Origin of the sequence: Knoellia sinensis KCTC 19936, assembly GCF_000768705.1 — a bacterium.
GTDB lineage: Bacteria > Actinomycetota > Actinomycetes > Actinomycetales > Dermatophilaceae > Knoellia > Knoellia sinensis.
Window position 1 is genome coordinate 1 of sequence record NZ_AVPJ01000001.1, and the last position, 57,671, is coordinate 57,671.

General features: G+C 67.2%; 53 protein-coding genes and 1 other RNA gene (1 of these 54 running past the window's edge). 14 read left to right on the forward strand and 40 right to left on the reverse strand.

Annotated elements, in window-relative coordinates:
• Nucleotides 1-331: 331 nt before the first annotated feature.
• Complete coding sequence (tyrS, locus tag N802_RS00005; protein ID WP_035910508.1) at nucleotides 332-1,591, reverse strand: tyrosine--tRNA ligase; 1,260 nt, start codon at nucleotides 1,589-1,591, stop codon at nucleotides 332-334.
• Nucleotides 1,592-1,656: 65 nt separating this feature from the next.
• Between tyrS and N802_RS00010 the strand changes: the two genes are divergently transcribed.
• Nucleotides 1,657-2,589, forward strand: a complete 933-nt coding sequence (locus N802_RS00010; RefSeq protein WP_169743366.1) for a phosphotransferase — start codon at nucleotides 1,657-1,659, stop codon at nucleotides 2,587-2,589.
• A gap of 17 nt (nucleotides 2,590-2,606) precedes the next feature.
• Nucleotides 2,607-3,623 (forward strand): adenosine deaminase, encoded by a 1,017-nt coding sequence (locus N802_RS00015; RefSeq protein ID WP_035910510.1) that lies wholly within the window; start codon nucleotides 2,607-2,609, stop codon nucleotides 3,621-3,623.
• Here the strand turns inward: N802_RS00015 and N802_RS00020 are convergent.
• The 28 genes from N802_RS00020 to N802_RS00155 form a co-directional block, all read right to left on the reverse strand.
• On the reverse strand, nucleotides 3,601-4,263 hold the full coding sequence (locus tag N802_RS00020) for a DNA-3-methyladenine glycosylase (RefSeq protein ID WP_052109246.1): 663 nt from the start codon (nucleotides 4,261-4,263) through the stop codon (nucleotides 3,601-3,603). The two genes, N802_RS00015 and N802_RS00020, sit on opposite strands and share 23 nt — an antisense overlap.
• On the reverse strand, nucleotides 4,233-5,684 hold the full coding sequence (gene argH, locus N802_RS00025; protein WP_035910512.1) for an argininosuccinate lyase: 1,452 nt from the start codon (nucleotides 5,682-5,684) through the stop codon (nucleotides 4,233-4,235). The genes N802_RS00020 and argH overlap by 31 nt, the downstream gene beginning before the upstream one ends.
• The gene (locus N802_RS00030; RefSeq protein ID WP_035910516.1) at nucleotides 5,681-6,184 is read right to left on the reverse strand and encodes an arginine repressor; all 504 of its coding nucleotides are present in this window, start codon (nucleotides 6,182-6,184) and stop codon (nucleotides 5,681-5,683) included. The genes argH and N802_RS00030 overlap by 4 nt, the downstream gene beginning before the upstream one ends.
• Entirely contained in the window at nucleotides 6,181-7,137 is a 957-nt protein-coding gene (argF, locus tag N802_RS00035; RefSeq protein WP_035910519.1) for an ornithine carbamoyltransferase, read from the reverse strand. The genes N802_RS00030 and argF overlap by 4 nt, the downstream gene beginning before the upstream one ends.
• On the reverse strand, nucleotides 7,134-8,348 hold the full coding sequence (locus N802_RS00040; RefSeq protein ID WP_035910522.1) for an acetylornithine transaminase: 1,215 nt from the start codon (nucleotides 8,346-8,348) through the stop codon (nucleotides 7,134-7,136). The genes argF and N802_RS00040 overlap by 4 nt, the downstream gene beginning before the upstream one ends.
• A 77-nt stretch (nucleotides 8,349-8,425) precedes the next feature.
• Nucleotides 8,426-9,343, reverse strand: a complete 918-nt coding sequence (gene argB / locus N802_RS00045; protein ID WP_052109247.1) for an acetylglutamate kinase — start codon at nucleotides 9,341-9,343, stop codon at nucleotides 8,426-8,428.
• Nucleotides 9,318-10,469 (reverse strand): bifunctional glutamate N-acetyltransferase/amino-acid acetyltransferase ArgJ, encoded by a 1,152-nt coding sequence (gene argJ / locus N802_RS00050; protein WP_035910528.1) that lies wholly within the window; start codon nucleotides 10,467-10,469, stop codon nucleotides 9,318-9,320. The genes argB and argJ overlap by 26 nt, the downstream gene beginning before the upstream one ends.
• Nucleotides 10,466-10,882 carry an ACT domain-containing protein gene (locus N802_RS00055; protein ID WP_035910531.1) on the reverse strand — a complete coding sequence of 139 codons (417 nt, stop codon included), beginning with the start codon at nucleotides 10,880-10,882 and terminating at the stop codon, nucleotides 10,466-10,468. Before N802_RS00055 ends, argJ begins: the two co-directional genes overlap by 4 nt.
• Nucleotides 10,879-11,922, reverse strand: coding sequence for an N-acetyl-gamma-glutamyl-phosphate reductase (argC, locus tag N802_RS00060; RefSeq protein WP_035911631.1), 1,044 nt, complete (start codon nucleotides 11,920-11,922; stop codon nucleotides 10,879-10,881). The genes N802_RS00055 and argC overlap by 4 nt, the downstream gene beginning before the upstream one ends.
• 42 nt (nucleotides 11,923-11,964) lie before the next feature.
• Nucleotides 11,965-12,708, reverse strand: coding sequence for an SDR family oxidoreductase (locus N802_RS00065; RefSeq protein ID WP_035910534.1), 744 nt, complete (start codon nucleotides 12,706-12,708; stop codon nucleotides 11,965-11,967).
• A complete protein-coding gene (gene pheT / locus N802_RS00070) occupies nucleotides 12,705-15,254 on the reverse strand; it encodes a phenylalanine--tRNA ligase subunit beta (RefSeq protein ID WP_035910537.1) in 2,550 nt (849 codons plus the stop codon). The genes N802_RS00065 and pheT overlap by 4 nt, the downstream gene beginning before the upstream one ends.
• A gap of 64 nt (nucleotides 15,255-15,318) precedes the next feature.
• Entirely contained in the window at nucleotides 15,319-16,413 is a 1,095-nt protein-coding gene (pheS, locus tag N802_RS00075; protein ID WP_035910538.1) for a phenylalanine--tRNA ligase subunit alpha, read from the reverse strand.
• 187 nt (nucleotides 16,414-16,600) lie between these two features.
• Nucleotides 16,601-17,830, reverse strand: a complete 1,230-nt coding sequence (locus N802_RS00080; protein WP_084071721.1) for an MFS transporter — start codon at nucleotides 17,828-17,830, stop codon at nucleotides 16,601-16,603.
• A gap of 105 nt (nucleotides 17,831-17,935) precedes the next feature.
• Entirely contained in the window at nucleotides 17,936-19,021 is a 1,086-nt protein-coding gene (locus N802_RS00085; RefSeq protein ID WP_035910542.1) for a PAS domain-containing sensor histidine kinase, read from the reverse strand.
• 18 nt (nucleotides 19,022-19,039) lie between these two features.
• Nucleotides 19,040-19,834: a TrmH family RNA methyltransferase gene (locus tag N802_RS00090; RefSeq protein WP_035910545.1), complete on the reverse strand. Its 795-nt coding sequence runs from the start codon at nucleotides 19,832-19,834 to the stop codon at nucleotides 19,040-19,042.
• Nucleotides 19,835-19,874: 40 nt separating this feature from the next.
• Nucleotides 19,875-20,255, reverse strand: coding sequence for a 50S ribosomal protein L20 (gene rplT / locus N802_RS00095; protein ID WP_035910549.1), 381 nt, complete (start codon nucleotides 20,253-20,255; stop codon nucleotides 19,875-19,877).
• Nucleotides 20,256-20,297: 42 nt separating this feature from the next.
• Entirely contained in the window at nucleotides 20,298-20,492 is a 195-nt protein-coding gene (rpmI, locus tag N802_RS00100; protein WP_035910552.1) for a 50S ribosomal protein L35, read from the reverse strand.
• A gap of 72 nt (nucleotides 20,493-20,564) precedes the next feature.
• Nucleotides 20,565-21,245: a translation initiation factor IF-3 gene (infC, locus tag N802_RS00105; protein ID WP_169743367.1), complete on the reverse strand. Its 681-nt coding sequence runs from the start codon at nucleotides 21,243-21,245 to the stop codon at nucleotides 20,565-20,567.
• A 413-nt stretch (nucleotides 21,246-21,658) separates the two neighbouring features.
• Nucleotides 21,659-22,345: an SseB family protein gene (locus tag N802_RS00110; RefSeq protein ID WP_035910555.1), complete on the reverse strand. Its 687-nt coding sequence runs from the start codon at nucleotides 22,343-22,345 to the stop codon at nucleotides 21,659-21,661.
• A complete protein-coding gene (priA, locus tag N802_RS00115) occupies nucleotides 22,342-23,076 on the reverse strand; it encodes a bifunctional 1-(5-phosphoribosyl)-5-((5-phosphoribosylamino)methylideneamino)imidazole-4-carboxamide isomerase/phosphoribosylanthranilate isomerase PriA (RefSeq protein ID WP_035910556.1) in 735 nt (244 codons plus the stop codon). Before priA ends, N802_RS00110 begins: the two co-directional genes overlap by 4 nt.
• Before the next feature lie 44 nt (nucleotides 23,077-23,120).
• Complete coding sequence (hisH, locus tag N802_RS00120) at nucleotides 23,121-23,765, reverse strand: imidazole glycerol phosphate synthase subunit HisH (RefSeq protein WP_035910560.1); 645 nt, start codon at nucleotides 23,763-23,765, stop codon at nucleotides 23,121-23,123.
• The gene (locus tag N802_RS00125; protein WP_035910563.1) at nucleotides 23,762-24,388 is read right to left on the reverse strand and encodes a hypothetical protein; all 627 of its coding nucleotides are present in this window, start codon (nucleotides 24,386-24,388) and stop codon (nucleotides 23,762-23,764) included. Before N802_RS00125 ends, hisH begins: the two co-directional genes overlap by 4 nt.
• 3 nt (nucleotides 24,389-24,391) lie before the next feature.
• Nucleotides 24,392-24,997, reverse strand: coding sequence for an imidazoleglycerol-phosphate dehydratase HisB (hisB, locus tag N802_RS00130; protein WP_035910566.1), 606 nt, complete (start codon nucleotides 24,995-24,997; stop codon nucleotides 24,392-24,394).
• Nucleotides 24,994-26,115, reverse strand: coding sequence for a histidinol-phosphate transaminase (locus tag N802_RS00135; RefSeq protein WP_035910567.1), 1,122 nt, complete (start codon nucleotides 26,113-26,115; stop codon nucleotides 24,994-24,996). Before N802_RS00135 ends, hisB begins: the two co-directional genes overlap by 4 nt.
• Nucleotides 26,112-27,428 (reverse strand): histidinol dehydrogenase, encoded by a 1,317-nt coding sequence (gene hisD, locus N802_RS00140; protein WP_035910569.1) that lies wholly within the window; start codon nucleotides 27,426-27,428, stop codon nucleotides 26,112-26,114. Before hisD ends, N802_RS00135 begins: the two co-directional genes overlap by 4 nt.
• 9 nt (nucleotides 27,429-27,437) lie before the next feature.
• Complete coding sequence (locus tag N802_RS00145; protein WP_035910571.1) at nucleotides 27,438-30,446, reverse strand: bifunctional [glutamine synthetase] adenylyltransferase/[glutamine synthetase]-adenylyl-L-tyrosine phosphorylase; 3,009 nt, start codon at nucleotides 30,444-30,446, stop codon at nucleotides 27,438-27,440.
• Between the two features lie 10 nt (nucleotides 30,447-30,456).
• Entirely contained in the window at nucleotides 30,457-31,794 is a 1,338-nt protein-coding gene (locus N802_RS00150) for a glutamine synthetase family protein (RefSeq protein ID WP_035910573.1), read from the reverse strand.
• Nucleotides 31,795-31,882: 88 nt separating this feature from the next.
• A complete protein-coding gene (locus N802_RS00155) occupies nucleotides 31,883-34,195 on the reverse strand; it encodes an immune inhibitor A domain-containing protein (protein ID WP_245613773.1) in 2,313 nt (770 codons plus the stop codon).
• 181 nt (nucleotides 34,196-34,376) lie between these two features.
• Here N802_RS00155 and panB point away from each other — a divergent pair, with 181 nt between their 5' ends.
• On the forward strand, nucleotides 34,377-35,246 hold the full coding sequence (panB, locus tag N802_RS00160) for a 3-methyl-2-oxobutanoate hydroxymethyltransferase (RefSeq protein ID WP_035910575.1): 870 nt from the start codon (nucleotides 34,377-34,379) through the stop codon (nucleotides 35,244-35,246).
• Nucleotides 35,247-35,372: 126 nt separating this feature from the next.
• On the opposite strand, the gene N802_RS00165 is transcribed toward panB, so the two are convergent.
• Nucleotides 35,373-35,582, reverse strand: coding sequence for a hypothetical protein (locus N802_RS00165; protein WP_035910578.1), 210 nt, complete (start codon nucleotides 35,580-35,582; stop codon nucleotides 35,373-35,375).
• A gap of 50 nt (nucleotides 35,583-35,632) precedes the next feature.
• Here N802_RS00165 and map point away from each other — a divergent pair, with 50 nt between their 5' ends.
• Both map and ppgK read left to right on the forward strand, forming a co-directional pair.
• Nucleotides 35,633-36,496: a type I methionyl aminopeptidase gene (gene map, locus N802_RS00170; protein WP_035910580.1), complete on the forward strand. Its 864-nt coding sequence runs from the start codon at nucleotides 35,633-35,635 to the stop codon at nucleotides 36,494-36,496.
• A 31-nt stretch (nucleotides 36,497-36,527) separates the two neighbouring features.
• Nucleotides 36,528-37,307 (forward strand): polyphosphate--glucose phosphotransferase, encoded by a 780-nt coding sequence (gene ppgK, locus N802_RS00175; protein WP_035910582.1) that lies wholly within the window; start codon nucleotides 36,528-36,530, stop codon nucleotides 37,305-37,307.
• Between the two features lie 38 nt (nucleotides 37,308-37,345).
• Here the strand turns inward: ppgK and N802_RS00180 are convergent, their stop codons facing one another.
• The 3 genes from N802_RS00180 to rnpB form a co-directional block, all read right to left on the reverse strand.
• A complete protein-coding gene (locus tag N802_RS00180) occupies nucleotides 37,346-37,531 on the reverse strand; it encodes a hypothetical protein (RefSeq protein ID WP_035910585.1) in 186 nt (61 codons plus the stop codon).
• Nucleotides 37,532-37,589: 58 nt separating this feature from the next.
• Entirely contained in the window at nucleotides 37,590-38,243 is a 654-nt protein-coding gene (locus N802_RS00185; protein WP_035910588.1) for an MBL fold metallo-hydrolase, read from the reverse strand.
• A 35-nt stretch (nucleotides 38,244-38,278) separates the two neighbouring features.
• Nucleotides 38,279-38,658, reverse strand: an RNA gene (gene rnpB / locus N802_RS19250) — RNase P RNA component class A.
• A 154-nt stretch (nucleotides 38,659-38,812) separates the two neighbouring features.
• Between rnpB and N802_RS00190 the strand changes: the two genes are divergently transcribed.
• Nucleotides 38,813-40,240 (forward strand): tyrosine-protein kinase domain-containing protein, encoded by a 1,428-nt coding sequence (locus N802_RS00190; protein WP_035910590.1) that lies wholly within the window; start codon nucleotides 38,813-38,815, stop codon nucleotides 40,238-40,240.
• Here N802_RS00190 and N802_RS00195 read toward each other — a convergent pair.
• Entirely contained in the window at nucleotides 40,204-40,830 is a 627-nt protein-coding gene (locus N802_RS00195; protein WP_084071726.1) for an arsenate reductase/protein-tyrosine-phosphatase family protein, read from the reverse strand. The two genes, N802_RS00190 and N802_RS00195, sit on opposite strands and share 37 nt — an antisense overlap.
• A 149-nt stretch (nucleotides 40,831-40,979) precedes the next feature.
• The gene (locus N802_RS00200; protein ID WP_035910592.1) at nucleotides 40,980-42,314 is read right to left on the reverse strand and encodes a tyrosine-protein kinase domain-containing protein; all 1,335 of its coding nucleotides are present in this window, start codon (nucleotides 42,312-42,314) and stop codon (nucleotides 40,980-40,982) included.
• Between the two features lie 243 nt (nucleotides 42,315-42,557).
• Between N802_RS00200 and N802_RS00205 the strand changes: the two genes are divergently transcribed.
• From N802_RS00205 to N802_RS20110, 5 genes are all read left to right on the forward strand, one after another.
• Nucleotides 42,558-43,271: a heparin lyase I family protein gene (locus tag N802_RS00205; protein ID WP_035910595.1), complete on the forward strand. Its 714-nt coding sequence runs from the start codon at nucleotides 42,558-42,560 to the stop codon at nucleotides 43,269-43,271.
• Nucleotides 43,268-43,864: a serine O-acetyltransferase gene (locus N802_RS20695; RefSeq protein ID WP_245613774.1), complete on the forward strand. Its 597-nt coding sequence runs from the start codon at nucleotides 43,268-43,270 to the stop codon at nucleotides 43,862-43,864. Before N802_RS00205 ends, N802_RS20695 begins: the two co-directional genes overlap by 4 nt.
• A 40-nt stretch (nucleotides 43,865-43,904) precedes the next feature.
• On the forward strand, nucleotides 43,905-45,752 hold the full coding sequence (gene asnB / locus N802_RS00215) for an asparagine synthase (glutamine-hydrolyzing) (RefSeq protein ID WP_035910598.1): 1,848 nt from the start codon (nucleotides 43,905-43,907) through the stop codon (nucleotides 45,750-45,752).
• Entirely contained in the window at nucleotides 45,749-46,510 is a 762-nt protein-coding gene (locus tag N802_RS00220) for a WecB/TagA/CpsF family glycosyltransferase (protein ID WP_211254318.1), read from the forward strand. Before asnB ends, N802_RS00220 begins: the two co-directional genes overlap by 4 nt.
• 718 nt (nucleotides 46,511-47,228) lie before the next feature.
• A complete protein-coding gene (locus tag N802_RS20110; protein ID WP_156971215.1) occupies nucleotides 47,229-47,996 on the forward strand; it encodes a hypothetical protein in 768 nt (255 codons plus the stop codon).
• On the opposite strand, the gene N802_RS00230 is transcribed toward N802_RS20110, so the two are convergent.
• Together N802_RS00230 and wecC are read right to left on the reverse strand one after the other, a co-directional pair.
• Nucleotides 47,963-49,057, reverse strand: coding sequence for a glycosyltransferase family 4 protein (locus N802_RS00230; RefSeq protein ID WP_035910605.1), 1,095 nt, complete (start codon nucleotides 49,055-49,057; stop codon nucleotides 47,963-47,965). The genes N802_RS20110 and N802_RS00230 overlap by 34 nt on opposite strands.
• A complete protein-coding gene (wecC, locus tag N802_RS00235) occupies nucleotides 49,054-50,331 on the reverse strand; it encodes a UDP-N-acetyl-D-mannosamine dehydrogenase (RefSeq protein ID WP_342666732.1) in 1,278 nt (425 codons plus the stop codon). The genes N802_RS00230 and wecC overlap by 4 nt, the downstream gene beginning before the upstream one ends.
• A gap of 128 nt (nucleotides 50,332-50,459) precedes the next feature.
• Here wecC and wecB point away from each other — a divergent pair, with 128 nt between their 5' ends.
• Complete coding sequence (gene wecB / locus N802_RS00240) at nucleotides 50,460-51,596, forward strand: non-hydrolyzing UDP-N-acetylglucosamine 2-epimerase (RefSeq protein WP_281175107.1); 1,137 nt, start codon at nucleotides 50,460-50,462, stop codon at nucleotides 51,594-51,596.
• Here the strand turns inward: wecB and N802_RS00245 are convergent.
• Entirely contained in the window at nucleotides 51,563-52,717 is a 1,155-nt protein-coding gene (locus tag N802_RS00245) for a glycosyltransferase family 4 protein (RefSeq protein WP_035910611.1), read from the reverse strand. The genes wecB and N802_RS00245 overlap by 34 nt on opposite strands.
• Before the next feature lie 188 nt (nucleotides 52,718-52,905).
• On the opposite strand from N802_RS00245, the gene N802_RS00250 reads away from it, so the two are divergent.
• On the forward strand, nucleotides 52,906-54,174 hold the full coding sequence (locus N802_RS00250; protein WP_156971216.1) for a hypothetical protein: 1,269 nt from the start codon (nucleotides 52,906-52,908) through the stop codon (nucleotides 54,172-54,174).
• 116 nt (nucleotides 54,175-54,290) lie between these two features.
• Here the strand turns inward: N802_RS00250 and N802_RS00255 are convergent, their stop codons facing one another.
• Nucleotides 54,291-55,739 (reverse strand): RNB domain-containing ribonuclease, encoded by a 1,449-nt coding sequence (locus N802_RS00255; protein ID WP_035910617.1) that lies wholly within the window; start codon nucleotides 55,737-55,739, stop codon nucleotides 54,291-54,293.
• A 43-nt stretch (nucleotides 55,740-55,782) separates the two neighbouring features.
• Here N802_RS00255 and N802_RS00260 point away from each other — a divergent pair, with 43 nt between their 5' ends.
• Nucleotides 55,783-56,535: a YaaA family protein gene (locus N802_RS00260; RefSeq protein WP_035910619.1), complete on the forward strand. Its 753-nt coding sequence runs from the start codon at nucleotides 55,783-55,785 to the stop codon at nucleotides 56,533-56,535.
• Here N802_RS00260 and N802_RS00265 read toward each other — a convergent pair.
• Nucleotides 56,526-57,671: the 3' portion of an O-succinylhomoserine sulfhydrylase gene (locus N802_RS00265; RefSeq protein WP_035910622.1), read on the reverse strand. It continues 54 nt past the right edge of the window; only the last 1,146 of its 1,200 coding nucleotides appear in the window; the start codon falls outside the window, past its right edge; it ends in the stop codon at nucleotides 56,526-56,528. The two genes, N802_RS00260 and N802_RS00265, sit on opposite strands and share 10 nt — an antisense overlap.

The following is a 57,671-nucleotide window of genomic DNA, read 5'->3' on the forward strand; positions in this document are numbered from 1 at the left end:
CTTACCCGCGGCCATACTTGGGAGTCAAATCCGTGCTGCTCCTTGGAGCCAACCGGATCTGATCACTCTTGGATCTTCGCGGGGCACCCACTCTAGCAACCTTGCGGCGCCCTTCCAAGCCGGCGTTTCCGCTGTCTTGTGCTGTGGGGTTCAACCCTGGGACCGGCCTACTTCGTGTGGGGCTTTTGGCCTCACCCGGTGGTGTCCGTTCCTCCCTGTCGGGCTGACATCGAGAACATTAGAGGACGTTCTCGCCAGACACCAAATCGGGTGCCCGCCCGCCACTGACACGACCCCGCGGCATACCGAAATTGGTTGTGCCACAACGGATCTAGGCCCTGCGGCCGGCCGCCATCGACTTGCGGCCGCGCCTCAGCAGCGCAACGGACCCGTGAAGGAAGTGCTCGTCGGCCAGCGTGAACTCCGGATCGGTGACCTTCTCACCATTGATGGAGGCCCCGCCGTCACCGATGGCACGGCGGGCTGCGTTGCGCGAGTCCACGAGGCCGACCGCGACGAGGGCATCGGTCATCGTCATTCCGGGCGACACCTCTCCCCCCGGCAGCTCTGCGGTCGCGTCCCGCAGCGTGCCCGCGTCGAGCGCGGTGAGATCACCCTTGCCGAACAGGGCCTCCGAAGCGGCCTGTACCGACGCAGTCGCCTCAGCCCCGTGCACGAGGGTCGTGACATCGGCCGCGAGCGTCCGTTGCGATGCGCGCCGGAAGGGCTCCTCGGCGACCTGGCGCTCCAGTTCGGTGATCTCGTCCCGTGTGCGGTCGGTGAAGATGCGCAACAACTTGATCACCGAGGCGTCCTCGACGTTGAGCCAGTACTGGTAGAAGGCGTACGGGCTCGTCATGTCTGCCGAGAGCCAGACAGCGTTGCCCTCGCTCTTGCCGAACTTGTTGCCGGCCGAGTCGGTGACCAGCGGCGTGGTGAGTAGGTGGACGGACTCCCCCTCCACCTTGTGGATCAGGTCAGAGCCCGCGGTGAGGTTGCCCCATTGGTCCTGCCCACCGGTCTGCAAGGTGCAGCCGTGCGCACGGTAGAGCTCGAGGAAGTCGAGCCCCTGGAGAATCTGGTAGCTGAACTCCGTGTAGGAGATGCCTTCGTCGGAATTGAGCCGAGCGGCCACAGCGTCCTTCTTGACCATCTGGTTCACGCGGAAGTGCTTGCCGATGTCGCGCAGGAAGTCGAGCGCCGTCATGGGCGCGGTCCAGTCGAGGTTGTTGACCATGATCGCGGCGTTGTCGCCCTCGAAGTCGAGGAACGGCTGCACTTGGTCCTGGATGCGCCCCACCCATTCGGCGGTCTGTTCCTTGGACTTCAGGACGCGTTCTGCGCTCGGGCGTGGGTCGCCGATGAGGCCGGTGGACCCGCCGACGAGGCAGATCACCTTGTGCCCGGCACGCTGCAGGTGACGGAGCACGATCAGCTGGACCAGGTTGCCGAAGTGCAGCGAGGGAGCCGTCGGGTCGAATCCGCAGTAGGCCGTGATCGGCGCGCTCGTCAGGGACTCGCGCAGGGCGTCTTCGTCGGTCGTCTGGGCCACTAGGCCGCGCCACTGCAGTTCGGCAAGGATGTCGTTCACAGGCGAAAGCCTGCCACGGAGAACTCGTTGGACGGTCCAGCACCTCGCCGTGTGGGATGGGACCCGTGAGCGACCGCATCCACGACGACGAAGCCGACACATCCGTGACCATCGTTCGCGCCCTCCTCGACGAGCAATGCCCGCAGTGGGCCGATCTCGAGCTGCACCAGCTCCTCACCTCGGGCACCGACAACGCGATGTGGCGAATCAGTCCGCCCTCCGGCCCCGACCACATCGTTCGCCTGCCGCGGACCGAGGGCGCGGCGGCAAGCCTGGTGAAGGAGCTCACCGTGCTGCCCGCACTCGCCGACAGGTTGCCCGTGCGAGTGCCGACGATCGCGTATGCCGGTCAGCCCAGTCCCGTCTTCTCGCACCCTTGGGCGGTCGTCGAATGGTTAGACGGTGGAGATGCCTGGCAGGCACGGTCCTCACTTCTCGACCCGGACACCGACGCGCTCGCCGCAGACCTCGCAGAGACCGTCCGAGCCATTGGGGCGATCACGGACATCGACGTGCCGAACCGGGTTCCCGGAACCCGCGGCGGCCCCCTGCTGCCTCTCCTGGTTGATCTCGAGCAGTGGCTCACAGACGAGCAGTGGGATGCCGCGAGGTTGCTGGACGTCGAGGCCGTGCGCAACTCGGCCGCCGAGTCGGCCGAGGCCGCCACGGCAGAGATCGTCGCCGATCGCTTCGTGCACGGTGACCTCATCCCGGGAAACATCCTCGTCTCGGACCGCCGGCTGCAGGCGATCATCGATTGGGGAGGCGCGGGCATCGGCGACGCCGCGCTCGACCTCGTCCCCGCTTGGTCCATCCTCGACCGCAGAGGGCGGGGCGTTTTCCGTGCCGCCACTGGAGCGACGGAGACCGCGTGGCTTCGAGCCCGAGCCTTCGCCCTGCAGCAGGCCGTCGGCGGGGTCCTCTACTACGTTCCCCGTGGGCATCAGCTCGGGGAGGTCATGCGACGCACCCTGGCCCGCATCCTCAGTGACCGGTGACTGGCAGACTGCGGCACATGGGTGAGCACACGGCATACAGGGATTTCATCGCGGGCCTGCCGAAGGCGGAGCTGCACGTGCACCACGTCGGGTCGGCACGCCCCGAGACCGTTGCTCGACTCGCGGAGCGTCACCCGGACTCCGGTGTGCCACAGGGCATTGAGGCTCTCCGTGACTTCTATACCTTCTCCGACTTCGCCCACTTCATCGACGTCTACCTCGCCGTCGTGGCTCTCCTTCGCACACCTGAGGACATCCACCTCCTCACGTACGAGGTGGCCGAAGGCCTTGCGGGGCAACAGGTTCGCTATGCCGAACTCACGATGACGCCCTTCACGAGCGTCCGCATGGGGATCCCGATCGAGGCCTACACGGAGGCCATCGAGGACGCGCGACGTGCCGCGGAGCGCGACCTCGGGATCGTCCTGCGTTGGATCTACGACATCCCGGGCGAGGCCGGTCTCGACTCGGCGGACGCCACCCTTGGCTATGCGGTCGACCACGGCCCGGAGTCGCTCATCGGATTCGGTCTCGGCGGCCCCGAGGTCCCCCGCCCACAGTTCAAGGCGCACTTCGACCGCGCCCGGGCGTCCGGGCTGCGGTCACTCCCCCACGCCGGCGAGTCGACCGACGCCCAGTCCGTCTGGGACGCCCTCGACGTGCTGGGTGCCGAGAGGATCGGGCACGGCATCCGCTCCATCGACGACCCGCGCCTCATCGAGCGTCTGGTCGCCGAGCGCATCCCACTCGAAGTGTGCCCCACCTCGAACATCGCGACCCGCTGCGTCGAGCGCCTCGAGGACCACCCGATCCGGGCGCTCCGCGACGCCGGCGTCGTCGTCACCGTCAACAGCGATGACCCGCCCATGTTCGGGACCACGCTGAACCGCGAGTACGAGATCGCCGCGGACCTCCTCGAGCTCGACGAGCAGGGCCTTCGCGACCTCGCCACGACCGCCCTGGACGTGAGTTATGCACCAGAGGACGTCAAGGCACGAGTGCGTGCAGAGATCAGCGGCTACGCCGCCGGATGACGCCCGGTCGGTAGGCACTGACCGTCGGCTCGCCGTCGGTCCAGAACCGCCAGGGGTATGCCGTCCCGTCGCCTCCCGGACCGCTCACCCCGACCCGTGGTCCGGAGCGGATCGTGTGGTCCGGTCTCGGCTCCCCTGTCGCGACCGTGAGGTCGATGCTGGGGACAGGTCCCAGCGGAGGATGGCAGAAGTCGCGACCCGTGTGGGAGCCGTCGAGTGCGAGGGTCGTCGCGAGTCGAGCCGGTCCACGACACCAATCGCGCTCCCGAATACCGGGCCGGCGTGCCGCGGCCACATCGTGACCGTCGACGACCTCGCCGGCCCGCACAAGGACCGCTTCGGCCGTGCCCAGCTCCCCGGTCACCAGGCAGAGCATCCAGTGCATGCCATAGGTGAAGTAGACATAGGTGACCCCGGGGGGCCCGAACATCGGTGCGGTCCGCGGGGTCTCCCCACGGAAGGCGTGGGAGCCGGGATCAACGCCGTGGCCGGCATACGCCTCGGTCTCGGTGACCCGGATCGTGACGCCGCCATGCGTGAGGTGCGCACCCAGGAGGTCGCGCGACACGTCGAGAACGGGACGCGCGAAGAACTCCCGCGGCAGAGTGGTCACCGGACCGTCGGCTGGGAGCCCGCCCATGCTCGCGCGTCGTTGCTCGCTGCCACGACACGCTCCAGCTGCTCGGCCACTCGGGTCGGCGCCGTGCCGCCCTTCGCGTCCCGGGAAGCCAGCGATCCCTCGACCGTCAACACCTCACGCACATCCGGTGTGAGGTGCTCAGAGATGCCGGCCAGGTCGTCGTCGCTGAGGTCCCAGAGCTCAATGCCCCGGGACTCACAGACGCGCACGCACTCACCCGCGACCTCGTGTGCAATTCGGAAGGGCACCCCTTGGCGCACCAGCCACTCGGCGATGTCAGTCGCGAGCGAAAAGCCCTGCGGTGCAAGTGACTCAAGGCGTTCAGTGTTGAAGGCCATCGTGTCGACCATGCCGCTGAAGGCCGGGAGCAGAACCTCGAGCGTGTCGATGGAGTCGAACACCGGCTCCTTGTCCTCCTGGAGGTCGCGGTTGTAGGCGAGCGGCAAGCCCTTGAGGGTGGTCAGGAGGCCACCGAGGTTGCCGACGAGTCGACCAGCCTTGCCGCGGGCGAGCTCGGCAACGTCGGGGTTCTTCTTCTGCGGCATGATGCTCGACCCGGTGGAGAAGGAGTCGTCGAGCGTGATGAAGCCGAACTCCTTGGTCGCCCAGAGGATGACCTCCTCGGCGATCCGTGACAGGTCCACGGAGATCATCGCCGTGACGAACGCGAACTCGGCGACGACATCTCGGGAGGCCGTGCCGTCGATCGAGTTCTCCACCGCGCCGTCGAACCCGAGGTCCGCGGCCACCGCCTCAGGATCGAGGCCGAGCGAGCTCCCAGCGAGGGCCCCCGAGCCGTAGGGGCTCAGTGCTGCCCTTCGGTCCCAATCGCGCAGACGCTCGACGTCCCGGAGGAGTGGCCATCCGTGTGCCAGGAGGTGGTGCGCCAACAGGACCGGTTGGGCGTGCTGGAGGTGGGTGCGACCGGGCATGGCGACCGACGGGTGCCGCTGCGCCTGGGCCACGAGCGCGTCGACGACGTCGAGGACGAGGCCCGCGACCGTCCGGGCGTGCTCACGGAGATACATCCGGCCGAGCGTGGCGATCTGGTCGTTGCGTGAACGCCCGGCACGCAGGCGTCCGCCCACGTCCGGTCCGGCACGCTCAATGAGTCCACGCTCGAGCGCAGTGTGGACGTCCTCGTCGCCCGGGGCGGGTAGGAAGTCTCCGGACTCGACGTCGGCGGCCAACTGGTCCAGAGAGGCCAGCATCGTCGACAGGTCCTCATCGCTGAGCAGCCCGGCCGTGCGGAGGACTCGCGCGTGCGCACGGGAGCCCGCGATGTCGTGCAGGGCCAGCCGCCAGTCGAAATGCGTCGACCGGGACAGCTCGGCCAAGGCGTCGGCCGGGCCACCGGTGAAGCGCCCTCCCCACAGGCTCAGCTTGCTCTCAGGCGTCCCGTTGACGTCCGTCTCGCTCACGCGTTCTCCTTGCGGGTGTAGTCCATCAGGCGTGTGGCGACCGTGCGACTCGCGGTCGCCCCGGTGGTGATGACCATGATCGTGTCATCGCCGGCGATCGTCCCCACGACCCCCGGAACTGTCGTGTGGTCGATGGCCGACGCGAGGTAGTTGGCCGCCCCCGGAGGGGTCCGGAGGACGACCAGATTCGCCGAGACCTCCGCCGAGACGAGCAGCTCGTGGCAGCGCTGCGCCAAGCGGTTGGTCGTCTCCTGCCCGTCCAGGGCCGCGCGCACGGTGCGGTCACCGCCTTCACCGGGAACGGCATACACGAGGTTCTTGCCGACGCGGACCTTCTCGGCACCAATGTCCACGAGGTCCCGCGACAGCGTCGCCTGGGTGACCTCGATGCCGTCACCACCGAGGATCTCGAGCAGCTCGGTCTGCGACTTCACCGACTGGGTCTGCAGGATCTCGACGATCCGCTGCTGACGCCCAGTCCGGCTGGAGGAGACCGTCATCGTTGCTCACCGCCCGACTTCTCGATGAGCCAGGACAGGACCGCCTTCTGCGCGTGCAGGCGGTTCTCGGACTCGTCCCAGACCACGGACTGAGGCCCATCGATCACCTCTGCGTCCACTTCGAAACCGCGATAGGCCGGCAGGCAGTGCAGGAAGATCGCGTCCTGCTTGGCCCGAGCCATGAGCTCCGCGCTCACGGCGTAGCGCGCGAACGGGCTCTCGGACCCTTGGCGGGAATCCTTCTCCTTCTCGAAGCCCATGGACACCCACGTGTCGGTCGCGACCACATCAGCACCGGCGACGGCCTCGTGGGGATCCTCGAGAATCGTGACCGATCCCCCCGTCCCGGACGCGATCTCGACGGCTCGCGCGAGGACGGCCGGGTTGGGCTGATAGGAAGCCGGCGTACCGATCCGCACGTGGAGACCGGACATGGCCATCCCGAGCAGGTAGCTGTGGCTCATGTTGTTGGCACCGTCGCCGACGTAGGCGAAGGTCAGCCCCGCCAAGGTCCCCTTGTGCTCCCTGATCGTCAGGAGGTCCGCCAGGATCTGGCACGGGTGGAATTCGTCGGTGAGGGCGTTGATGACCGGGACGCTCGAATGTGCCGCCATCTCCTCGATGCGTTCCTGCCCATAGGTGCGCCAGACAATGGCCTTGGCCTCCCGCGTCAGCACCCTGGCGACGTCCGCGATCGTCTCGCGCACCCCCACTTGGGCGAGCTTGCCGTCGATGACGAGTGGGAAGCCGCCCAAGTGTGCGATCGCGCCCGCGAAGGACACCTGCGTCCGCAAGGTCTGCTTGTCGAACAGCACCGCGACGACCTCCGGGCCCTCGAGGGACCGGTCGCTGAATGGGCTCGCCTTGATCTGCGCAGCGCGCTCCAGAATCTCGGCCTGCTCCTGCGGCGAGACGTCGTCGTCGCGCAGGAGGTGCCTGACAGTTGCGGTCATGGGGTGGACTCCTTGGCAGACGCGATGAGTGAGGGCAACGCCGCGACGAAGAGGTCAAGTTCGTCGCGCGTGATCGTGAGTGGAGGGATGAGACGAATCGCGTTGGACGCCACCGGGTTGACGAGGAAGCCAGCCTCGCGGGCTCCTGTGGCGATCGCCGGTGAGAGGTCCGACCGGAGGACGATCGCCCTGAGGAGTCCGCGACCACGCACTCCCTCGACCTCGGGGTGGTCGAGGGCGGTCACCGCCCTGGCGAGGTGGTCTCCCACCTCAGTCACGTGAGCCAACAGGCCGTGGCCCGCGATCGTGTCCAGAACGCTCAGTCCGGCTGCGGCCACCAGCGGGTTCCCGCCGAACGTCGAGCCGTGCTGGCCCGCCGTGAGCAGTCCGCTCACCTCCGGGCCGAACGTCACGAGGGCACCGATCGGCAGCCCGCCTCCCAGGCCTTTGGCAAGGGTGACTGCGTCGGGAACGATGCCGCTCTCCTGGTAGCCGAACCAGTCCCCCGTGCGCCCAATCCCGGTCTGGACCTCGTCGATGACGAGCAGCGCACCTGCCGCCGTGGTGATCTCGCGTGCGGCACGCAGGTATGCCGGGTCCGCGACGATCGCTCCTGCCTCACCCTGGACGGGTTCGAGGACCACGGCAGCGGTCGCCTCCGTGACCGCAGCACGGAGGGCTTCGACGTCGTTGTAGGGAACGTGCGAGACATCGGGGATGAGGGGCGCGAACGGCTCGCGGTAGGCGGCCTTGTGGGTCAGCGCCAGCGCACCAGTGGTGCGTCCGTGGAAGGCTCCCTCGGCGGCGATGATCCCGGTCCGACCCGTCCGCCTCGACAGCTTGATGGCCGCCTCGATGGCCTCAGCCCCGGAGTTTCCGAAGAAGACGCCCGACCCGGTGGGGGCATCCGCAATCTTCAGGATGCGTTCGGCGAGCTCGATCTGGGCGCGCGACGTGTAGAAGTTCGAGATGTGCGCCATCTCGGAGACCTGCTTGGACACGGCCGCGACGAGCGCCGGGTGGTTGTGTCCCAGGGCGTTCACGGCCACCCCGCCGACAAGGTCGAGATATCGCTTCCCGTCCGTGTCCCAGACCCAGGCGCCGTCACCGCGGTCGAGCACGAGTTGCGGCGTGCCGAACACGGTGATCAGTGAGTGCGTGTAGCGATCAAGCAGCCCCTGCTGCGAATCGGTGCTTGCGGTTGGCGTCATGCGGGGTCCCTGCGAAGTCTCGGAGGAGGGAAGCGGAGCGGGTCCCACGCTCTGCGTGGGCGAACTTGGTGGGGTGCTCATGCGTCCTCCTCGATGAGCGTGCCGATGCCCTCGGAGGTGAAAACCTCAATGAGCAGGGAGTGCGGTTCACGACCGTCGATGACGTGGGCCTGTGGGACACCGTTCTCGACCGCGCGAATACACGCCTCGAGTTTGGGGATCATGCCCGAGTCGACGGTCTGGAGAAGCTCCTTCGCGCGGCTCAGGGGCAAGGTCGAGAGGAGCGAGGAACGGTCCGGCCACGCGGCATACACGCCTTCGACGTCCGTGAGGACGACAAGCTTGCGCGCGCCGAGTGCCGCCGCGAGTGCCGCCGCTGCAGTGTCTGCATTGACGTTGAGCACCTGGCCTTCGTGGTCGAGGTCTGGTGCGACGGTCGACACGACGGGGATACGGCCGGCGTCCAGCAGGTCCAGGACGGCTTGCGTGTTCACAGAGACGACGTCGCCCACCAGACCGAGATCCTCCTCGACACCGTCAATGACGACCCCACGGCGGCGGGCTCCGAAGAGCGCGCCGTCCTCCCCCGACAGGCCGACGGCGAGCGGGCCGTGCTGGTTGAGCATGCCCACGAGCTCACGTCCGACCTGCCCCGTGAGCACCATCCGGACGACGTCCATGACCTCGGGAGTGGTGACACGGAGCCCGGCCTTGAACTCGCTCTCGAGGCCGAGCCGGTCGAGCATCGCCCTGATCTGCGGGCCGCCGCCGTGAACCACGACGGGACGTAGCCCGGCATATCGGAGGAAGGCCACATCCTGCGCAAACGCGAGTTTCAGATCGTCGTCGACCATGGCGTTGCCGCCGTACTTCACGACGACGAGGGCACCACGGAAGCGCTCGAGCCACGGGAGCGCCTCGACGAGGGTGCTCGCCTTCGCCTTCGTCTGTGCGTCGATCACGGTGTCCTCACGTGCTGTAGGCGGAGTTCTCATGGACGTAGTCGTGGGTGAGGTCGTTGGTCCACACGGTGGCGGTGGCGTCACCGGCATGAAGGTCGATGACGACGTGGACCTCACGGGGCTCGAGGTCGACGAGCGCCCTGTCCTCCCCGATGGTCGCGCCACGACAGACCTGAACGCCGTTGATCGCCACGTCGAGGGACGACGGCTCGAAGGTGGCCTCCGTCGTGCCGACTGCCGCCAGCACCCGGCCCCAGTTGGGATCCCTGCCGAAGATGGCCGCCTTGAAGAGGTTGCTCCTCGTCACGGAGCGTGCGACCGCAACCGCGTCCGCTTCGGTTGCGGCCGACCGCACCTCGACCGCGATGTCGTGGCTGGCGCCCTCGGCGTCGGCGACGAGCTGGCGTGCCAGGGAGGCGCAGACCTCGTGGACCGCGGCAGTCAGCTCATCGGGGCTCACCGCAATGCCCGAGGCGCCCGAGGCCATGACGACGACCGTGTCGTTGGTCGACATGCAGCCGTCCGAGTCCACGCGGTCGAACGTCGACGCGGTGGACACACGCAGTGCCGCGTCGAGCGCCTCAGGGCTGACGACGGCGTCGGTCGTGATGACGCAGAGCATCGTCGCGAGCCCCGGAGCCAGCATCCCGGCGCCCTTGGCCATGCCGCCCACGACCCAGCCGTCGCGCGCTGCAACGGCCTCCTTGGGGACCGAGTCCGTCGTCATGATCGCCCGTGCGGCGTCGGAACCTCCCGCACGCCCCAGCCCGGCCGCCGTGAGATCGATGCCACGTTCGATCCGGTCCATCGGGAGGAACTCACCGATCAGCCCGGTCGAACAGACGATGACGTCCGTGGCGCTGCACCGCAGCGCGTCGGCCACGAGCTCTGCGGTCCGGTGGGTGTCCTGGAAGCCCTGAACCCCGGTGCAGGCGTTGGCACCACCGGAGTTGAGGAACACTGCATCGGCCCGGCGATCCCGGACGACCTGTCGTGACCACGTCACGGGCGCAGCCTCGACACGATTGCTCGTGAAGACCGCGGCAGCGTGCCGGTCGGGTCCGTCATTCACGACGAGTGCCACGTCGCTGGATCCGGACGCCTTGAGGCCGGCAGTGGCTCCCGATGCGCGGAATCCCCGTGCTGCGGTGACGCTCACTCTCCACTCCGTCCCGAGAGGGTGGTGGAGGTGACGATGAGTCCGGCCTTGCGCCAGACTTCCATCGCGGTCGTGATCTCCGCCGCGGGTACGAGCACCCAGTCCGTGTCGAACGTCGACATCGCCAGCACACTGATGCCTGCCGGCACCAGTGGGGTGAGGATCTCGGCCATGACGCCGACCGCCTCGAAGGCGAGTGGACCGGCGACCTCGACGCCGAGGAAGGGGCCTTCGGTGGTGACCCCGACGGGGACCACGTCCTCGAGGCAGACGATCGACGTCTCGTCGGCAGAGCGAGTCAACGACGCGAACGGGCCACGGGACCACTCCCAGGACGGCTCCTCGCCGGAATCCAGCCGTGCGATCACAAGGGGCTCGGGGTGTGTCATGAGGTGCAACGGCACGGCGCTCATGGCGCCACCCCCGATCCGAGAAGGCCGGTGGACTCGGGCAGTCCGACGGCGAGGTTGAGGCACTGGACGGCGGCGCCTGCCGTGCCCTTGGCCAGGTTGTCGATGGCGGCAATCGCAATGACGCGACCGGCACGCTCGTCGAGCGTCACCTGGACCTCCACGTGGTTGCTGCCGGTCACATGGGCGGTGGACGGCCACGCCCCGGGCTCGAGCAGGTGGACGAAGAGTTCATCGGCGTATGCCGCCCGCCAGGCTTCGCGGACCATGTCGGCGGTGGTGCCCGCGGCAACCCGTGCGGTGCAGGTGGCGAGGATCCCCCGCGGCATGGGTGCCAAGGTAGGTGTGAACGACACGGTGGCGGTCGAACCGGCCGCTGCAGAGAGGTTCTGCTCGATCTCGGGGGTGTGTCGATGCCCTCCCCCGACCCCATACGGCGACATGGAGCCCATGACCTCGGCACCCAGCAGGTGGGGCTTGAGGGACTTCCCCGCGCCGGAGGTCCCCGACGCGGCCACGACCACGACGTCCTCCGCTTCGACGACACCGGACGCCAGGCCGGGGGCCATGGCGAGGGTCACGGCCGTCGGGTAGCAGCCGGGTACGGCGATCCGGGACGTGCCGCCGAGGGCCTCACGGCCACGGCCCCCGCCGGACAGCGGGAGCTCGGGAAGTCCGTAGGCCCACGAGCCGGCATACGGGGTGTCGTAGAAGGTCGTCCAGGCCGCCTCGCTCCGCAGCCGGAAGTCAGCCCCACAGTCGATGACGACCACCTCGTCGCCGAGCGCCTCCGCGACCGCCGCCGAGTGACCGTGCGGCAGGGCGAGGACGACGACGTCATGGCCACCAAGCACGTCGGGAGTGGTCTCCTCGAGCACGCGGCCACCGAGTGAGAAGAGGTGCGGGTGAACCGAACTCAGTCGAGAACCGGCGTTGCCACCGGCCGTGACTGCGCCGATCTCGACCTCGGGGTGTCGCTGGAGCCACCGGAGGACCTCTCCTCCCGCGTACCCACTCGCACCGGCAACAGCGACTTTCAGCATGTGCATAGTCTTGCATGGGACAGCAACTCTATGCAAAGACGATCACGCGAGCGGGTCGTCCGCACCCCAGGGGACGAGACCGATCGTGCGGTCATGCTCGCCCACGCCACCGGCGCCCTGTTGGCGCGCCATGAGTGACTCTGCAGAATCGGACCCTGCCCTCACCATGCGTCCGCTCCACGCGTCGAGGTCACCTGAGGCCAGTGCGAGGACGAGAGCCGTGACGTCCCCGGGATCGGTCCACTCCGTTCTTCCGCGGTGGGCAAGCATCGACTGGGTCATGTCCGTCCGCACGACGCCAGGCGCCAGGTCGAACGCGAAGACGCCCCTTCCCTTCCCTGCCAGGTGGGTCGAACCGGTGATGCGTGCGAGGGCCGTCTTGCTCACGTTGTAGGCCGAGGCGACGGCTCCTGGCCGAACCCCCGCCCCGCTGTTGAGGTTGATGACGCGACCGTTGCCGGCCGAGAGCATGTGCGGCAGCACCGTGCGCGTCAGGAGGTAGGGCCCGAGGACGTTCACCTCCACCGTGGCCCACCATTCGTCCGGATCGGACTCCTGCAGTGGGACCTCGGAGTCGATGACACCTGCGTTGTTGACCAGCAGGTCGATCCGCCCGTGGCGCGCCACGACATCTGCCACCCATCCCTCAACGGCCGCACGATCCGTGACCGGGGCCGTGGAGCGCGACCCGCGCTCCACGGCATATCCCGCGCCCTGCAGGGCATCGGCGACGAAGGCGCCGATGCCGCGCGACGCCCCGGTGACAATCGCGACCGGCTGAGTCATCGCTGCACAGCCCCGGTCCGTGAGGCGGCTGCCTTGACCGCCGAATCCCGGAGAGCAGACACCTCGTCGGTGGTGAGGGTCCGGTCCTCCGCACGGAAGGTCAGCCGATAGGCGAGGGACTTCTTGCCCGGCTCGAGTTGGTCGCCCCGATAGACATCGAAAAGGTTCACGGACTCCAGGGTCTCGCCAGCACCCTCCCGCAGTGCTTCCTCGACGGCGGCGGCCGTCACGCCCTCGTCCACGACGAGGGCGACATCGCTCTGCGCCATGGGGAAGGCGGTGAGCGTGCTCGCCTGCACCGTGACCTCAGCAGCGCGAGTGAGCACATCGAGGTCGAGCTCGGCTCCGACGGTCCGAGGGGGCAGGCCCAGCGCGGCGACGACCTTAGGGTGCAACTCGCCCACATGCCCCACGACCGACCCGTCGGCCAGCTCGACGCGGGCACATCGACCGGGGTGGTACGGCGCGACGGTGTCCGCCACGACGTGAAGAGTGACGGCCAACGACTCGCCGACGACGCGCGCGAGGTCGATGGCATCGGTGACGTCCGCCGGCCGACCCTCACCCCACCACCCGTGGCGGTCGCGATCGCCGGCGAGGAGCCAACCCACGTGCCTCGGCTGCGGCGGCACTGCTGCTCGAATCGCCGCGAGCGTCTCCTCCGTGGGAAGCACACCCACGTCCTCTGTGGGGGCATTCCTCTGCGGTCCGTCAAGGTCGACGACGAGTCCGAACTCGAAGAGCGCGACATCGCGGGCGCCTCGAGCGACATTGCGGCGCAGGCCATCGACCATGGTCGCGAGGAGGCGTGTGCGCATGAGCGGCTGCTCGTCCGAGAGCGGGTTGGCCAGACGGACCGAACGCGCGACTTCGGCGTCCACGTCGAGCCCCAGGGCTGCATACCGGTCGGCACCCACGAACGGGGCACTCCAGATCTCGGAGAGCCCCTGTGTTGCAAGGACGTTGGCGACCGTACGCCGGACCCGCTGCGCATGGGTCAGCCCCGCGCCACCGGGCGGGGTCGGCAGGATCGACGGGATGCCGTCGTAGCCGTTGATGCGCGCGACTTCCTCGACGAGGTCCTCGGCGGTCGTGAGGTCCGGACGCCAGGTCGGTGGGGTCACGGACAGGAGGTCACCGTTGCGAGTGACGTCACACCCGACGGATTCGAGAACGTCGACGACCTGGCCGTCGGAGTACTCAACACCGACGATCCGGGTGGGGAAGCCCACCGACATGGTGATGGCTGCCGGCGGGGTGGGAGAACCCACGTCCGTGACTTCGGGGTCGACGGTGCCTCCGCCATGTTCGACCAGCAGGTCGACGGCGAGTTGCGCGGCCGCTGCCGCGAGGGCCGGGTCGACCCCGCGCTCGAAGCGTCGCGAGGCCTCCGACGGAAGCTTGTGGCGGCGGGCCGTGCGCGCGATGGTCACGGCCTCGAAGTGGGCCGCCTCGATGAGGACATCACGCGTCCCGGCACCGACCTCGGTCTCCGCGCCACCCATGACGCCTGCGATCGCGACGGGGCGTTCGCCCCCACGGTCGGTGATGAGGAGGTCTCCGGTATCGAGCGCCCGGTCCTGGTCGTCCAAGGTCTTGAGCCGCTCCCCGTCCCGGGCCCGCCGCACGACGATGGGCGCCTCCAGCGTGTCGAGGTCGAACGCGTGCAGGGGTTGGCCCAGGCCGAGCATGACGTAGTTGGTCACGTCGACGGGTAGTGAGATGGGGCGCATCCCTGCTTCAGTGAGACGCGTCGCCATCCAGCGCGGAGTCGGCGCGCTGACATCGATGCCGCGCACGACGCGGGCCACGTAGCGGTCGCACCCGACGCGATCGCGGATGGGTGAGTCGTCGCGCAGTTCGACCGCGATTCCCTCGTCGGTGGGTTCCGGAGCCTTGGCCGCGAGCGCGATCGCCGGGTCGATGAAGGTGGCGCGGGTCGCGTGCGAGTACTCACGCGCGATGCCACGGATGGCGAAGCAGTAGCCCCGATCCGGGGTGACATTGACCTCGACGGTCTCGCGGTCGAGACCGAGGAGCGGGATGGCGTCCATCCCGGGCCTGAGGCTGGAGATCAGGGCGTCGTCGTCGGCGAACTTGCGCGTGAGTACGAGGATGCCGTCGTGGTCGTCGCCGATGCCGAGCTCGCGCTCGGAGCAGATCATCCCCGCCGACACGTGGCCGTAGGTCTTGCGCGCACTGACCTCGAGCGGGCCGTGCGGCGTGCTGATCACGCCCCCCGGCAGGATGACGACGACGAGATCGCCGGGCTCGAAGTTGTGGGCGCCGCACACGATGCCCTGGGGCTCCCCGGTGCCGTTGCTCTCGCCCACGTCGACGGTGCACCAGTTGATGGTCTTGCCGTTCTTCTGCGGCTCCGGCTCCTTCGTGAGGACCCTGCCCACGACGAGCGGACCCGTCACACCTCCGGTGTGCAGCCCCTCTTCCTCCAGGCCCACGCGGACGAGGTCAGCGGCGATCTGCTCGCCCGTCGCATCGGTGGGGACGGCGACGTATTCGCGCAGCCAATCGACTGGAATCAGCATCAGATCTCCATTCCGGCAGAGTGGGTCAGGTGCGCCAGCGGCGCGTGAACTGGGAGCGCGCGCATCAGATCTCCAATCCGAACTGCGCGTCGAAGCGCACGTCGCCTTCGATCATGTCCCGCATGTCGCTCACGCCGGTCCGGAACATCAGCGCGCGATCGATGCCCATGCCAAAGGCGAAGCCGGTGAAGCGGTCAGGGTCGACACCGCAGGCCGTGAGGACGTTGCGGTTCACCATCCCGCAGCCGCCCCATTCGATCCATCCGGTGCCCTTGCACGTGCGGCAGTCGGGATCCTCCCCACGACACACGAAGCACCGCAGGTCGATCTCGGCGCTCGGCTCCGTGAACGGGAAGAAGGAGGGCCGCAGTCGCGTGCTGATCCCGTCGCCGAAGAGCTCCGTGGCGAGGCGGTCGAGCGTTCCCTTGAGGTGCGCCATCGTGATGCCCTCGTCGACTGCGAGCCCCTCGACCTGGTGGAACGCCGGCATGTGGGTTGCGTCGAGCTCATCAGTGCGGAAGACCCGCCCGATCGCTGCGATGTAGACGGGGACTCCGCGATCCAGCAGGGTCCGTGCCTGAACGGGCGACGTGTGGGTGCGCAGGACAAGTCCACCGTCGGGAGGGTCGACGTAGAACGTGTCCTGCATCTGGCGAGCCGGGTGGTCGGCATCGAAGTTGAGAGCGTCGAAGTTGAACCACTCCGCCTCGATCTCCGGCCCCTCGGCAATCTCCCAGCCCAGGCCGACGAAGAGGTCGGCGATTCGCTGCGACATGAGCTCGATGGGGTGCCGCCGCCCCAGAGGCCGACGCCCGGTGGGGAGGGTGACGTCAACGGCCTCCTCGGTGAGGATGCGTTCGTCACGCTCGGCCTCGAGTTCCCCCTGCCGAGCGACGAACGCCTGGTTGACGCGCCCCCGCGCCTGACCAACACGTTTGCCCGCCTCGGCCTTGGCGCTGGGTGGCAAAGCGCCGATCTCGCGGTTCGCCAAAGCGAGAGCGGACCGGTCGCCGGAGTGCGCCGAGCGCAGCGCCTTGAGCTCGTCCAGGGACACAGCCCGTGCGACGGCGTCGAGCGCGGCGGTCACCGCATCATCGATGACCTGGGGGTCGAGAGCAGCGACCTCGACCGGGTCGAAGTTCGTGTTGGGTCCTGACATGGCTTCCACTTCTCGTCGCGGGCGCGTCCGAGCGCACCCTGCAGGCTGGACTTCGAAAGGCGCCCTCGTCCAACGCTCACCTGCGTTGGGGTGCAGCCGCGCGCCGCTCAGGCGTGCCGCGCCACCGCACCGGAGGGCACGGTAAATCGGCGCACGGCACGGGGAGTGCGAGGGGCCGAGGCGGGAGTCATGGTCCAGAGCCTATCGCGCTCGCGGGCGACGACACCTCCGGGTTTGGAGCGCGCCGGCGCCTCCGGGTCTGGAGGGCGACGGCGCCGAGCACGGCGATCACGAGTCCGACAGCCGCCGGAGCCACGAAGCCGCCACCTGCGCCCACCTCGTCGATGGCCAATCCCGCAAACGGGGCACCCATGGCACCTCCCAACGTCAACGACGAGCCGTGCCAGCCCATGGCCTCACCTCGAGCGGACGCAGGAACGATCCGCGAGGCCTGGTCGACGCTGGCCGTGATCGTGGGAGCGCAGAACATGCCGGCGACGAATCCGAGGGCACCCAAAGACAGCGGACCAGCGGCCAGCGCCATGGGGAAGGTCACGAGAGCCAGCGCGCCCAACAGCCAGAACGTCGAGATCGACCGGCTCAACCCGCCGTAGACGAGGGCCCCGATGAGAGACCCCAGGCCCCATGAGGCGAGGACGAGTCCGATCGCCGTGGGCTCCCCCACCTCGCGCATGCGCGCGACGATGCCGAGGTCGGTGCCGGCGAGTACGAAGGTGGCCGCAGCCGCGGCAAGGCACACGGCCACAAAGGGCAGGCCGAACCACGCCGAACGCTGCGTCTGCGTCCGGGCGCCATCGTCCTCGGCGTCCCCGCGCAAGGGCAGGTCCACGAACCACAGGACGAGGCCTCCCACCACCCCGAGCATCTGAATCGCGAAGAGTACCCACCTCGTGTCCCAGAGCGATGCCGCCCAGATCGAGGTCGCGGGACCGACGATGAAAGCGAGTTCGACGGCGACGGAGTCGAGCGAGATCGCGGTCCGGCGCTCTTGGGAGGGCACCGCGGCGATGACGGCCTGGCGGACGATCGAGAAGCTCGGAATGACGAAGAGACCTGCGACGCCGGCGAGGACCAGCAGAGGCACGTAGTCCACCCACGGCGCGACCGACCAGCAGAGGAGCGCGACGAGCGTGGAAGGAAGGACGACGCGTCGCAGCCCGACCCGGTCGAGCAGCCGGCCGCGCCACGGCCCGCTCACGGCGATGGCCACGGTGGCGACCGACGCGAGAAGGCCGGCCGCGGCATACGACCGCTCGAGGGTCGTCACCACGTGAACCGTCAGCAGGACGCCCGCCGAGAACACGGGGATCCGCACCAGGGAGCCGAGGATCAGGGCGGCGCGAAGATCGCGGCTCGCGAGGACGGCACGATAGGGGGCGATCGACACGACCGGCACGGAATCGCCCCTTTCCTCGTTGTTCTCTCGGGTGGCTCCCCGGGAGCCTCACCAGCCCGTCGACGCCCCCCAAGACGATTCGTCAGGCCGAGTGCGACGTTGCGGCTAGACGGGTTCACCCGGGAAGAAGGCCCGGACGACCGCGCCTCCCTCGATGGCGTCATCGACGTCGACCTGCCCGCCGTGAGCCTCCACGACACCTCGCACGATGTAGAGCCCGAGCCCCGTACCGGAACCACTCGGACCATGCCAGAAACGGCTGAACACCGCGCGACGCTGCTCCGCCGGGATCCCCTCGCCGTCGTCGCGAATGCTGATCGTCACTCCCTGGCCGGTCGAGCCGTCCGTTGGTTCGGCCGAAAGGGCCACCCGACCACGCCCGTGCCGCAGCGCGTTCTCCACGAGGTTGGCCACGACCTGGTCCAGACGGTCCGGGTCGGCGTAGACCTCTTCGGCCCCGGGCGCGACATCGACACTGAACTCGACGTCTTCGTGCCCGGCAGCCACGGCTCGCTCGACGTGGCGGTTGAAGACCACCCTGGTCGACACCGGCACCTCATGGATGCGCAACCTGCCCGTGTCGATGCGTGAGACGTCGAGGAGGTCGGTGATGAGTCGGGTCAGGCGATCGGCATCGGCATCGATCGCCTCGAGCATGGTGAGTCGCTGCTCCTCGGAGAACTGGTCCCACCGTCGCAGCAGGGTCGAGGAGAACCCCTTCACACCCGTCAACGGAGAACGCAGTTCATGGGCGATGGTCGAGATCAGGGCCGCATGGTCCTGCTCCGCGCGTCGCCGCGCCTCGGCGTCACGCAGGGCGAGAAGGATCGCGCCGAGTGGACCGGCACGACCGGCCCGCAGATAGCGGGCGGTCACCAGCAGTTCGGAACCGTCCGGCAGCTGCAGCAGCTTTTCGCGGTGACCGGTACGGATACGGAGTCCACCCCACGGATCCGTGAGCGCCCACCACGACTCACCGTTGCGGGTCTCGAGGGGCAGAACGACCCGGATGTCGCGGCCCAGGAGTTCGTCCGCGGGCATGTCGAGAATCTGCTCGGCGCGCCGATTCACCGACGTCACCAGCCCGTCGACGTCAGCGGCCACCAGACCATCGGGGAGCATCTGCGCCGCCGAGGACGCCGCAGAGCGCGGAACGGTGAGCACACCATCCTTGATCGACGACTCATCCATGCCGACATCCCACCACGTTCAGGCTCTCCGCGTGGCACCTGCGGACGCTGCGAGGCAGACCGTGGCGGCCATGGCGAGGTTCAACGACTCCACCCGGTCGTGGATCGGCACGCGCACGACGTCGCTGCACCTGTCCCTGATCTCGGCCGGCAGGCCCCAGGCCTCATTGCCCATGACCCAAGCGTGCGGCCGCGACACGTCCACGTCCGGCAGCAGCGTCGAGCCGACTCCGTCGGCCGCAAACGTCCGTATGCCGTGCTCCTCCAGTGCCGTGAGGGTCGCCTCGACCTCGAGTCCGGTGACGACGGGCAGGTGGAAGATCGATCCGACCGTGGACCGCACCACCTTGGGTGCGAGGACGTCGACGGAACCGTCGGTCACGAGCACCGCGTCGGCCCCGAACGCGTCGGCACCCCGGATGACTGTGCCTGCGTTGCCCGGGTCACGCACCGCGCTCAGCAGCACGAGCAGCCTCGGTCCGGACGCAAGGACGTCCTCAAGGGTGTGGGGCTGCGTCGAGACGACGGCGAGCAGACCTTGGGGCGACTCGGTGTCGGCCATCGCGGCGAGGACCGCATCGTCGGTCTCGTGGACGTGGATCCCTGCCTCGGCAGCCTGGGCCACGAGGTCGTGATGACGGTCCGCGGCAGCGGAGGTGACGTAGATGTCGTCGACGCGCTCTGCGGCATACCGGATCGCCTCGCGCACGCCTTGGGGCCCGTCGACGAGGAAGCGACCGGTCCGTTCACGCACTGAGCGCCGGGAGAGCGATCGCACTGACTTGACCCGATCGGATCGGACGTTGGTCAGCACGGCTCTCCCGGCGCTCGAAGGTGCGAGGGTGCCCGCAGGATCAGGCGGACGCCTTCTCGGCCTGGGCCGGAACGTTGGCCTTGGCGATCTCGACGAGGGCGGCGAAGGCTGCCTCGTCGTTGACCGCGAGCTCGGCCAGCATGCGACGGTCGACCTCGATCTCGGCGGCCTTGAGGCCCTGGATGAGGCGGTTGTAGGTCATGCCGTTGGCGCGGGCCGCAGCGTTGATGCGCTGGATCCACAGGCGACGGAAGTCACCCTTGCGGGCGCGACGGTCGCGGTAGCTGTAGCCGAGGGAGTGGGTGACCTGCTCCTTGGCCTTGCGGTAGAGACGGGACCGCTGACCGCGGTAGCCGCTCGCGCGCTCGAGGACGACCCGGCGCTTCTTCTGGGCGTTGACCGCCCGCTTCACGCGTGCCACGTGAGTACTCCTTGCTGTTCTTGGACGTTCGGGTGACTCGGCTCAGATGCCGAGAAGCTTCTTGACCTTCTTGACGTCGGCCTTGGAAACCAGAAGGTCCTTGCTGAGGGCGCGTGCCTTCTGCGGGGTCTTCTCGTGGAACTTGTGGACGTGACCGGCCTGCTCGCGCATGACCTTGCCGGAACCGGTGACGCGGAAGCGCTTCTTGGTGCCGCTGTGGGTCTTGTTCTTCGGCATGGCTGCCGATCTCCTTCGCTGTCGGTGCTGCGGTGATGCTGTGTGTGGTGCTGGAAATCTGTGGGCGACGCCTCAGGAGGCGTCGGCGTCAGCCTTGGTCGGCTCGGTGGCGGGCTCCTCGGCCGTCGCGGCCTCAGGTGCCGGTGCCTCGGCGGCCGCCGCGGCTGCGCTGTCGTCCTTCTTGCGTCGCTGCTCGGCGCGCGCCTCGGACTTCTTCTTGGTCGGCGCGAGCACCATGATCATGTTGCGCCCGTCCTGCTTTGGGGCGGATTCGACGGTGCCCAACTCGATGACGTCCTCGGCCAGCTTCTGCAGGAGGCGGAAGCCCAGTTCCGGTCGCGACTGCTCGCGGCCGCGGAACATGATCGTCACCTTGACCTTGTCGCCGCCGCCCAGGAACCGGACGACGTGGCCCTTCTTGGTGGCGTAGTCGTGCGGGTCGATCTTGGGACGGAGCTTGATCTCCTTGATGACCGTGTTGACCTGGTTCTTGCGTGCTTCTCGGGCCTTCATGGCGGCTTCGTACTTGTATTTGCCGAAGTCCATGAGCTTGGCGACCGGCGGCTTGGCCATGGGGGCCACCTCGACCAGGTCGAGGTCTGCCTCCGCGGCGAGGCGCAGGGCATCCTCGACGCGGACGATGCCGACCTGCTCGCCGTTGGGGCCAACCAACCGCACCTCCGGAACCCGGATGCGGTCGTTGATACGAGGCTCGCTGATGTCGTACTCCTTGTGGTCTGAAACAACGGACACTGTCCGGACATGAGGAAAGGCTCCTCGCGCAGCGCCCGAGAAGCCTCACATCCGTCCACGAAAGCACCACAACAGACGTGAATCTGTCGTGGACCATGTGGAGAAACCCGGCGACCCTGAGGTCATCGCGGGTGGAAGCGAACTTCACTTGCGCACTGGCCCAGCACCTGGAGGGTGATGGACACAGCCGGTCCGCCGACAAGGTTAGCAGCGCTCGGCGTTCCAACCAATTCGACGTATGCCGTCCGCTCCCCCTGCGTTGGCGGGTCGCCCCTTGCGTCGTCCGGAACGCGCTAGCCGCCCTTCGGCTGCGCGCCACCTTCCAGAGTCCCTCACCTCGCCTTGTCGGGCGCGCAGTCCTTCGGTCGGACGCACGTCCCACACGACGCCACGGGGCTGCGGCTCGGGAGCGCTCAGGTGATGCGGAAGGCGAGTCCGTCGATGCGGGCGCGCAACTCACCGTCGGTGGCGAGCCGCTCCCCCACCCTTGTGGCGACGGCTTGGACCTCGCTGGCGTCGAGGCCGGGGGCGAGTTCGAGGGCCACACCGAGGATGCCCTGACCGGCAGGTGCGCCCTCTTCGATGCGATGACCTCTGACGGCGTCTTCGTCGGCGACGGCGCGCGACACTCCCTGGGCCACGAAGGGGTCGTCGTGGGGTGGCAGCCAGTCGCGCTCCTGGGCGAGGGCCCACACCATGGATGGGCGCAGAGCGGTCGCGGTGGGGCCTGCGACGTCGATGACGATGACGTCGCATCGCTCGCTGACCGCGGCCTGTGCGGCGCGGGCGGAGGTCACGGGGACGGGGCGGGCCTCAGGATCCCAGGCGGCAATGGCCGCGAGACTCGTGAAGACGGGGAGGGCGCGCTCCCCGTCCGGGGCGACGAGCGTGACTGCGGCCATGTCGGTCTTCTTGTCGACCGTGAGCCCGCCTTCGGTGCCCGTCTCGACGGGCTCCGCGACGATGGGGACGAGGAGCCTGGCCCCCTGCAACACAGTCATGAGCTGCCTGGAGTCGCCTCCAGCGATCGCCGCGGCGAGCGCGGGGTCCGCTGAGCCGTCGTCGCCGTCGAAACCGGTGAAGACGAGGTCGCGGGTCATGGGCGTCCGGCGACGTCGAGCGCATCGGGAAGGGTGAAGGCTCCCCGATACAGCGCGGAGCCGATGATCGCGCCTTCGACGCCGTCACCGACCATGGTCCGCAGGGTCTCAAGGTCGGCGAGGGTCGAGACACCACCGGATGCGATGACGGGACGGTCGGTCCGTGCACAGACGTCGCGGAGCAGGTCGACGTTCGGACCCTTGAGCATGCCGTCCTTGTTGACGTCGGTGACGACATAGCGGGCACAGCCTTCACGGTCGAGACGGTCCAAGGTCTCCCAGAGGTCGCCACCCTCCTGGGTCCAGCCGCGGGCAGCGAGAGTCGTGCCACGAACGTCGAGCCCCACCGCCACCCTGTCGCCGTGTTCGGCGATGGCGTGAGCCGTCCACTCGGGATCCTCCAGTGCAGCCGTGCCCAGATTGACTCGGCGGCATCCGGTCGCCAGAGCCCGGTCAAGGGTCTCGGCGTCGCGGATCCCACCGCTCATCTCCACCTGAATGTCGAGGGTGCCCACGATCGTGGCAAGAAGTTCGGCGTTGTCGCCCCGTCCGAAGGCTGCGTCGAGATCGACGAGGTGCAACCACTCGGCACCCTGTTCCTGCCATCGCAGGGCAGCCTGGAGGGGCTCCCCGAACTCACCACCGGTGCCGGCCACCCCCTGGACGAGCTGGACGGCGCGTCCCCCGGCGACGTCGACGGCGGGGAGGAGCTGGAGGCGGGGCGTGGTCATGACACCTTCACGTGGTCGGTTGGGCGGGGCGTTGAATCAGAGGATCAGAGGGATCGAACCCAGTTCTCCAGCAGGTGAAGCCCTGCGTCGCCCGACTTCTCGGGGTGGAACTGGGTCGCCGAGAGGGGGCCGTTCTCGACCGCCGCGACGAAACGATCACCGTGGGTCGCGTGCGTGACCTTGGGTGCGACGGCCGCGAAGTGTCCGGTGGGCTCGGCCAAGGTCCAGGAGCGAACGGCATACGAGTGCACGAAGTAGAAGCGCTCGGACTCGACGCCGGCAAACAGACTGGACCCCGTCGGGACCTCCACGTCGGTCCACCCCATGTGGGGCACGATCGGGGCGTTGAGCCGCTCGACGGTGCCGGGCCACTCGGACAGACCCTCTTCAGTCGTCGCGCTGGGTTCGGTCGAGGCCTCGAACAGCGCCTGCATGCCGACGCACACCCCGAGAACCGGGCGGCCCCCGGAGAGTCGCACGTCGATGATTCGGGGGGCCTCAGCAGCGCGCATCCCGCGGAGGCAGGCATGGAAGTTGCCCACGCCCGGCAGCAGGAGTCCATCTGCGTCGAGGGCGCGCTGTCGGTCGGCCGTGAGCTCGACGTGCGCGCCGACCCGTTCGAGCGCACGGACGGCACTGTGCACGTTGCCGCTGCCGTGGTCGAGAACGACGACGCGTCGTCCGGTCATCGCTCGGACTCCCATCGGTGGGCGGCTTCCTCCGCGACGAGAGCGTCGAAGGCGGCGATCGAGCGGGGGCTCGGGTCAATGCGTTCGTGGGTCTCGTCCGCGCCGTCGCGGAGGAGTTCCTCCCCAGGGAGGCCCAACAGATGCATGAGCCCGACGAGCACGTCGAGCGGTTGACCGGCCGCGTCGGCAAAGTGCTCGGCAACGGCCGCCGACGTCGTCCGCGAACGCGCGCCGGCGACGTCGACGATGAGGGCTGCGGGGAGTGCAGGAAGGTCAGGGGTGCGGCGCACTCCGCGACCGGGCTCCCACACCAACCAGCGCTGTTCGAGGCGCCAACCACGGGCCTGGACCGTGACCACGGCACAGCCGTCGATGACGAAGAGCCCGATCGCCGGGCGGTGGCGGGTCGGCACCCGACGAGCGGCGAGGATCTCCAACCCGACGTCGTAGGGAGCAGCTGCGAGCGCGCGGTCCTCGGCCAGGCACACGCCGGTCCAGCCGGGGAGTTGGCAGACACGCACCGCGGCGAGTCCACGCTTGACCCAGCGCGCCGACGCGGCGGCACTCCCACGGACGAGGACGAGTCCGTGTCCGAGGTCAGGGGTCCGGTCAGAAGTGGCCACGGCTCAGAGTGCACCCTTGGCGCTGGGGATGCCGTCCACACGGGGGTCCGGTTCGACGGCCGCACGCAGGGCACGCGCCACGGCCTTGAACTGGGCTTCGACGACGTGGTGCGGGTCGCGACCCCCCAGCACGCGAACGTGCAGGGCGATGCCGGCGTGATAGGCGAAGGATTCGAAGACGTGCCGCGTCAGGGACCCGATGTAGTTGCCGCCGATGACGGCGTACTCCTGACCGGTGGGCTCGCCCGTGTGCACGACATAGGGACGTCCGGCGACGTCGACGACGGCGTGCACGAGGGCCTCGTCCAGCGGGACCGTCGCGTCACCGAATCGGGAGATCCCACGCTTGTCCCCCAGGGCTTCACGGACGGCGTCGCCCAGCACGATGGCGACGTCCTCAACCGTGTGGTGGGCATCGACGTCCACATCACCCGTGGCCTTGACCCGCAGGTCGATGAGGGAGTGCTTGGCGAACGACAGGAGCATGTGGTCGTAGAAGCGAACACCCGTGCTCACCTCGCCCACCCCGGTGCCGTCGAGGTTGATCGTGAGCTCGACGCTGCTCTCGGAGGTCGAGCGGCTCACCGTCGCGGTGCGGTTGCTGGTCACGGCTGTCCTTCCAGGTGGTCGGGGCCCAGGGATGCGATGGCCTCGAGGAAGGCCGACGTCTCCTCCGGTGTCCCGGCGGTGACTCGAAGATAGTGGGCGATCCCGACGTCACGGACGAGGACCCCGTGGTCGAGCAGGGCCTGCCAGGTCCGGTGGCTGTCGCGCAGCCCTCCGAAGAGGACGAAGTTGGCGTCGCTCGCGACTGGCACCAGACCGAGACCGGGTAGCGCCTCGACGATGCGGTCGCGCTGCTCCTTGATGACGTCGACCGTCGCCAGCATGGTGTCGGCGTGCCTGAGAGCGGCTCGAGCGACCGCCTGCGCCGTGGACGACAAGTGGTAGGGCATCCGGACGAGCCGGAGCGCGTCGACCAACTCGGGGTCCGCAGCGAGGTAGCCCAGTCGGCCACCTGCGAACGCGAAGGCCTTGCTCATCGTGCGGGTGACCACGAGCCGCGGTCGACCTGCGAGCAGGGTCAGCGCGCTGGGCGTGCCCGGTCGGGCGAACTCCGTGTATGCCTCGTCAACGACGATCACTGCACGGGGCGCCGCGTCGTGCACGGCCTCCACCACGTCAAGGCCGAGCGCCGTGCCCGTCGGGTTGTTGGGCGAGCAGAGGAAGACGAGGTGGGGGTCGTGCTCCGTGACCTGGGACACCGCCGAGTCGAGCGACAGGTCGAAAGGTCCGCTGGTGTCCCCGATGCCACGCAACCCGTCAATCCAGGTCGTGCCCGTTGTCGCCGTGATGATCGGGTGCATGGAGTACGCCGGCGTGAAGCCCAGTGCGGCCCTCCTCGGCCCACCAAAGGCCTGAAGCAGGTGCAGGAGAACCTCATTGGACCCGTTGCCGGCCCAGACCTGCTCCGGACTCACCGCCGTTCCGCTGCGCGAGAGGTATGCCGCGAGGTCACCTCGCAGGTCCGTGAACTCCCGATCGGGGTACCGGTTCAAACCGGGCGCCACGGCCGCGACAGCGGCCACGATCTCGTCGACGACCGCAGCGGGCACGGCATACGAGTTCTCGTTGGTGTTGAGCGCGAACGGAACGTCGAGCTGCGGTGCGCCATAGGCCGTCTTGCCGCGTAGGTCCTCGCGCAGCAGGCTCTCGATCTCGCTCATGCCAGGTCTGGAAGGCGCGCGGTGACGGCCTCACCGTGGGCCGGGAGGTCCTCGGCGCGAGCGAGCGTCACGACGTGGGCCCCGACGTCGCGGAGGGCAGCCTCGGAGTACTCGACCACGTGGATGCCGCGGAGGAAGGACTGCACGGAGAGTCCGCTCGAGTGGGCCGCGCAGCCACCGGTGGGCAGCACGTGGTTGGACCCGGCGCAGTAGTCGCCGAGGCTCACCGGCGACCAGGTGCCCACGAAGACCGCACCCGCATTGCGCACGCGTGCGGCCACGGCCGCGGCATCGCCCGTGTGGATCTCGAGGTGCTCGGCCGCGTAGGCGTTGACGACGTCGAGGCCCACATCGATCGAGTCGACGAGGACGACCGCGGACTGCGGACCTGTGAGCGACTCGCGGACACGCTCGGAGTGCTTGGTCTCGGCGACGCGACGGATCACGGCCGCCTGGACGGCCTCAGCCAGCTCCGCACTGTCGGTGACGAGGACCGCCGCGGCCATGGGGTCGTGCTCTGCCTGGCTGATCAGGTCGGCAGCGACGTGCTCGGGGTCGGCCTGCGAGTCCGCGAGGACGGCAATCTCGGTCGGCCCTGCCTCGGCGTCGATCCCGATGAGGCCCTTGAGGAGGCGCTTCGCCGCGGCGACCCAGATGTTGCCGGGTCCCGTGACGAGGCTGACCGGCTCGAGCTCCTCGACACCCTCGAGTCCATGGGCGAAGGCCGCCACGGCCTGGGCGCCGCCCATGGCCCACACCTCCTCCACACCGAGGAGTGCACAAGCGGCGAGAATCGTGGGGTGCGGCCACCCACCGAAGTCCTTCTGTGGCGGGCTGGCGACCGCGAGGGAACCGACGCCGGCAAGGAGCGCGGGCACGACGTTCATGACGACACTGCTGGGGTAGACGGCACGGCCGCCGGGAACGTAGAGACCCACGCGATCCACGGGCACCCACCGCTCTGTCACGGTCCCGCCGGAGCTCACGGTCGTCGACGTGTCCGCACGCACCTGGTCCGCGTGAACGATCCGGGCCCGTCGAATCGACTCGTCCAGTGCCGCACGCACAGCCGGGTCGAGGTTCTCGACGGCTCGAGCGATGACCTCGCGCGGGACTCGCAGTGAGTCCGGGCGCACGCCGTCGAACTTCTCGGACGCGTCGAGCACCGCCTCGGCCCCGCGGGTGGCCACGTCGTCACAGATGGGACGCACGGCCGCCAGTGCAGCCTCGACGTCGAGTTCGGCTCGAGGCAGCGTCGCGCGGAGCTCACGGACACCGGGCGCGCGTCCTCGCAGGTCGAGAACGGGGATCATGCGGTCAGTCTAAGTAGGGTCCTCGTAGAAGACCTTTTCGGCCGCATGTCGGGCACGACGGGCCACCCGCCGGTAGCGGTTGGCGAGTTCCTGACCGGACTTGGGGCCGAGGCCGAGGATCCGCGCCATCCCGTCGGCATCTCGGACGTCGGACGGCACGGAGTCGACCGGGCGCCCTCGCGCGAGGAGGCCGGCGTTGCGCATCTCCGAGGCGAGTCGCCACGACTCGGCCAGCGCGGACGCGTCCTCGGCGTCGATGAGTCCCTCGTCCCGCGCAGCCTCGAGCGCACCGATCGTCGACGTCGTCCGGAGTGCCGGGATCTCGTGCGCATGCTCCAGTTGGATCATCTGGGCGCACCACTCGACGTCGGAGAGCCCACCGTGTCCAAGCTTGAAGTGGGCCTTGCGGTCGGCTCCGCGCGGGAGCCGTTCGGACTCCATGCGCGCCTTGAGGGTGCGGATCTCGCGCACCTGGCCCGCGTCGAGGCCGCCCTCCGGCCACCGGAGCGGGTTGATCAGTTCGACGAAGGCCGACCCGAGATCGGGGTCTCCCGCGACCGGCGCGGCGCGCAGCAGCGCCTGTGCCTCCCAGACCAGGGACCACCGCTCGTAGTAGGCACGGTAGGAGTCCAGAGACCGGGTGAGGGGGCCGTTCTTCCCCTCGGGGCGCAGACCCGCGTCGACTTCGAGCCTCGGGTCCGGAGCCGCGAGGCCCAGCAGTCGGATCAGTTCCTTGACGACCTCGAGCGCCTGCTCCTGGGCGGCCCGACCGTCGGCACCTGAGACCGGGTCGTGGACGAAGAGCACGTCGGCGTCACTTCCGAACGCCGCCTCGCCTCCTCCGAGTCGGCCCATGCCCACGACGAGGTGTCGGCTCAGCGGCGGTGCGCCAGACTCGCGCTCGACGGCCTCGAGGACGACCTCCAGGGTCACGTCGATCAGGGCCCCACTGAGGTCGGCCAACGCGGCGCCCAACTCGTCGAGGGTGATCTGACCGAGCAGCGACGCCACAGCCATGCGGAACAGCTCTGATCGCCGCACCGCACGGGCCGCCAGCACGGCCGCCTCCGACCCGTCCTTGCGACGCGCGGCCGCGCGCATCCGCGCCTGCACGTCTGCCCGTGGCCTCGGCCGCAGACCACTGGGGTCGCCAAGGAACTGGACCGACTCGGGGCCCTGCTCGAGGAGGTCGGCGGCGTACCGGCTCCGGCCGAGCGTGTGCGCGAGCCGCTCCGCGGCGCTGCCCTCGTCACGCAGGAGGCGGAGGTACCACGGAGTCGTGCCGAGCTGGTCGCTGATCCGTCGGAACGCGAGCAGTCCCGCGTCGGGATCGGCTTCATCCGCGAACCACCCGAGCATGACCGGGAGGAGCTGGCGCTGGATCGCCGCGCGTCGGCTCACCCCGCCGGTGAGAGCCTCGAGATGCCGAAGCGCACCCTTGGGGTCACGGAAGCCGAGGGCGGCGAGACGCTCACGCGCCGCCTCTGGGGTGAGTCGCACCTCGTCCGGCCCCAGACGGGCGACGGCCGACAGCAGCGGCCGGTAGAAGATGCGCTGGTGGAGCCGCCGCACCTCGCGCGCGGCCGTGCGCCATTGCGCGACGACCGAGTCCTCGGGGTCGCGCTGATGTCCGAGTGCGCGACCGAGGCACCGCAGGTCGCCCGGAGCCGTGGGCATGAGGTGCGTGCGGCGCAGTCGGTGCAGTTGGATGCGGTGCTCGAGCGTACGAAGGAGCCGGTATGCCGTGTCGAGGGTTTGCGCATCCTCTCGCCCGACATACCCGCCCTGGGAGAGTGCTGCCAAGGCGGTGAGCGTTGTGCCGGACCGCAGCGAGGCATCGGCCCGACCGTGGACGAGTTGGAGCAGTTGGACGCTGAACTCGATGTCGCGCAGCCCACCTGGACCGAGCTTGAGCTGGCGGTCGGCCTCCCCCGAAGGCACGTTGTCCTCGACGCGCCGCCGCATGGCCTGCACGTCCTCCACGAAGTTCTCGCGCGAGGCGGCCGACCAGACGAACGGCGCGACGGCCTCGACGTAGGCGCGGCCCAGCGCGCGGTCCCCCGCGATCGGGCGCGCCTTGAGCAGCGCCTGGAACTCCCAGGTCTTGGCCCAGCGCTCGTAGTAGGAGACGTGCGAGTCGAGCGTCCGCACCAACGGCCCGTTCTTGCCCTCGGGGCGCAGGGCGGGGTCCACCTGCCACAACGACCCCGCAGCCGTCGAGCTCGAACAGATGCGGATGAGGTGGGTCGCCATTTCGGTGCCGACGCGCAGTGCCGTCTCCTCATCCGCGCCCTCGGCAGGCTCGGCGACGAAGATGACGTCGACATCACTGATGTAGTTGAGCTCTCGCCCGCCGGTCTTGCCCATGCCGATGACCGCGAAGCGGCACTGGCTCGCCTCGTCGCCCACAGCGGCACGCGCGATGACGAGTGCCGCCTCCAAGGCCGCCTCGGCGAGGTCCGCGAGTGCGGCGGCTGTCTCCGACAGGCGAGCCTGCGGGTCCGGCCGTGAGACGTCGAGCGTGGCGATGCCGAGGAGCTGGCGCCTGTATTCGATCCGCAGGGCGTCTTCGGGAGTGGTGCCCTCACCCGGGCCGGAGACCGCCGCGGTGAGGAGGTCGATGCGCTCCTCGACCTCGAGCGGGAAGGCGTTGGTCACAGCACTCCAGTGCTCCGGCCGCACCACGAGGTGATCACCCAGAGCAGTCGAGGCACCGAGGACGGCGAAGAGGCGTTCGCGCGACCGACCGGGCTCACTCAGGGCCGTGACGAGCTCGTCACGGATCGACGCCCGGGCCGGCGCCCCGACGGCCTCCATGAGGCGCACGAGCGCGAGCAGTGCCTGGTCGGGATCGGCGACCCGCGACAGGGCCACGGCCAAGCCCTCGGCCTCGACCCGCTCGCGGTCCTTGATGAGCGGGGCCAGGACGGGATCGGCCAAGAGGCTCACAGTGCGGCGAGGGTCGGCAAAGCCGAGCCGGGTCAGATCGCCCGGAACGGACGGCATACGGGCGCTCATGCTGCGCCCCTCACAGGCGAGGGAGGTACCGCTCGAGCTCGAACGCGGTCACCTGACCGCGGTAGTCGGCCCACTCGGCACGCTTGTTGCGCAGGAAGAAGTCGAAGGTGTGCTCACCCAGGGTCTCGGCAACGAGCTCGCTCTCCTCCATGACCTCGATGGCGTCCATGAGCGACGCGGGCAACGGACGGATGCCCATCGCCTTGCGCTCGGCATCGGTCAGGCCCCAGACGTCGTCCTCGGTCTCCGGTGCGAGTTCATAGCCCTCCTCGATGCCCTTGAGCCCGGCCGCGAGAAGGACCGAGAAGGCGAGGTAGGGATTGCACGCACTGTCGATCGAGCGGACCTCGACGCGGCTGCTCTGGCCCTTGTTGGGCTTGTACATGGGCACGCGCACCATCGCGGAACGGTTGTTGTGCCCCCACGTGAGGTGGGCCGGCGCCTCTCCCCCGCCCCAGAGTCGCTTGTAGCTGTTGACCCACTGGTTCGTGACGGCGGTGATCTCGGCACCGTGGTGGAGGAGTCCGGCGATGAACTGCCGCCCGGTCTTGCTCAGCTGGTAGGGCGCGCCGGCCTCGTAGAAGGCGTTGCTGTCTCCGTCGAACAGCGACATGTGGGTGTGCATCCCCGAGCCGGGGTGGTCCGCCAGCGGCTTTGGCATGAAGGAGGCATAGATGCCCTGCTCGAGGGCGACCTCCTTGATGACGGTCCTGAAGGTCATGATGTTGTCGGCGGTCGACAGAGCGTCGGCGTAGCGCAGGTCGATCTCGTTCTGCCCCGGCGCACCCTCGTGGTGACTGAACTCGACGCTGATCCCCATGGACTCGAGCATCGTGATGGCCGCACGCCGGAAGTCCTGCGCCGACCCGTGGGGGACGTGGTCGAAGTAGCCGGCCTGGTCGATGGGCGTCGGCGTCTCCCCGGGACGGAAGCCCCGCTCGAAGAGGAAGAACTCGATCTCGGGGTGGGTGTAGAACGTGAAGCCCTGGTCCGCCGCCTTCGCGAGCGTCCGCTGGAGGACGTGGCGAGGATCGGCCATGCTCGGCGCACCGTCGGGCAGGCTGATGTCGCAGAACATCCTGGCCGTCCCCGGGTTGTCGCCGCGCCACGGCAGCACCTGGAACGTCGAGGGATCGGGCTTGGCGAGCATGTCGGCCTCGTAGACCCGGGCGAAGCCCTCGATGACCGAACCGTCGAAACCGATGCCCTCGGAAAAGGCCCCCTCGAGCTCGGCGGGCGCGATGGCCACGGACTTCAACGCACCGAGGACATCGGTGAACCAGAGCCGGACGAAGCGGATGTCCCGCTCCTCGATGGTGCGGAGCACGAACTCCTGCTGACGATCCATGGTCGGCATCCTAGGGGAGGCAGGGCAAGGGCCCCGGAGCGTCTCGCTCCGGGGCCCTTGCTCAGTGATTCGGCGTCCGCCGGTCAGGTCACTTGAAGCGAACCTGGACCAGCAACTCGTTGGCGTTGAACGCCTTGGCGACCGTGAGGGTCGTGCCCGTGCCGGCCACCTTGGTGGAGTGCCACGGGTTGTCGGCGGCCCAGTAGCGGTTCGGGTCGCTGTCGTCGAACGTCGGCATGGCCGGGCTCGACGGCACCTCCTCGGGAACACCATTGCGGTGGAAGGTCACCGCGTCGGTCTTCTCGAGTCCGAAGGTCGCATCGAAGGGCTGGCGGCGGTTGCCGAGCTGGCCGCCACCGTCGAACTTGATGGTCGCGGGGCGGGCGTCGACGGGCAGCGTCAGGCCACCACCGGGGTGCGTGCGGGTGTTGTTGTCGGTGTAGGCACCGTCGGAGTACCAGACCAGCATGCCGTTCTGGTACGGGAAGCGCTCCACCCAGTCGGGACGGGTCGAGCCCCAACCGAAGTTGTACGGGCCGGTCTTGAGACCAGCGTCGTAGCCGGAGTAGACCCGGTTCTCGGCGAGGTAGAAGTGCGAGACGCTCTTGCTGATCGTGCCGCTCATCCGGGAGAACCCGGACGCCGTCCAGCCGTTGTCACCGGACTCGACGTCGTCGGTGAGCAGGGCCGCGCCGTCAGCCGTGATGGAGAGGTCGTCAAGGAACGCACCCTTGAAGTGCAGACCACCATCAGTGGCGTAGCGGAAGCGGACCTGGACGGACTTGCCGACGTAGGGGGTGAGGTCCCACGACTTCTGGACCCAACCGGCGCTCTTGCCGTCGATCGCGCCGAGCTCGGTCCAGGTCGCGCCGCCGTCCGTGGACACCTCGGTGTAGAGGTAGTCGTAGGCGGGCTCGATGTCGTGCTCGATCCAGGTCGAGAGCGACGCGGAGGACTTGCCGGTGAGGTCGACGGTGCGGGTCAGCGTGTTCTGCAGGTTGTCGGCCGAACCGCCCCACCACTCGGAGCTGCCCGAGCGAGGAGTGTTGTAGTTCGTCGTCACCTGCTTGTCCGGCAGGTTCACGAGGATCGCCTCTGCGGCGGACTTGCTGTCACGGTCGGCCGGGCCGAGCTTGACGTCCTGGTCGGCGCCGAACTTGACGGTCTTGTGGTTGAGCCAGCCGAGCTGGAGCTTCTCCCACGGACCCATGTAGCCCGGCTCGTCGCCGATGGCGTCCTTGCCGGGGTTGAGGTAGGACCCGCCGGACATGAGGGTCCAGAAGCCGGTGCCGTTGTCGCCACCCGCGGTGTCGTAGAGGTCGGGCAGTTCGAGGTCGTGCGCGAACTCGTGCGCGAAGACGCCGAGACCACCGTTCTCGGGCTCGGTCGTGTAGTCACCGATCCACATGCCGGAGTCGCCCAGCGGGACACCACCGAGGGGGTTGCCCTCGGGGCCGGCCTTGCCGATCATGTTCGAGAAGGCGTACCAGCGGTGCGACCAGATGGCGTCCTCACCCTGCTCGCCACCGCCGACCTCTTCGCCGACACCGGCGTGGATGGCCTGGAAGTGGTCGATGTAGCCATCGGACTCGGCGAAGTTGCCGTCAGCGTCGTGGTCGTAGCGGTCGACCTTGTCGAACTGCGCGAGGTAGGTCTTGATCTCGGCGTCGGTCTTGCCGGCAGCCTTCTCGGCTGCGTACCAGGCCGCTGCCGTGTCCTTGATGTAGTTCCAGTAGCCGTCGGCCTCGTTGATCTTGGGCGATCCGTAGCGGGACTCGTTGAACGGCACCTTGACCCAGTTGGACACGTCACCCTTGGCGAGGAAGCGACCGTTGGACTGCTTGAGGAAGAAGTCCTTCATCGACTTCTCGGGCCCGAACATGAGGTCCATGAAGTGGGCGCGGTCGAAGTTCGACTTCCAGATGCTCGAGTTGTCGTCGGTCGCGCCCTTGTCCGCCCAGTCGCGGTCGGGCTCGGGGATGGTGTTGTGGAGCGGCCCGGCGTCGCCACCGGTCCGAGAGTCGACCTGCGTGCCGAACTCGGAGAGGATCGTGAAGATCGACTCCTCGCGGTTCACGGGGTAGGACACGTAGCGGTCCTTGGCCGCAGGCGTGCCCTTCTTCGCGGCCGCGTTGCCCTTGAGCTTGATGACGCGCTGGCCACCGCGGCTCTCGGTCGTCGCCTCGCCCTTGACGAGCTTCTCGACGGCCTCCTTGCGCAGGGCGCGCTGGGCGTCGCCCAGGGGGTTGGGCAGGTCATCGTGCTTCTTGGCCGAGGCCTTCTGCTCCGCCGGCGGTGCGCTGGGCTGAGCCTGCGCACCCATGGGGGCGAGACTCACCACCAGGGCGGCTCCGGCCAAACCGGCCAGTCCGGTCAGGGCGCGACTGTGTCGTCGTGTCACTGTTCCTCCGAGTGTGATCGCCCGCCAGGGGTCAGGCAGGGCCACCGCAGAAAACCATGTGCAATCGTTTTGCACAATGGTTTGTGGGGATTCTTTTACCTTGCCTTTACCTTCCGAGCGTGGGACGAGGCAGGCCACACCACGAGCCCCGCCGCCCGATCACCTCTGACAGGATCGGCGCATGAGCGATCAGCCGACCCCCGCCTCAGAGACGACCAACCCCTACGGGACAGGCGCCCAAGCCGCTCCCCAGAAGCGGATCCGTGTCCCCCACCTCCAGAAGATGAAGGAGACGGGCGAGAAGTGGGCCATGCTCACGGCCTACGACATGTACACGGCAGAGATCTTCGACGAGGCCGGGATCCCGGTCCTGCTCGTCGGCGACTCGGCCGGCAACAACGTCTACGGCTTCGAGACGACGGTCCCGGTGACCGTCGACCACCTCGTCCCCCTGTGTCGGGCGGTGACCTCGGCCGCGAAGCACGCGATGGTCGTCGCCGACCTGCCCTTCGGCTCCTACCAGGCCAGTCCACAGCAGGCGCTCGCGACCGCCACACGCTTCATGAAGGAGGGGATGGCGCACGCCGTGAAGCTCGAGGGTGGCAAGCCGATGGTGCCGGAGGTGGAACTCCTCGTGCGCGCCGGCATCCCGGTCATGGGGCACATTGGCTTCACACCGCAGAGCGAGCACGTCCTTGGGGGCTACCGCGTCCAGGGTCGCGGCGACGGCGCAGAGCGTCTTCTCGAGGATGCCTTGGCGCTCCAGGAGGCCGGCTGCTTCTCCATCGTCATGGAGATGGTCCCGGCACCCGTCGCCAAGAAGGTCACCGAGGCACTCCACATCCCGACGATCGGCATCGGCGCGGGACCGGAGTGCGACGCGCAGGTGCTTGTCTGGCAGGACATGGCCGGCCTGCGTGGCGGACGCGCGCCGCGCTTCGTCAAGAAGTACCTCGACATGCGCACCGACCTCGGCAACGCGGCCAAGGCGTACGCGTCCGAGGTTGCCGCCGGTTCCTTCCCTGCCACCGAGCACAGCTTCGAGGAGTAGGCGACCGGACCAGAACGAGAGCCGGTATGCCGGGTGCGCACCCGGCATACCGGCTTCTTCTTTCGCAACTGATTGCCCTGTCCGGCGAGGAGCACGGCGGGCGCCGGACAGGGCAATCAGTTGCGGCTAATCCTCGAGGTCCTCGTCGTCCCAGGTCGCGCCCTTGCCCTCCCAGGCCTTGTCCTCGGCGTCCCACTGCTCGGTGTTCTCAGCAGCCGAGGAGAGCGCGTTCCGGGCCTCGTCCTCGGTGGCGTAGGGGCCCATCACGTCGTCGTTGCGGCTGCGGTTCTCGTCGGTCTCGACCTGCTTGGTCTGGATGTTGTACCAGTACGCCATGCGTGTCCTCCTCGGTTCGTGGCAGCTGCAGTCTGCCTAGACTCCACCGTATGCCGATGACGTACGGAAGTGTCGCTCCCGGTGAGGTCTCCCCGAGGCGTCCCGTTCCTGCCAGCATCGAGCGACCGGAGTACGTCGACAAGGCTGCGCCCGACAAGAACCTCTCCCCCGAGGTCAAGGACGCCGAGACGATCGAACTCATGCGCGTCGCGGGTCGCCTTGCGGCACAGGCGATGGAGGCAGCTGCCGCAGTGATCGAACCCGGCGTCACCACTGACGAGATCGACCGCGTCGGCCACGAGTTCCTGCTCGACCATGGCGCCTACCCCTCGACGTTGGGCTACCGAGGCTTCCCGAAGTCGCTGTGCACGTCGGTCAACGAGGTGGTGTGCCACGGGATCCCCGACTCTCGACCGCTCGAGGACGGCGACATCGTCAACATCGACATCACGGCCTACATCGGTGGAGTCCACGGCGACACGGACGCGACCTACCTCTGCGGTGACGTCGACGAGGAGTCGCGGCAGCTCGTCGAACGCACCCGTGAGGCGATGATGCGCGGAATCAAGGCGGCGGTTCCCGGTCGACAGGTCAACATCATCGGTCGGGTCATCGAGAGCTACGCCAAGCGGTTCGGCTACGGCGTCGTGCGCGACTTCACGGGACACGGCATCGGGCGCTCGTTCCACTCCGGTCTGATCATCCCGCACTACGACGCGGCGCCGTCCTACGACACCGTCATCGCGCCCGGCATGACGTTCACGATCGAGCCGATGCTCAACCTCGGCACCGAAAAGTGGGAGATGTGGGACGACGACTGGACCGTCGTCACGACGGACCGGCGCCGGTCGGCCCAGTTCGAGCACACGATCCTCATCACCGACAGCGGCAACGAGATCCTCACCCTCCCCTGACCTCGCCATCCGACGGACGAAGGAGTCCTCCATGAGCAAGAAGAGCGCAAAGAGCGGCCTGCCCCTCGGGATCGACGTGGGCGGAAGCGGCATCAAGGGCGCACCGGTCGACCTCACGAAGGGTGAGTTCGCCGGCAAGCGCAAAAGGATCGACACCCCGGAGAAATCCACGCCTGAGGCGGTCGGCGACATCATCGACGAGATCGTCGACCACTTCGACGAGGTCCGGGGCGACTCCCCCATCGGCATCACGATCCCTGGCGTGGTCACCAAGGGGGTCGTCCGGTCGGCCGCCAACATCGACAAGTCCTGGCTCGACTTCGAGGCCGAGAAGATGCTCGAGGAGAAGCTCGGTCACGACATCGTGCTCGTCAATGACGCGGACGCCGCCGGGGTCGCAGAGTTGCACTACGGCGCGGCCAAGGGGCAGAAGGGGCTCGTCATCGTCACGACCCTCGGTACGGGCATCGGCTCCGCCCTGATCCACGACGGCCGGCTCATCCCCAACTCGGAACTCGGCCACTTGGAGATCGACGGTTTCGACGCCGAGAAGCGGGCGGCGTCGTCCATCAAGGAGAACGAGGGACTCAGCTACGCCGAGTGGGCGGAGCGACTCCAGCGCTACTACTCACACGTCGAGAGCCTGCTGTGGCCTGACCTCTTCGTTGTCGGCGGCGGGGTGTCCAAGGACCACGAGGAGTTCCTCCCCCTGCTCAAGCTGCGCACGCCGATCGTTCCGGCGGAACTCGAGAACAAGGCGGGGATCATCGGCGCCGCGCATCTGGCTCAGGAGTATCACGACTCGCTCTGAGCGGGACGTTCCGGCTGGGCGCCGTGGCCGGGTCCGGCTCAGCGCTGCCGGGCGATGACCATGGCCTTCTTGGGGATGTTCTTCTCGACGTCGAACTTCGCCTTCTTGCCGGTCGTGAGTTGCTCGGCGTAGCCCATCTTGGAGAGGCGCATGAGGACGACCGGGCAGGCTTTGCAGCGCGGTTTGTCCTTGCAGCACTTCTTCTTGGCGGAGACCTTGGGCACGCGCCGAGAGTAGGTGAGCCTTACCTATGTCGGCAAGTCCCGCCCACGGGCTGGCGCCTCAGCCGACCCGGAACTCGATCGCGCCCTGCTCCGCCAAGTCACGGATCTCGGTGTCGGCTCCGCCGAGTGCCTCGGCCTGCCCGAGGTAGAGATCGCGGCCACGCTCGCCCAGCAGTCCGTCGTGGATCGGGATGGCGATGGGAGGGTTGAGCCTGCGCAGGAAGCCGGTCATCTCGCGACTCCGCTGCCACGGAGCGTTGAGCGGGAAGGCGACGATGTCGACGTCACCCGGCTCTCCTTCCACGCTGTCGCCCGGGTGGTAGAAACTCGGCTCGCCCACCGCCTGGAGCACCACCCCGACGTTGGGGATGCGTGGGATGTCGTCGTGGATGAGGGCATGGATCTCCCCCACCGGCGTCACTCGAACCCGCCCGAGCGTCGACGTGCCTCCGTGCGCGACCGCGTCGGCGCCGAGTCCCGAAATGATCGGCAGGCTCCCGGGGTCGACGAGGACGCGCGCGTCCGGATTGTGGCGAAGGAGTTCTGGAAGCCGCTGCTGGTCGAGGTGGTCAGCGTGTTGGTGGGTCACCACGATCGCGGAGAGTTCGCGCAGGTCCTCGAACCCTGGGGTGAAGCCTCCGGGGTCGATGAGGATTCGTTGGTCGGCCATCTCCACGAGGACGCAGGCATGTCCGAGATGCGTGATGCGCATCTCCCCACGGTATGCCTCCGGGGTGGCTCTGTGGGCGGACGAGTCAGTCATAAGCCGGGTTCTGTCACGTGGCCGGTTGCCCGGGTCACGCTGACGGTCATCCATCTTGGGCCACTGTTGCCAGCGGCCTCCAGCGCCCTACCCGTGTGCTCGGGCGGGCCGCCCTCGAACGCACACTGTCTGAGCTTGCTCCGGGTGGGGTTTACCTAGCCGACTCCGTCACCGGAGCCGCTGGTGGTCTCTTACACCACCGTTTCACCCTTACCCCGTCGCCGATGAACGACGATGAGGCGGTCTGTTCTCTGTGGCACTGTCCCGCGGGTCACCCCGGGTGGCTGTTGGCCACCACCATGCCCTGTGGAGCCCGGACTTTCCTCGACGTGGTTGCCCACGCCGCGACCGTCGGACTGACTCGTCCGCTTCTACCTAGCATAGAGGTGCCCGCCGACTCCTCGACCCGACGCGACAGATGCAGCAAAGGTGGCCCCAGACAGGGATAAGGTTCGTATGCCTCCAGGTCCTGCACGTGCCAGGCCAGGTTGGGGGTCTGTTTCAAGAAGGGACCATCAATGGAGTTGCAGGACTACCTGCGGACGCTGCGGAAAAGGTGGCGCATCATCGCAGCCACCATTCTTTTCACGCTGGCGGCGGCGGCGGCGTACACAATCCTCGCTCCGCGCTCCTATGAAGCGAAGACCGAGCTCTTCGTGTCCACCTCGTCAGGAGACTCCGTCCTCGACCTCGCGCAGGGCGGCACGTTCTCGCAGCAGCGGGTGAAATCGTATGCAGACGTGCTCACGAGCCCAATCATCCTCGACCCAGTGATCCAGCAGCAGAGCCTGCAGCTGAACTCAGCGCAACTCGAGCGCAAGGTCACGACCACGGTCCCGTTGGACACGGTCCTGATCGAACTCGCGGTGCGCGACGAGGACCCAGTGAACGCCGCACGGATCGCTGAGGGGATCGCCAAGCAGTTCATCGATACGGTCGATGAGATCGAGAAGCCCGGCGCCTCCGCGGACAACCCCGTGGCAGTCACGATCCTTCGGCCGGCTGTGGCTCCCACCACACCTGTCAGCCCGTCCCCGGTTCGCAACCTTGCTTTGGCCCTCGTGCTCGGAACTCTTCTCGGATTGGGGTTGGCCCTCACGCGCGAACTGCTTGACACGCGCGTGCGCAGCGAGCGAGATCTCGAAGGAGTTTCCGATCATCCCATTCTGGGTGGCGTCCACTACGACGAGCGAGCCGCTCGGGAACCGCTCGTCGTGCAGGGCGACCCCCAGAGCCCGCGCGCGGAGGCATTCCGGGCCCTGCGCACCAACCTGCAGTTCGTCGATACCGAGCACAACCTGCAGGCCATCGTCCTCACGTCCTCTCTCCCAGGCGAGGGGAAGACGACGACGACGGCCAACCTGGGCCTCACCATGACCGAGGCTGGCTACACCGTCTGTTTGGTGGAGGCCGATCTGCGCCGACCCCGGCTCCTCGACTACATGGGCCTCGACGGCTCGGTCGGACTGACCAACGTGCTCATCGGGGAGGCCGAACTCGACGACGTCCTCCAGCCCTTCGGTGCGGGCTCGACGATGGTGCTCGGCGCAGGTCCGATTCCGCCCAACCCGAGCGAACTCCTCGGATCCAGCACGATGCGGGAGATCCTGCGTCAGCTTCGAAGTCGCTTCGACTACGTCCTCCTCGATGCACCTCCGGTCCTCCCCGTCACAGATGCCGCGGTACTTGGTCGGGTCGCAGATGGGGTCATCGTGGTGGTCGGAGCAACGGTCGTGCGCAAGGAGCAGGTGGCTCGTGCCTTGGAGAACCTCCACAGAGTCAACGCACCAGTCCTTGGCTTTGTCGCCAACCGGCTCCCGACCAAGGGCGAGGCAACGTACGCCTACTACGGGGAGGGCCAGACCTCTCTTCCACCCGAGGAGCAGGAGCCTTCCCTGCGGCGCCGAGCTCAGTCGGCTAGGGCAGGGTCCTCTCGTCGGCGCTGAGGGTCAGCCCCGCCGGCTTGGCCCAGCGCTCGCCGCAGCGACGGCATCCACCGCTCGATTTGCGCCGCCATCGCTTGGAAGACTTCGGGCCCTCGTCGATACGGATCCACGATGTCCGCCTCGTCTGCCGCCATGGGAGGGTGGAGACCACGCCGCTGGGCCGCCAGCGACGCGATCTGGCCGAGCCATTCCCCTGGTTCCGTCACGGTGGGCATCTGGTCATCGGGAATGTGGTCCACGAGATCGGCGAAATCCGCTACGGCAAAGGTGTAACGCATGGACCGCGGGTGCAAACGGGCGACCAACCCACGGTGAGCGCGCGTCGCCGTCAGCACGAGCTGGCTGTCGGCCACCATCGACGTGGTGAGTTGGCGGGCCACGAAATCAGACGACGCGACCCCGAGCCGCTCAAGAAGACTGGCCGACAATGGGTCGATGGGAGCAGCAACCAACGCACCTGTCCCCGCAGAGGCGACGGACATGCCGTTCTGTCCCCAGATCGAGTCCAAGGAGTTCTGGAGTCGTCGTTCGAGGAACGGCGACCGACAGACGTTTCCAGTGCAAACGACAAGGATCCGGGCTGAACTCACAGCTCACACCTTAGGCCGAACCGTCCAGGCCACACTGACGAATGATTGCTCCGCCGCTCGCGCCGACCGACCCTGGTCGTGGAGCTGGTTCAAGCGTGTCGGGCGATGAGCCAAGAGCTTCGCTCGACTGCGTGAGTTGCCAGTGCGAGTCAGTCACTCGTGCTGCCCCGCACCTCCAGCAGAATGATGCCGGCGATCCGGGTGTCTGTGGCACTGAGCCTGTCGACCGCCCTGCCCACGGCGTGCTTGGTTGACCGTCCCAGGGAAACGACCAGAATCGCCGTCTTCGTGCGCCCCGCCACCAATGCTGCATCCGTGACCCCGGTCAGGGTCGGGGTGTCGACGAGTACCAGGTCGAATTCTCTGCCGAGCCGAGCCATGCCCACGACCATGGACTCAGAGGCCAGAAGCTCGCTGGGATTGGGTGGCACCGACCCAGCCCCTAGGACCGAGATCCGCGATCCCGGAACGCGCTGAACTGCCTGCTCGAGCGAAATCTCGCCAATCAGGATCTCCGTCAAACCAGGGAAGGCGGAAAGTCCGTGGAATGCGTGCTGGCCGGGACTCCGTAGGTTCGCGTCAACGACGCACACCGTATTTCCGCCATCCGAGATGGTCTGGGCGAGGGCCCAAGTTGTCGCTGCACTGTCGCCCGGATGGCAGCCGGCTATCGTCAGAATCCTCGTGGCGTGAACGGCTGTGACATAGCTGAGATTCGTGCGCGCCATGCCGAAAGCATCACGGCGAGCGCCTGAGAGCCGATCAGATCCGTTGCCTCGATGTCTCGGAATCCGCGCCAACACGGGTGCGTCGATGAGGGCGGACAGGTCAGCCTCTGAAGTCAGCGTTCGACTGAGTCGACGGCGCAGCCCCGCGAAGGTGACACCAGCGAGGGCTCCGGCCAGCGCACCGGCCACAGTGTTGACGGAGATATCGGGCGACACCTGCTCCCCGGGAGAGCGGGCATGTCCCAGAACACGCGCTGAAATAGGTGTGGGAGCCTCGAACCGAGGCCGTTCGATCTCGGCTGCCACGATGGCTGTCTGGCTGGCGATCGCACTGGCAATCTCGGCAGCCAAGGCGGGTTCTTGATTTCGTACCCGAACCGTGAGTACGACGCTGCCTACGTCAGCCTCTGCACTTGATGCGCGCCGCAACACATCGGGTCCTGCGTCCAGGCCAAGCTGCTCGATCACGCGAGTTAGCACCCTGTCGTTCGTGGCGATGGCGGCGTAGGACTTCACCCGCTCCTGGGCGAACGCCTGTGCAGTCACGAGCTGGGTCCCGTTCTCAACGCCACCTGCGACGGTCGTTTGGATGAACAGATCGCTGCGCGCCTCGTAGACCTTCGGCGAAAGCAAAGACCCTGCGACAGCGAGCAGGGCTCCGAGCACCGCACCGATGGCGGCGCTACGCCAACGGCGCCGAATGCCGTCGGCCACCCCTTTTGCAAGGTCGCCGGTGCGACCACGCGGCTGCCTCATGCTTCTCCGTAGTCAAGTCGTGCCAGCGGGGCGTGGCCCTAATATTATGGGGGCACCCGACGGGTGGATCCACGTTCTCGAAGTGAAGGGCAACAAGCCGTGTGGCCTCGCCGTGCAGTGCTGCTCGCCTCCCTCACGGCGGCCGCCGGCTGCTCGGCGGAAGGAACAGACATCAGGCGAAGAGTCGACACCACACAGCTGACAGGACCTTCCCCCTCGCCGAGCGACGTTTCCTACCGTCCGGTGGCATCGACGGGATACGAGAACTTCGTCTACCGGGGGGAACGAAAGTTCTACACCGAACTGACAGGCCGCGCAGAGATCCGGAATGCGGAAGCGTTCCTGGCACGCGATGCCTTCGTGATCGGCGGGGTCGGAGCACCCGAAAGCGGGGCGGCGCCGATCGAGCGCGCAGAGTTCTCTGCAGTGGATCGTGAAATTCATGGTCGGGACGTCTGGGCAGCGTTCGCCGTGAGAGTGATCGGCCCAAACCCCAGTGACTGGTGCTTGATCAATCAGTTCCACGACGTTCCGGACAAACAGGACGCCGTGGTGCCACCACCCTTCGGCGCGGAACTTGTCCCGGGCGGACGAGGATTTCGCATCATGGCGAGGGCTGCAGGTTCGCGCCACCACACCGCCGTGGACGTGGAACGGACGGTGTATGAGATCGACGAGTTCGAACGCGATCGGTGGCACCACTTCGTTTACCATCTCGTCTTCGAGCGAGCGAAGTCCGGTGTGATCCAGATCTGGCACAACGGCGTGTCCGTCGCCGACCTCGTTGTGCCGTTCGGCTACAACAACGAGGTCGGCCCGTACTTCAAGTACGGTGCCTACCGCGCTGCGACCAGCGGGGCGACTCACACCGAGTACGTCAACGTTGAACTCCGGAACGCTTCCCTATTGCCCCGCGTCGCCAATCCAAGATCCATCACCCCGAAGGTCGCCTGGTGAAGGCCCGACTTCGGAAGGCACAGGTCCTCATCAACCTGCTCCGGCTTTGGCCACATCTCCTCGTCGCGCAACAGCACCGACGGGCTTCCGCCGTGTGGGCCGATGTTGCACGATGGTGCGAGGAGCTCACGCTCCAGATCACCGGAAACTATGCACTGGCATACCTCCTCACGGTCCACCCTGAGTTCAGAAACCTCTTCTACAGCCGCGTCGGCCCCATCGGACTGCTGCTGAACATGTGGTGTCGCCGAATGGCGACGCTGTACATCGCAACCCCGCCAGATCGGATCGGTCCAGGACTCTTCATCCAGCACGGCTTCGCGACGATCATCGCCGCCGAGTCCATAGGAGCGAACTGCTGGATCAACCAGCAAGTGACGATCGGCTATTCGTCACGGACTGACTGCCCCGTGATCCAGGACAACGTCGTGATCGCTGCGGGCGCCAAGGTCATTGGCTCGGTGACCGTCGGTCACGACGCGGTGATTGGCGCCAATGCCGTTGTCGTCAAGGACGTCGACCCCGACTGCACCGTGGTCGGCGTCCCAGCACGGGTCGTCCGCCGGGGCAGAACCCGTGAGACCGGACGATAGGCTGAGCCGCCGCAGTCCGCAGACAAGGAGCCCAATCAGGATGTGTGGAATCACAGGCGTCGCGAGGCTCGACCGCGCGCCGCTCGCACCGGGCATGGCTGATCACATGGCTGAGGCGCTCCACCACCGAGGCCCTGACGCCGCAGGGCAGTGGTCCAGCGGGTCGGTAGACCTGGCTCACCGACGGCTATCCATCATCGATTTGGATGGGTCGCAACAGCCGATGGTCGATAGGGATGGAACTGTCTTGACGTACAACGGTGAGGTCTTCAACTACCGACAGCTCGCCGCAACCTTGGGGGGAACGTGGGGCAGCCAAGGCGATACGGAGGTTCTCCATCGGCTGGTGGTCGAGAGGGGCGTAGACGGCCTACGAGAGGTCCGGGGCCAGTTCGCCTTCTGCCACTACGACCCGCGCATCGGACGCTTGCTTCTCGCTCGTGACGCTATGGGAGTCCTGCCGCTCTTCTGGTGGACGGATGGGAACACATTCGCATTCGCCTCAGAGTTGCCGGCCCTCCTACGGGCCCTGCCCCAGCCTCCACAGATAGACGACACCGCGTTGTCGCAGTATCTGGCGTACCGCGCCGTTCCGGCACCGGCAACCCTGTGGCAGGGAGTTCACAAACTGCGGCCGGGGCACTACTTGGAAGTCACCCTGAAAGGTTCCATCACAGAGCGCCCCTGGACCGCTTCGGAACCCCATGTGATAGATGACCTCACCGCCGAGGAGGCCCTTGACCGTCTGGACCAAGTTCTGGTTGAGGCAGTCGAACTGGCATTGGTGGCGGATGTCCCGGTTGGCGCCTACCTCTCTGGTGGCGTCGACTCCAGTCTCATCTGCGCGCTCGCATCCCGCGCCCGGCAAGGTATCCCCCTGCACACCTACTGCGCCACCTTCGACGGCGCGACCGTTGACGAGGGGGGTTTCGCCCGGACGGTCGCCGATTTCTTGGGCAGTGACCACGTTGAGGTGCCCGTCAGCGCGGAAGGCTTTGTCGAGGAGTGGGACAGCCTGACAAGGTTCAGGGGCGCGCCCCTCTCCGAGCCGAACGAGATCGCCGTTCACAGGCTGGCAGAACGCGCATCCTTGGATGTCAAGGTCGTGCTATCCGGGGAGGGCAGCGACGAACTGTTTGCCGGCTATCCCAAGCACCGGTTCGCGACGGCCACGAGGCGGGCGGGGATCGTGCCGGCATGGCTACGTGGGCCCGTCCTCAAGCAGATCGAGCAACGGCTTCCCTCTGACCAGCGGCGTCTTGGCGTCGCTCTCCGTGCTCTTTCCGAGGCCGACGAATCCTCCCGGCTCCGTGGATGGTTTGCGTCATTCGACCGTCAGGAACGTGAGGCCCTGATGCGCGGTCCAATCGGTGAGCCGCCTATCGCGGGGTTGCGTGCGCACTCCCCACTGCGTGCAATGCTCCGACACGACCAAGGTGCGTGGCTCGCCGACAACTTGTTGGAGAGAGGAGACCGCATGACCATGAGCGCCTCGGTCGAGTTGCGTCCCCCGTTCCTTGATCCTGAAGTTGTGCGTCTCGCAAGATCGATTCCCGACAAGGTCCTGCTGCGGGGCGGAACCTCCAAGTGGCTCGTCAAGGAAGTGGCACGCCGCTACCTTCCTCCAGCTATCGTCGACCGTCGGAAAGCGGGGTTCCCCGTGCCCCTCGAAACGTGGTTTCGGGGCGGCCTGCGCGACATGGCGCACGACCTGATACTCGGGCCCAACTCGTTCTGTTCGGCACACTTGGACCAGACGGCCGTGCGAGGAGTCCTCCACCGTCACTCAGCCGGAAAGTCGGACGAGTCCGTCCGCATATGGACCCTGTTGTCGCTCGAAGTGTGGGCTCGACAGTTCCGGGCCGTACAGACCGAGGACCGGCGATGACATCACGTCGCGGTGCATACGAATTCAGTCGGGTGGGGACAGTCGGCGCTCATCGCCTGACGATGGAGCAGACACTTGAGGCTGTTCAGGAGCTCGTGGCATCGCCTGGTGTATCCCAGCACGTCGTGATCAACGCAGCCAAAGTTGCTGAAGCCGAGCGGAATTCGGCTCTTCGCGACGCGATTCTGTCTTGTGATCTCATCAACGCGGACGGTATGTCGGTTGTCTGGGCCAGCCGGTTGCTGGGCACACCCCTGCCTGAGCGCGTCACGGGTATCGATCTCATGACCGCGCTGTTCGAGCGGGCCGAAACACAAGGGTGGCCCGTCTACCTGCTCGGGGCAGAGGACGCTGTGATTCATGAAGTCGTGGATCGCCTACGGGTGCGATATCCCGAGCTTCCGATCGCTGGCTTCCGCAACGGGTACTGGTCGCCTGACCAGGAGCCTGAGGTGGTGTCCGCCGTGGCTTTGGCCGACGCCAAGCTCCTGTTCGTAGCCATGCCTAGCCCACGAAAGGAGCTTTTCGTGGCTCGCCACCGGCAAGACCTGAACGTGGGTCTGGTTGTAGGTGTGGGCGGCTCGTTCGACGTGCTCGCAGGAGTCACCAAGCGAGCTCCCGACGTCCTGCAACGCGCCGGGCTCGAGTGGCTGTTCCGGCTGGTCCAGGAACCGCGGCGCATGTGGAAGAGATACCTCGTCGGCAACACGAAGTTCATCGGAATCGTGGCTCGCCAACGACTGAGTTCTCGACGATGAGGCCGCGGCCATCTGGTCACGGCACACATCTGTCTCCGAAGGCACGCGTATGTCGCGACTAGGCGCGCCGGGGATCACCGCATCGACTCTGGGTAATTACCTCGCCGTGGGGGGACAAGGCCTCAGGACCCTGATTCTCGCCAGGATGCTCGGCCCAGCATCCTTCGGGTTGCTCAACATCGCGAATCTGGGCGCCAACCTCACCGTATTTGCCGACGTCGGTACGGGCGTTCTGGCTGAGCAACGTGCGAGCGAGGCCCGCGGGAGGGGTGACATGGCCCGTGCGGAGCGAGAGTTGGTGGCGGGAGCAGGCGCGCGAATGGCATGCGCCCTAGCAGTGCTTCTCGCGTGCACGGTCGGTGCGATTGCCTTGGTAACGGCTGGTCAGACCACAGCAGCCGCGGTGATGGGGTTCATCGCGCTCTCGGCACCGCTCCAAGGTCTCTGGATGACGGCTCGGGGCTGGCTTCGAGTCCATGGTCGCTTTGTCCTTGCGTCGTGGTGCCAAGCGAGTCAGGTCGTCGTGTGGTTGTCAGTCGTGCCCCTCGCGGCACTCCGATGGGGCCTCCCGGGGGCATTGCTCTCGATGGCGGTGAGCTATCTCCCCCCGCTCATCGTGGCGAGTCGCGGCTGTCCCGTCCACCTTCTCGTGAGACCACGGTTCGACGCGTTCAGACGACTCGTCCGTCCAGCTTCCGCGATATGGGCCGTTCTCACAGTGAACTTCGCCTTCGTCAATATTGAACAGGTTCTGGCGTGGCAGCTCCTGGACGCCACTGCCATGGGCATCTTGGCCATTGCACTCCTCACCTCGACAGCACTCATGGCTCTTCCAGACGGTGCTGCCGCGGCGAGTCACCCCGTGACTCTGGAGTCCTTTGCGAAGGAAGGGGTCCTTCCCCCTCGGTTGCCGAGTGTCATGAGGGTCATGCACGTCGTGCAGCTCTCGCTTGGGGTGCTGGTGCCCTTCTCTTGGCTGATCATGGGCATCGTCGTCGTCGTCTTCCTCGACCAGTACGTCAGGGCGCTTCCCGCCATCGCGCTGCTGGGCGCCGCGACCTGCTTTGTGGCCATGCCCTTGGCCAGCAACGCATCGCTCCTGGCCGTCGGTCTGCACCGCCGAGTTCCGTGGCTCATGTTGAGTGCCGGCATGGTGAAGGTCGTCGCCGCTGTCATCCTCGTACGCAGAGATCCCTCCGTCACAAGCATTGCCGTCGCGGGCGTGCTGGGCAGCATGGTCTATGCTGCGGGGTACCTTCGCCTCGTGGCACGGGCATTCCGGCTCGGCGCGCGAGCGTCCGGGGCTTTCCTCGTGGAGTATCTCGCGGGACCGTTCGTCGTCCTTGCCCTTGCCGTTTTCGTCGTGATCGCCTCTCCTGGAGGACAGTACGAAGGCTACTGGCAGGTGACGGGCGTTGCGTCGGCCGTTGCCGTAGTTGCTCTGGGCGCTTACTACAGGTTCTTACGGCGGAGGCGGCGCATCTGAGGGCGGGTCGTCGTGAGGGTGGCGTAGTGCGCGCCGAGTTCACGAACATAGTGTCGAATCGACCGGGGCTCAACAGCCGCGAGGTTGATCTGACCAATCTGATCACGCAGATCAGGGTCAGCGATCAGCGAGGCCAAGGCACTCGTCAGGGTCTCGGGTGCGCCACGCTCAACGAGAACGTTCCCATCAAGTCCCGCAAGGGTTTCGGGAATCGACCCCACAGAGGTCGCGACAACCGGAAGCCCTCGAGACATGGCCTCCAGCATCGAGAGCGGCTCGGCCTCCGCCCGTGAGTTCAGGGCGAACACATCGGCCGAGTCGTATGCCGCTGCCAGATCCGCACCTCTCTTGACACCCAGCACGTCCACGATCGGGCTGGTTTCCAAAGCCCGCCGCTCCTTCGTCCCGATCTCGCCCCATGGCCCCACGAGTCGGAGCCGAACGGAGTTTCCTCGCGTGTTGAGGGTCTCGATGGCCTGAAAAAGTTCGTACTGCCCCTTGTGTGCTGAGATCTCTCCGACACACAACACAGTGGCGACCTGCCGGCGCACACGGGGCCGGGGCCGAGGTGCACCGGGAAACCCTTGAACGGGGTTGGGGAGGATGATGATCCTCTTCTCTGCCTCCGGGAAGGCGGACAGTATCTCGTCGCGTGCCCGGCCGGACATGACCAGGAGGCACTGGGATTCCCGCACAATTCTCGCGAGGGCAGGGTGCCCCAGATGCTGCGGGAGGGAACTGTGCAGGTGACTGAGAACCGGCACTCTCAGCAGCCGTGCGGTGCTCAGATACGCCGCATCGCGAACAAGTCCGTTGTCCGTCACCTGGAGATGGACGAGATCCGGCCGCCGGAGGAACAGCTCGGCGGCAAAACGAACCAGCGCGAACGCATGAACTCCCAGTCGCCCCAGCAACGACGATGAACGGCGACCCAAGGGCCACCACTGGTCGAACAGCCGTGTACGCGGCATGGCGTCAACCAACTCGGCCGTGTGCGTGGCTACTCCACCGACTGCGGAACCGGGCGGCCCAGCGACGAGGACGCGCGGGTCGCGCGTCATCGCCAGAGGCCGCGGGTGTCGATGACGGGTCGATTCCCAAGAGCCGAAGCGGGGATCGACCTGAAGGAAGTGTGGTCAACGAGGAGGACCACGACGTCGGCACGCTCGAGAGCGCTCTCGGCCGAACTGAGTTCGACGTTCTCGAGAGCGGCCAAGTCGTCAGGCAACTCCTCGACGTGCGGCTCGACGGCGAGAACCTGGAGACCCTCAACTTGAGCCAGAGACTTGACCACTTGACGGGCTGGGCTCTCACGTAGGTCATCGATGTCGGCTTTGAACGCCAAACCGAGACAGGCCACGACGGGTGCCGCCAGACCGGAGGTTGCGTCGATGACGTTCTGCACGACCGCCATCGGCCGATCGTCGTTGATCGAACGCGCGGTCTGAATCAGTTTGGACTGGTCTGGCGCCGCAGCCACGATAAACCACGGGTCCACGGCAATGCAGTGTCCGCCGACACCTGGACCAGGACTGAGAATGTTCACACGAGGGTGGCGATTGGCGTGGGAGATGACTTCCCAGACGTTCAGATCGAGCACCCCACAAACGTTCGCCAGTTCGTTGGCAAAAGCGATATTGACGTCGCGGAATGCGTTCTCAGTCAGTTTCACCATCTCAGCAGTGGTGGCATCCGTGAGGACGATCTCACCCTTGCAGAAGACTCGATAGAGTTCCGCCGCAGCCTCGGCACACGATGGAGTCAGTCCACCGACGACCCGATCATTCGCGACGATCTCGATCATGATTCGCCCAGGGAGGACCCGTTCGGGGCAGTGGGCGAGATGAACGTCAGGAGTGTCGGACTGGTGGGGGAAGGTGAGATCCGGTCGTAGTTCCGACAGCCACTCGCTGATGCGTCGAGTGGTGCCCGGTGGCGAGGTGGACTCCAAGATGACAACCTCACCCCCGCGGAGCCGCGGTGCGATGCTGTGCGTGGCAGCCTCGACGAATGACAGGTCCGGCTTGTGCCCGTCAGCGAACGGTGTGGGTACGGCAAGGAGGAACACGTCGGCTTCCGGCACCTCGGTGCTGGCCCTCAAAAAGCCCGAGGCAACGGCCCCCTCAACGGCTTGATCCAAGTCGGGTTCGACGATCGGCGCTTCGCCCCGATTGATCGCATCGACCGTTCTGGGATTCACGTCCACACCCACGACGCCGATGCGATGCGCTGCGATTGCAGCACATGTCGGGAGGCCGATGTAGCCCAAACCGATGACCGCAATCCCCTGCTCGTACACGCGTGCTCCCGTAAGGTGCCCTTGATCGACTGGCACAGTATATGGGTCCCAAACCCATGCGCAGGCCGGTTGTCGACTGGTGCCGGGACACCTTCAACATCACATCGGTCTCGTGCCGTGACACATGCACGTGAAGATCAAGGGAGCTGTCGATGCCGCGGGTCATGATCATCTACGGGACACGGCCCGAGGCCATCAAGATGGCGCCAATCGTGACCCTGATGCGTGAGTCCGATCGTTTTGAGCCGGTCGTAGCCGTCACTGGGCAACACAGGGAGATGCTCGACCAAGTCAACGGGATCTTCGGAATCTCACCCGACCACGACCTCAACCTGATGCGTGCGGGTGCGACAGTTTCGGAGCTCACTGCATCCACCCTTACTGCGACGTCGGCGCTCCTTGCGAGCGTCACTGTCGACGCAGTAGTTGTTCAGGGCGACACGACGAGTGCGTTCGCTGCCGCACTCGCCGCCTTTTACGCGAACAAGCCTGTCGTGCATCTGGAGGCGGGCCTTCGCACGGGCAATCTCAGGTCACCGTTCCCGGAGGAGAAGAACCGACGCCTTATCGCACCCCTCTCCGCGCTGAATCTGGCTCCCACTGTTTCGGCGAAGTCCAACCTCTTGGCCGAAGGCATCCCGGAGCAACACGTTGTGGTGACGGGGAATACGGTCATCGATGCGATGCGTACCGTCGCTCTTCAGGAAGTGACATACAACGACCCCCGGGTCGACGCTGCCTTTGCCTCGGATCGGCGGGTCGTGCTCGTGACAACGCACCGACGCGAATCCTGGGGGGCTCGCATGCGGGAGGCCATGTCTGCCCTCGCCGAGGTGGCCAAGCGGGCTCCCGATGTAATCGTTGTCCTACCCATGCACCGAAATCAGGTTGTGAGGGACGTTGTCACCGCCGAGTTGGGCTCGCTCGAGAACGTGATCCTCACGGAGCCCTTGTCATACAACGAGTTCGTACACGCCCTCGCCGGGTGCTACCTCGTGATTACGGACAGTGGGGGCGTCCAGGAGGAAGCTCCAAGCCTGGGCAAGCCCGTCCTCGTCATGCGCGACACGACCGAGCGGCCCGAGGCGGTCGAGGCAGGTACCGTCCGGCTGGTGGGTACCTCTGGGACCCAGATCGTCCGCGAGTCGATGGAACTTCTGGAGCAACCGGACGCTTACGCGGCCATGTCGAAAGCAGTCAACCCGTACGGAGACGGCAACGCCGCGACCCGATCACTGGCCGCGATCGGCGAACTCTTCGGCCTGAGTCACCGGCTCCCCGATTTCGCCCCGCCAGAGTGAGTGGATCGACGAACGCGCCCCTCGGCCCACGCCCGCACAGCCCTTCCGTAGACCTCGACGTGCTGGTCCGCTATTCGTGTCCAGTTGAAGGTTGTCGCCGACAGACGTCTCGCGCCGTCCTCAAACTTGGGCGTTCGATCTTGTACCAGGACCTCGGCAAGGGTGCGAGCGAGCAGGTCCGGCCGTTCCGGCGGCACCAGCAACCCGTTGTCGCCGTGGCGGACAACCTCGGACAGGCTTCCCACATCCGTGGCGACAACGGCGCGGGCGCGTCCGATCGCCATCAAACTGACCCCGCTCTGGGTCGCGTCGCGGTAGGGCTGAACGATGACCTGAGCACGATCGAACACGTTGATGACCTCGCGGCGCGACAGGTAATGGTTGATGACCTCGAAGCGAGGGTTGCGCATCACACGTTCGCGTACAGGGTCCAGGGCTGGCCCTCGTCCGGCGATGATCGCGGTGACGTTCTGCGAGGTGTCGATCGTCTCCACCGCGGCGACAAAGTCCTCCAACCCCTTGTAGGCCTCGAGCCGACCGAAAAAGAGGAGCGTTCCCATTTCCTGAGCTGCGCGTTGCGTGTCGGCTGGCAGGGCTCCGAGCACACCGTGGGCAACCGGTGAGACGCGCCCCCTGAGCCGTGGCGTGTCCTTGACCAAGTCCTTTACGAGTTGCGAGCCGTGAACGATCGCCCAGTCGCACCGGCGTCGATGCAGCCGAACATAGATCCCGTGGCGTTGCAGATGGTGAGCTCGGAAGTCAGTACCCGTGTGTGGCTTTGGATCGTGAACCGTGAGCACGAAGGGGTGACGTCGCAGACGCAGCATGGCCAGGAAGAACGCATCGCGCATGACCTCCTGTGCGTGAAGGACGTCAGGTCGGAAGTCCTCGACCAGCCGGACGAGTTCGCGGGCATTGTTCAAAACCGCGCGCGGTGAGGGCGCATGCTCGATGAAGCGGACCGATAGTCGCTCCGGAAGGTCGGCGAGGTACTCATCGCCGAGTTCGTCTCTGAAGTTCTGCTTCTCCAGCACCAAGAGCACATCGTGGTCTCGGGCGAGTTCGAGACTCAGGGCGAACGCGTACTCTGCGAAGTGCAGCGCCACGTGCGCAATGCGCATTCGTCCTCCAGGATCCGAGACGGCGCCCCCGAGGCTCTAGTCTGGGAGGCGATGTGCGTTTTGAGAGACTACTTGACCTACCCCTCGCCCCGGGTGTGACCAGCATGTCCGCCGAACCGCCGTCCCCTCATCGAGAATCGACGTCGAGCCTGACCCTCGCCGGAGATACCTGGGGCGGGTGGACGATCGTGATGCTCACGGCTAGCGCCTTCGCCTATGCAGTCATCGGCAAGGTGATCGACGGCAACATTCAAGTTCCCGACCAAGTGGGCCGCTTGCACGTCATGGCCGGCGGTGCGACCGCCACGTTGGTCAGCCTCGGGCTCATCGCTGCTGCCATCCTTTGCGCGGGCTTCGGCATCGTGCAAGGCCTTCGGATTGGGCGCTCACCATCCTTTTTCTCCGTCGCGATGCTCCTGCTCATCGTGTGGTGGTTCGTGGGGCTCGTCCTGCTCCGACCAGTCCAGCTCTCGCTCGATCAAGCGGTGCTCGCGGGTGCCGCAGTCGTCATGGTTGTTGGGGTCATCATGTCCCCACCCGTCGATCGGACGTTGGTCATTCTCAATGTCATCCGCGACGCGATGGTGGCGGGTTCTCTGGCATTCAGCCTTCTTCGCCCAGCTCAGGGGCAGCTTCCGTGCCGCGAGGACAAGTGCGGTGTGTTCGGGGGGATGTACACCGGCTTCTACTTCCACGAGAACGTCGCCGCGTCGGGCGTCCTGCTGCTCATGCCAGCATTGTTGGTGGCCCGGTCCCGGCTCTACGTTCTTGCGGCAATTGCGGGCTTGGGCACCCTCGTCCTCGCCACGGGCAGCCGCACCGGGATCCTGACGTTCGTCCTGGGGGTCTTCGTCGTCATCTACGGTCAGTGGCGAATGGAGGACGACGAGGGCGAGCTGGTCAACCCGTGGCCCCGCTGGCCGCTACCGGTCCGAGCCCTGCCGTTGCTCGCGTTCGCCGGATCGTCCTACCTCTTCCTGTCGGCGGCCGACGACGAACTGACTGGCCGCGGCGTGGTGTACTCCGGCATTCGTGACGCGATGACGGGGGCGGAGCTCATCTTCGGCGGTGGCACCGACGTCGTCGAGCGCATCTCTGGTGGCTGGGTCATGGGCGAACACGGTCAGGCTCCTCACCTCCTGGTGCATGCAGGCATCGTCGGCATGCTGGTCTTCACCTTTGCCATGGTGGCCTCGATGCTGATGAAGCACCCGACGCGCAGTCAGTTCATGGGTTTGGGCTTCCTCATCGTGGCGTCCTCGCAGTTCGTGACCGAGCCAGGCTGGGAGCTAGCGGTACGGTCGGTCGACTTCGTCAGCATCCTGATCACGACAGGTCTCATGGCAACGGGCGCTGTGGTCGCCGTTGGAAAGATCCCCAGTCGGCTGGGCAACGCCAGGGACTCGTCAGTGGCGGTGGCGAACCCACATCCTCGAGCAAGACGGGTGAGCCAGTGAGACGCATCGCAAACGCGGGCCGAGGGTGTCCAGTTTGTCCATGCGGCGCATGAATACAACACGCGTCATTCAAGAGCCTCAGGCACTGGCGAAGGTGACGCCAGCCTGAGCCCGCCTCAGGGGCTCACGTGGAATGCGAGTTTCCCGGTCGCGACTTCCGCGGACTCGAGGCGCACTTCGACCGTCGCGCCGAGCTCAGCCTCGCCCTTGGCCCTGGCCACCACCGGGACATCCAGCAGCTGGACCTCGAGACCCCGGTCGTCCCGGTCGACGACCACGGCCGAGAAGGTCTCGCCGACGCGTGGGCTCAGGACGGCGGCCTCGACTGCGTCGGCGCACATGCGCTCGGCTGCCCCGGCCACACGGTCGGACTCCTTCATGATGTCGGGAATGCTCGGCAGTGCCTCACGCACCCACCCCGGGACCTCGGCTCCGCTGCTGATGGCCTCGCAGATGACGAGTCCGAATCGGTCGACCAGACGGCGAAGCGGCGCCGTGACGTGTGCGTAGGCGTCGGCGACCGCCGCTTGCTCGACCTGCTCGGGCACTTCACCGTCAAAGGGCGTGTAGCTCGCGCCCCGGAAGAGTGCGGTCGCGTCATAGATCAGGGCGAGGTGCTTGGGGTTGGTCCGGTCCAGGCTGCGCAGGAAGTCGCCATAGCCCTGCTCGGCCGGCCACGGCGCGCCCAGGGCCTTGGCCTGCCGCCGGAACCGGGCGACGGCGTTGTGATCGGCCTCCGGCATCGTCCGAAGGATGCCGACGCCCGCGTGGAGCATCATGTCGGCGGCGGCCATTCCAGTGAGGAGTGAGATCTGGGCGTTCCACTCCTCGACCGTCCGCGGAGGACGGAACTCCAGCGTGAAGTGGCCGTCATCGCCCAGGTGGACCTCCTGCTCGGGCATCGGGAGGCTGGCCCCACCGCGGAGCTGCTCCTGACGGATCCGCTTCTCGCCGATCTCCTGCAGAAGCTTCCACCGGTCGTCCATCGCCCCGGCGTCCACCTGCTCCTGCACAGCCACGTAGTCGAAGCGCTCGACCGACGTGACCATGGCCCGGTAGACCTCGGCGCTGGTTCCCTCGCCCTCGGCATCGAGACGCATGTCCCAGACGAACGCCGGACGGACCTCGCCCGGCAGCAGGCTCGCCGCCCCCTCACTGATCTCGGTGGGATGCAGTGGGATGCGGGTATCGGGGCAGTAGATCGTCTGCCCACGGCGCCGGGCCTCGGCGTCGATCGCTCCCCCGGCCGCGACGAAGGCCGGCACATCGGCGATGGCGTAGCGGACGCGATAACCGTCTCCGTCGCGCTCCAAGTGCATGGCCTGGTCAAGGTCCATGGAGGTCGCCGGGTCGATGGTGAAGAACGGCACCGCGGTCTCGTCGCGATCCGGCAGCCCCACGGGCTTCGCAACGACGCCTTCGGCCTCGGCGATGACCTCCGGTGAGAACTCCTCGCTCACCTTGAGTTCGGCGCGAATCGCGGCGAAGCGGGCCAGGAGGGTCTCACGGACGTTCTCCGACGTCCTGTGGTCGACCGGGGCAAGACGGATCTGGGGATGAGGCATGCCAGCAAACCTACCGAAGGGGGCCGGCCGTAGGGTGACGCGCGTGCTGATCCTCCTGCCCCCCTCGGAGTCCAAGGCCAACCGCCGACGTGGCAAGGCCGCCGACCCGAGCACCTGGTCGTTCCCGGAACTGTCGGAGACCCGGGCCCTTGTAGCCAAGCATCTGCGCCGGGCCAGTGAGTCCCCCACTGCCGCAGCCGATCTCGGCGTGTCACCAGGCCTCGCCGGCGAGGTGGCCCGCAACCTCAGCCTCGACGAACTCCCAGCCACCCCCGCCTCCGAGGTCTACACAGGAGTGCTCTACGACGCCTTGGATCTGGCCTCGATGGACGCGGCTGCACGTCGGCGAGCCAACCAGTGGCTCGTGATCGTCTCCGCGCTGCACGGTGCCATCCGTCCCAAGGACCGGATCACGGCATACCGGCTGTCCATGGACGTCAACCTGGCCGGGCTCGGGCCAGTGGCCGCCGCGTGGCGGCCGGTCCTCGCCGAGGTGCTCATCGAGGCTGCCGGGCGCGAGGTTGTCGTGGACTGCCGCAGCTCGACGTATGCCGTGGCGTGGACTCCCACGGCCGACGTCGCCGACCGCTGGGTGCAGGTCCGCGTACCGGGCGCGAGCCACATGGCCAAGCACACCCGAGGGCTGGTCGCCCGGCACCTCTGCGTCAGCGGGCAGCGGGCTCGCACGCCCGAGAAGCTCGCCGCCATCGTCGGCGAAGCGTTCGACGTGGACCTCACGCCGCCCGCCCGGCCTGGTCGCCCGTGGATCCTCGACGCACTGGCCCGTCAGGCCTGAAGGGCTCCCGCCAGGGCCGCTTCGAGGTCCTCGATGAGGTCCTCGACCGACTCCAGACCGACGGAGATGCGGATCGTGCCGTCGGTGATGCCCACCGCCGCGCGAGCCTCCTGCGTCAGTCGCCGGTGCGTCGTCGTGGCCGGGTGCGTCACGAGAGACTTCGCGTCTCCGAGGTTGTTGGAGATGTCGACGAGTTGGAGGGCATTCATGACCCGGAACGCGACCTCCTTGCCGCCCTCGACCTCGAAGGTCACGACAGTCCCGCCACCACTCATCTGACGCTTCGCGAGCTCGTGCTGCGGGTGGCTCTCGAGCATCGGGAAGACCACCCTGGCAATGCCCTCGCGGGCCTCCAGGTGTCGCGCGATGGTCAGGGCGTTGTCGGCCATCTGACGAACGCGCAGGGCCATCGTCTCGAGCCCCTTGGTGAGAACCCATGCGTTGAACGGGGACATCGACGGGCCCGTGTGCCGCATCAGGTTCTTGACCGGGCCGTTGATGAAGTCGGCGGTCCCGAGCACCGCCCCGCCGAGCACCCGCCCCTGCCCGTCGATGTGCTTGGTGGCGGAGTAGACGACGATGTCCGCGCCGTGGTCGAGCGGGCGCGAGAACACCGGGGTCCCGAAGACGTTGTCGACGACGACCTTCGCACCGGCTGCATGGGCCAGTCGTGACACGGCCTCGATGTCGACGAGTTCCTGCATCGGGTTGCTCGGCGTCTCGAAGAACACGGCCGCGGCCGGCTCGGACAGCGCCGCTTCCCACTGCGCGAGGTCAGGTCCGTCGACGAACACCGCCTCGACGCCGAACCTCGGGAGAAGCTCGTCGATGATGACGAAGCAGGAGCCGAACAGCGCGCGTGACGACACGATCCGGTCGCCTTCGCCGCAGAGCGCAGCCAGGGCGACCCACACGGCCGCCATGCCCGATGCGGTGGCAAAGCAGGCCTCGGCGCCTTCGAGCAGGCGGAGCCGTTCCTCGAAGGTGCTCACGGTGGGGTTGCCATAGCGGCTGTAGATGAACTTCTCGACCTCGTCCTTGAAGGCTGCCTCAGCCTGCTCGGCGGACTCGTAGACGAAGCCCGAGGTGAGGAACATGGCCTCGCTTGTCTCGTCAAAACCGGTGCGCGACAACCC

Coding starts and splice junctions, on each gene's coding strand:
- N802_RS00040 (WP_035910522.1), bottom strand. CDS start 8,348: ATGACGCCAACCGCAAGCACCGATTCGCAGCAGGGGCTGCTTGATCGC.
- N802_RS00150 (WP_035910573.1), bottom strand. CDS start 31,794: ATGGATCGTCAGCAGGAGTTCGTGCTCCGCACCATCGAGGAGCGGGAC.
- N802_RS00085 (WP_035910542.1), bottom strand. CDS start 19,021: ATGGATGAGTCGTCGATCAAGGATGGTGTGCTCACCGTTCCGCGCTCT.
- pheT (WP_035910537.1), bottom strand. CDS start 15,254: ATGCTGATTCCAGTCGATTGGCTGCGCGAATACGTCGCCGTCCCCACC.
- hisH (WP_035910560.1), bottom strand. CDS start 23,765: ATGACCGGACGACGCGTCGTCGTTCTCGACCACGGCAGCGGCAACGTG.
- N802_RS00245 (WP_035910611.1), bottom strand. CDS start 52,717: ATGCGCATTGCGCACGTGGCGCTGCACTTCGCAGAGTACGCGTTCGCC.
- priA (WP_035910556.1), bottom strand. CDS start 23,076: ATGACCACGCCCCGCCTCCAGCTCCTCCCCGCCGTCGACGTCGCCGGG.
- N802_RS00190 (WP_035910590.1), top strand. CDS start 38,813: ATGGAGTTGCAGGACTACCTGCGGACGCTGCGGAAAAGGTGGCGCATC.
- N802_RS00255 (WP_035910617.1), bottom strand. CDS start 55,739: ATGCCTCATCCCCAGATCCGTCTTGCCCCGGTCGACCACAGGACGTCG.
- argB (WP_052109247.1), bottom strand. CDS start 9,343: ATGAGAACTCCGCCTACAGCACGTGAGGACACCGTGATCGACGCACAG.
- hisD (WP_035910569.1), bottom strand. CDS start 27,428: ATGATCCCCGTTCTCGACCTGCGAGGACGCGCGCCCGGTGTCCGTGAG.
- N802_RS00030 (WP_035910516.1), bottom strand. CDS start 6,184: ATGACGGTCTCCTCCAGCCGGACTGGGCGTCAGCAGCGGATCGTCGAG.
- panB (WP_035910575.1), top strand. CDS start 34,377: ATGAGCGATCAGCCGACCCCCGCCTCAGAGACGACCAACCCCTACGGG.
- pheS (WP_035910538.1), bottom strand. CDS start 16,413: ATGTCAGGACCCAACACGAACTTCGACCCGGTCGAGGTCGCTGCTCTC.
- N802_RS00185 (WP_035910588.1), bottom strand. CDS start 38,243: ATGCGCATCACGCATCTCGGACATGCCTGCGTCCTCGTGGAGATGGCC.
- asnB (WP_035910598.1), top strand. CDS start 43,905: ATGTGTGGAATCACAGGCGTCGCGAGGCTCGACCGCGCGCCGCTCGCA.
- N802_RS00200 (WP_035910592.1), bottom strand. CDS start 42,314: ATGAGGCAGCCGCGTGGTCGCACCGGCGACCTTGCAAAAGGGGTGGCC.
- N802_RS00065 (WP_035910534.1), bottom strand. CDS start 12,708: ATGACTCAGCCGGTCGCGATTGTCACCGGGGCGTCGCGCGGCATCGGC.
- N802_RS00220 (WP_211254318.1), top strand. CDS start 45,749: ATGACATCACGTCGCGGTGCATACGAATTCAGTCGGGTGGGGACAGTC.
- N802_RS00135 (WP_035910567.1), bottom strand. CDS start 26,115: ATGAGCGAGATCGAGAGCCTGCTGCGCGAGGACCTACGCGGCAAGACG.
- N802_RS00020 (WP_052109246.1), bottom strand. CDS start 4,263: ATGGGCGGGCTCCCAGCCGACGGTCCGGTGACCACTCTGCCGCGGGAG.
- N802_RS00145 (WP_035910571.1), bottom strand. CDS start 30,446: ATGAGCGCCCGTATGCCGTCCGTTCCGGGCGATCTGACCCGGCTCGGC.
- N802_RS00230 (WP_035910605.1), bottom strand. CDS start 49,057: ATGACGCGCGACCCGCGCGTCCTCGTCGCTGGGCCGCCCGGTTCCGCA.
- argF (WP_035910519.1), bottom strand. CDS start 7,137: ATGACCGCAACTGTCAGGCACCTCCTGCGCGACGACGACGTCTCGCCG.
- map (WP_035910580.1), top strand. CDS start 35,633: ATGCCGATGACGTACGGAAGTGTCGCTCCCGGTGAGGTCTCCCCGAGG.
- argC (WP_035911631.1), bottom strand. CDS start 11,922: ATGCTGAAAGTCGCTGTTGCCGGTGCGAGTGGGTACGCGGGAGGAGAG.
- N802_RS00110 (WP_035910555.1), bottom strand. CDS start 22,345: ATGACCCGCGACCTCGTCTTCACCGGTTTCGACGGCGACGACGGCTCA.
- N802_RS00015 (WP_035910510.1), top strand. CDS start 2,607: ATGGGTGAGCACACGGCATACAGGGATTTCATCGCGGGCCTGCCGAAG.
- ppgK (WP_035910582.1), top strand. CDS start 36,528: ATGAGCAAGAAGAGCGCAAAGAGCGGCCTGCCCCTCGGGATCGACGTG.
- N802_RS00055 (WP_035910531.1), bottom strand. CDS start 10,882: ATGAGCGCCGTGCCGTTGCACCTCATGACACACCCCGAGCCCCTTGTG.
- wecB (WP_281175107.1), top strand. CDS start 50,460: ATGATCATCTACGGGACACGGCCCGAGGCCATCAAGATGGCGCCAATC.
- N802_RS00165 (WP_035910578.1), bottom strand. CDS start 35,582: ATGGCGTACTGGTACAACATCCAGACCAAGCAGGTCGAGACCGACGAG.
- rpmI (WP_035910552.1), bottom strand. CDS start 20,492: ATGCCGAAGAACAAGACCCACAGCGGCACCAAGAAGCGCTTCCGCGTC.